The 41198-nt window shown below is 29.1% G+C and carries 39 protein-coding genes; 4 read left to right on the top strand and 35 right to left on the bottom strand.

Going from position 1 to position 41198, the window contains the following annotated elements; translation table 11 throughout:
* The 19 genes from Q0X02_RS04405 to lepB form a co-directional block, all read right to left on the bottom strand.
* The coding region (locus Q0X02_RS04405; RefSeq protein ID WP_297812139.1) for a translation initiation factor IF-2 N-terminal domain-containing protein at positions 1–492 on the bottom strand (492 nt) is incomplete at its 3' end.
* Between the two features lie 17 nt (positions 493–509).
* On the bottom strand, positions 510–773 hold the full coding sequence (locus Q0X02_RS04410; RefSeq protein ID WP_297812142.1) for an RNase P modulator RnpM: 264 nt from the start codon (positions 771–773) through the stop codon (positions 510–512).
* 20 nt (positions 774–793) lie between these two features.
* Positions 794–2098, bottom strand: a complete 1305-nt coding sequence (nusA, locus tag Q0X02_RS04415) for a transcription termination factor NusA (RefSeq protein ID WP_297812145.1) — start codon at positions 2096–2098, stop codon at positions 794–796.
* A 9-nt stretch (positions 2099–2107) separates the two neighbouring features.
* The gene (gene rimP, locus Q0X02_RS04420) at positions 2108–2572 is read right to left on the bottom strand and encodes a ribosome maturation factor RimP (RefSeq protein ID WP_297812148.1); all 465 of its coding nucleotides are present in this window, start codon (positions 2570–2572) and stop codon (positions 2108–2110) included.
* A gap of 105 nt (positions 2573–2677) precedes the next feature.
* A complete protein-coding gene (locus tag Q0X02_RS04425) occupies positions 2678–3025 on the bottom strand; it encodes a hypothetical protein (protein ID WP_297812151.1) in 348 nt (115 codons plus the stop codon).
* Positions 3025–4008 carry a flotillin-like protein FloA gene (gene floA / locus Q0X02_RS04430; protein WP_297812154.1) on the bottom strand — a complete coding sequence of 328 codons (984 nt, stop codon included), beginning with the start codon at positions 4006–4008 and terminating at the stop codon, positions 3025–3027. Before floA ends, Q0X02_RS04425 begins: the two co-directional genes overlap by 1 nt.
* A gap of 1 nt (position 4009) precedes the next feature.
* Positions 4010–4627 carry an NfeD family protein gene (locus Q0X02_RS04435; RefSeq protein ID WP_297812157.1) on the bottom strand — a complete coding sequence of 206 codons (618 nt, stop codon included), beginning with the start codon at positions 4625–4627 and terminating at the stop codon, positions 4010–4012.
* Positions 4628–4729: 102 nt separating this feature from the next.
* Positions 4730–4909, bottom strand: a complete 180-nt coding sequence (gene rpsU, locus Q0X02_RS04440; RefSeq protein ID WP_297812160.1) for a 30S ribosomal protein S21 — start codon at positions 4907–4909, stop codon at positions 4730–4732.
* 94 nt (positions 4910–5003) lie between these two features.
* Positions 5004–5339 (bottom strand): histidine triad nucleotide-binding protein, encoded by a 336-nt coding sequence (locus tag Q0X02_RS04445; RefSeq protein ID WP_297812164.1) that lies wholly within the window; start codon positions 5337–5339, stop codon positions 5004–5006.
* A 46-nt stretch (positions 5340–5385) separates the two neighbouring features.
* Positions 5386–6675: a tRNA (N(6)-L-threonylcarbamoyladenosine(37)-C(2))-methylthiotransferase MtaB gene (gene mtaB / locus Q0X02_RS04450; protein WP_297812167.1), complete on the bottom strand. Its 1290-nt coding sequence runs from the start codon at positions 6673–6675 to the stop codon at positions 5386–5388.
* Positions 6675–7400, bottom strand: coding sequence for a 16S rRNA (uracil(1498)-N(3))-methyltransferase (locus Q0X02_RS04455; protein WP_297812170.1), 726 nt, complete (start codon positions 7398–7400; stop codon positions 6675–6677). The genes mtaB and Q0X02_RS04455 overlap by 1 nt, the downstream gene beginning before the upstream one ends.
* Positions 7393–8316, bottom strand: a complete 924-nt coding sequence (gene prmA / locus Q0X02_RS04460; protein ID WP_297812173.1) for a 50S ribosomal protein L11 methyltransferase — start codon at positions 8314–8316, stop codon at positions 7393–7395. The genes Q0X02_RS04455 and prmA overlap by 8 nt, the downstream gene beginning before the upstream one ends.
* The gene (dnaJ, locus tag Q0X02_RS04465) at positions 8316–9434 is read right to left on the bottom strand and encodes a molecular chaperone DnaJ (protein WP_297812175.1); all 1119 of its coding nucleotides are present in this window, start codon (positions 9432–9434) and stop codon (positions 8316–8318) included. The genes prmA and dnaJ overlap by 1 nt, the downstream gene beginning before the upstream one ends.
* Before the next feature lie 96 nt (positions 9435–9530).
* Positions 9531–11357, bottom strand: coding sequence for a molecular chaperone DnaK (gene dnaK, locus Q0X02_RS04470; protein WP_297812177.1), 1827 nt, complete (start codon positions 11355–11357; stop codon positions 9531–9533).
* Positions 11358–11392: 35 nt separating this feature from the next.
* Positions 11393–11911, bottom strand: a complete 519-nt coding sequence (locus Q0X02_RS04475; protein ID WP_297812180.1) for a nucleotide exchange factor GrpE — start codon at positions 11909–11911, stop codon at positions 11393–11395.
* The gene (gene hrcA / locus Q0X02_RS04480) at positions 11904–12947 is read right to left on the bottom strand and encodes a heat-inducible transcriptional repressor HrcA (RefSeq protein WP_297812183.1); all 1044 of its coding nucleotides are present in this window, start codon (positions 12945–12947) and stop codon (positions 11904–11906) included. Before hrcA ends, Q0X02_RS04475 begins: the two co-directional genes overlap by 8 nt.
* Positions 12948–13026: 79 nt before the next feature.
* Positions 13027–14130, bottom strand: a complete 1104-nt coding sequence (gene hemW / locus Q0X02_RS04485; protein WP_297812186.1) for a radical SAM family heme chaperone HemW — start codon at positions 14128–14130, stop codon at positions 13027–13029.
* 48 nt (positions 14131–14178) lie between these two features.
* Positions 14179–15990, bottom strand: a complete 1812-nt coding sequence (gene lepA / locus Q0X02_RS04490) for a translation elongation factor 4 (RefSeq protein WP_297812189.1) — start codon at positions 15988–15990, stop codon at positions 14179–14181.
* A 9-nt stretch (positions 15991–15999) separates the two neighbouring features.
* Positions 16000–16524 (bottom strand): signal peptidase I, encoded by a 525-nt coding sequence (gene lepB / locus Q0X02_RS04495; protein ID WP_297812192.1) that lies wholly within the window; start codon positions 16522–16524, stop codon positions 16000–16002.
* Positions 16525–16646: 122 nt separating this feature from the next.
* Here lepB and rpsT point away from each other — a divergent pair, with 122 nt between their 5' ends.
* A complete protein-coding gene (gene rpsT / locus Q0X02_RS04500) occupies positions 16647–16910 on the top strand; it encodes a 30S ribosomal protein S20 (RefSeq protein WP_297812195.1) in 264 nt (87 codons plus the stop codon).
* 57 nt (positions 16911–16967) lie between these two features.
* Here the strand turns inward: rpsT and holA are convergent, their stop codons facing one another.
* From holA to Q0X02_RS04560, 12 genes are all read right to left on the bottom strand, one after another.
* Complete coding sequence (gene holA / locus Q0X02_RS04505) at positions 16968–17966, bottom strand: DNA polymerase III subunit delta (protein ID WP_297812197.1); 999 nt, start codon at positions 17964–17966, stop codon at positions 16968–16970.
* Positions 17947–20130 carry a DNA internalization-related competence protein ComEC/Rec2 gene (locus Q0X02_RS04510; protein WP_297812199.1) on the bottom strand — a complete coding sequence of 728 codons (2184 nt, stop codon included), beginning with the start codon at positions 20128–20130 and terminating at the stop codon, positions 17947–17949. Before Q0X02_RS04510 ends, holA begins: the two co-directional genes overlap by 20 nt.
* 169 nt (positions 20131–20299) lie before the next feature.
* Complete coding sequence (eno, locus tag Q0X02_RS04515; RefSeq protein WP_297812201.1) at positions 20300–21586, bottom strand: phosphopyruvate hydratase; 1287 nt, start codon at positions 21584–21586, stop codon at positions 20300–20302.
* A 1-nt stretch (position 21587) separates the two neighbouring features.
* A complete protein-coding gene (gpmI, locus tag Q0X02_RS04520) occupies positions 21588–23132 on the bottom strand; it encodes a 2,3-bisphosphoglycerate-independent phosphoglycerate mutase (RefSeq protein ID WP_297812204.1) in 1545 nt (514 codons plus the stop codon).
* Entirely contained in the window at positions 23122–23877 is a 756-nt protein-coding gene (gene tpiA / locus Q0X02_RS04525; protein WP_297812207.1) for a triose-phosphate isomerase, read from the bottom strand. Before tpiA ends, gpmI begins: the two co-directional genes overlap by 11 nt.
* A 4-nt stretch (positions 23878–23881) precedes the next feature.
* A complete protein-coding gene (locus tag Q0X02_RS04530; RefSeq protein ID WP_297812209.1) occupies positions 23882–25069 on the bottom strand; it encodes a phosphoglycerate kinase in 1188 nt (395 codons plus the stop codon).
* A gap of 62 nt (positions 25070–25131) precedes the next feature.
* A complete protein-coding gene (gene gap, locus Q0X02_RS04535) occupies positions 25132–26136 on the bottom strand; it encodes a type I glyceraldehyde-3-phosphate dehydrogenase (RefSeq protein WP_297812212.1) in 1005 nt (334 codons plus the stop codon).
* A gap of 71 nt (positions 26137–26207) precedes the next feature.
* On the bottom strand, positions 26208–27806 hold the full coding sequence (locus tag Q0X02_RS04540; protein ID WP_297812214.1) for a Na/Pi cotransporter family protein: 1599 nt from the start codon (positions 27804–27806) through the stop codon (positions 26208–26210).
* Between the two features lie 8 nt (positions 27807–27814).
* Positions 27815–28282, bottom strand: a complete 468-nt coding sequence (locus tag Q0X02_RS04545; protein WP_297812217.1) for a tRNA (cytidine(34)-2'-O)-methyltransferase — start codon at positions 28280–28282, stop codon at positions 27815–27817.
* Between the two features lie 130 nt (positions 28283–28412).
* Positions 28413–30380: a transketolase gene (gene tkt / locus Q0X02_RS04550; RefSeq protein WP_297812220.1), complete on the bottom strand. Its 1968-nt coding sequence runs from the start codon at positions 30378–30380 to the stop codon at positions 28413–28415.
* A gap of 49 nt (positions 30381–30429) precedes the next feature.
* Entirely contained in the window at positions 30430–31500 is a 1071-nt protein-coding gene (gene dprA / locus Q0X02_RS04555) for a DNA-processing protein DprA (RefSeq protein ID WP_297812223.1), read from the bottom strand.
* A 96-nt stretch (positions 31501–31596) separates the two neighbouring features.
* Positions 31597–32832, bottom strand: a complete 1236-nt coding sequence (locus Q0X02_RS04560) for a L,D-transpeptidase family protein (protein WP_297812226.1) — start codon at positions 32830–32832, stop codon at positions 31597–31599.
* Positions 32833–33207: 375 nt separating this feature from the next.
* Between Q0X02_RS04560 and Q0X02_RS04565 the strand changes: the two genes are divergently transcribed.
* The 3 genes from Q0X02_RS04565 to Q0X02_RS04575 all read left to right on the top strand — a co-directional run bounded on the left by Q0X02_RS04565 (position 33208) and on the right by Q0X02_RS04575 (position 38014).
* A complete protein-coding gene (locus Q0X02_RS04565; protein ID WP_297812229.1) occupies positions 33208–34026 on the top strand; it encodes a pyruvate, water dikinase regulatory protein in 819 nt (272 codons plus the stop codon).
* Positions 34027–34039: 13 nt separating this feature from the next.
* The gene (gene ppdK, locus Q0X02_RS04570; protein WP_297812231.1) at positions 34040–36670 is read left to right on the top strand and encodes a pyruvate, phosphate dikinase; all 2631 of its coding nucleotides are present in this window, start codon (positions 34040–34042) and stop codon (positions 36668–36670) included.
* A 114-nt stretch (positions 36671–36784) separates the two neighbouring features.
* Positions 36785–38014: a peptidoglycan bridge formation glycyltransferase FemA/FemB family protein gene (locus Q0X02_RS04575; protein WP_297812234.1), complete on the top strand. Its 1230-nt coding sequence runs from the start codon at positions 36785–36787 to the stop codon at positions 38012–38014.
* A gap of 46 nt (positions 38015–38060) precedes the next feature.
* On the opposite strand, the gene Q0X02_RS04580 is transcribed toward Q0X02_RS04575, so the two are convergent.
* The 4 genes from Q0X02_RS04580 to Q0X02_RS04595 form a co-directional block, all read right to left on the bottom strand.
* Positions 38061–39401, bottom strand: coding sequence for an MATE family efflux transporter (locus Q0X02_RS04580; RefSeq protein ID WP_297812237.1), 1341 nt, complete (start codon positions 39399–39401; stop codon positions 38061–38063).
* Between the two features lie 11 nt (positions 39402–39412).
* Entirely contained in the window at positions 39413–40291 is an 879-nt protein-coding gene (hslO, locus tag Q0X02_RS04585; RefSeq protein ID WP_297812240.1) for an Hsp33 family molecular chaperone HslO, read from the bottom strand.
* A 46-nt stretch (positions 40292–40337) separates the two neighbouring features.
* Complete coding sequence (locus tag Q0X02_RS04590; protein ID WP_297812243.1) at positions 40338–40544, bottom strand: cold-shock protein; 207 nt, start codon at positions 40542–40544, stop codon at positions 40338–40340.
* 87 nt (positions 40545–40631) lie between these two features.
* Positions 40632–41198 (bottom strand): class I SAM-dependent methyltransferase (locus Q0X02_RS04595; protein ID WP_297812246.1); only part of this gene is annotated, 567 nt, incomplete at its 5' end.

A 41198-nucleotide genomic window follows, 5' to 3' on the forward strand; every position in this document is an offset into this window, starting at 1 on the left:
GTTTTTACTCTTAGGATTTTTTTTGTTATTCTTAGATTCGAAATCAAAATTATCATCAAATTTCGTTTTCTTCTTATTGTGTGGATTGTTTTTTCTATTGGAATGATATTCGGAATTTATATTGTCGTTCTCATCAGAAACATTTTTATTTTTAAGATTTTTATTTTTAAAATTATTATTTGAATTATTGTCATTCTTATTAAAATGTTTCTTATTTTTATCATTAGAATTTATTTCGATAGTTTTAACCTTCTTATTAGTGTTTACTTTTTCTTTATTTTTATGTTCACTATTATTTTTATTTTTTACAGGATTGTGGTTTCCTTTTTTTCTTGTATTTTCGTAATAAGCTTTTATTTTTTCTACATGGTCTTTATCTAATGTTGACATATGACTTTTAACTTCTATGTTATTTTCATTTAACTTTTTTATTAAGTCTTTTGTTGAAACATTTAATTGCTTTGCTAGTTCGTATACTCTTATTTTATCCATCTAAAGACCTCCTTTTTTTAATCTTCTACATGGTTTAATAACTCCTCATATATTTGTGTGTCTACATTAGCTTTTAATACTTGGTTTAATCTCTTGCTTTTCTTTGCTTTATCAACGCAATCTTTATTCTTGCATACATAAGCACCTCTACCATTCTTTTTATTGGTTAAATCAACAGATATTCCATCTTCTTTATTAAAAACTACTCGCATCAAATTTTCTTTTGGTTTGTTTTCACCACAAACAACACATTTTCTTAAAGGAATCTTTTTAGTTTTCATTTATTTCTCCAAAATTTTCTTTAATCTTCTATTTCATTTATATCAGATTTTGTTTCTGGAACTTCTGTGGCGTCTGCATTTTCATTGTCAAATTCCGAGCTGTCTTCTGTTTCTGCAATATTATCGACACATTTACTGTCATCTTCATAATTTTTAGTTCTATAATTTTCAAAAACTTTTTCTTCATCTTCTTCTCTTACACAGATATCATTTTTTTCGAGAAATTCTTTTTCGTATTCAAACTCAACTCCAATGCTACCATCTATATATGAGTTCAAATATTGCTCTAAACCTTTGATATCAATTTTCCAATTTGTAAGTTTTGCTGCTAATCTAGCGTTTTGACCTTCTTTTCCTATGGCTAATGATAATTGGTCCTCAGCAACAATAACTCTACATAGTTTTTTTGATTCATCAATGAATGTTTCAATTACCTCAGAAGGGCTTAAACTATTTGATATAAAAGTTTTTATGTCTTTTGACCAAATGACTATATCGAGTTTTTCACCGTTTAGTTCATCAACTATTGACTTTACTCTTGTGCCACTAAATCCAACACAAGCACCAACTGGATCAACATTTTCGTCATTTGTAAATACAGCTATTTTTGTTCTCGAGCCAGGCTCTCTCGCGATACTAAAAATCTCGACAACACCTTCAGAAATTTCCGGAACCTCTAATTCAAACAATCTTTTAATTAAGGCATTATCAGTTCTAGAAAGAATAATTTGAGCACCTTTGCTAGTGTTCTTAACTTCTTTAATGTAGAGTTTTAATCTTTTATTAGGCGTATATTCCTCTGTTTTAATTTGCTCTGAAACAGGGATGATGCCTTCTACTCTACCTAAATCTATATATACTATGCCTCTTTCAACCCTTTGAACATTTCCAGTTATTATTTCTTTTTCTCTGTCAATAAATTCGTTATAAATATTATCTCTTTCAGCATCTTTTAGTTTTTGTATAACAATATTTCGAGCTGTTTGAGCTGCTATTCTACCAAAATTTTTCGGCGTAACTTCTAACTTAATTTTATCTCCGATTTTGTACTTTGATTTAATAGATTTAGCTTCTTCAATGCTAATTTCTAAATTGTTATCTTCAACTTCTTCTACAACTGTTTTTATTGCATAAATTTTAACTTTACCATTATCTCTGTTAATATTAACCTCTACAGAGCTTTCTTCATTTTCACGCTCTTGATAATTAAAATTTTTTTCATAGCTCTTAATTAGAGCCTTTTCAAGTGCATCGAATACGACATCTCTTGGTATTTTTTTTATTTTTTCCAATTCGTCAAGCGCTTTTATAAATTCATTATTCATATTTACCTATCAATCGAATAAAGACAATCTAATCGATGATATATTACTCCTTTCAATTTCAATTTCAGATTTTTCCAATTTCATAATTATTTTCTGTTCATTAAAGGATTTTAAAATTCCTTTATATTCTTTTTGTCCTCTTATTTTTTGATATAGATTTACAATAACTGTATTATCAATATTTTTTTTGTAATCTTTATCCCTAGTAAATGGCTTACTTATATCAACTGAAGCTATTTCTAAATAATAAGAGTCTGGTATAGGGTCAATTTCATCTAATTTTTCATTAATTCTGCTAGTTATTAATTCACAATCATTAATAGAAATTAAACCTTCGTTCTTCTCTATATAAAATGTCAATATGTTTTTGCCATTTATTTGAGAATATTCTACGTCATAAAATTCTATTCCGGTGTCATCTATCAAAGGTTTAAGCTCGTTGTTCATGATTTCTCTAAGATATTTTTTATTCATGTATCTCCTTTACTAAATTAGTTAAATAAATAAGAGTGGGATTTCCCACTCTTAGCCATAATTTATTCTAAATACATTATATCATAATTATATATTACAAGCAAACTAATATTTTTTTCTTAGGGATAATGGTTTATCCAGTATCTCTTTCATAATAATAGTTCTTCTTAAATCATCATTATTTTTTAATTCATCATATAACTCAAAATTTTTTTCGCCTTTTTCGTAATTGTCTTTTATTTCTTTTTTATTTATGATAGATTCATCTGAGTTATTGATTTTTTCGAATTTTTTATTTGGTAGCTCATAAGATTCTTTTAATTTATTATCATCATCTCTGAATTTTCTAAATTTATTTTCTTTTCCATGATATTTTGCATAATAATTAGAATAATATTCCGAAATTTTTTTTATTATTAAAAGAAGTATAAAAAAACTTAACAACGAATACATTATTTTGTATCCTCTTTAAGTTTCTCAGAATGTCCTGAAATTGATTGTCTCATTTCTGTGTCACTTATTATGTTTTTCATATTATAATAATCAAGAACTCCAAGATTTCCAGATTCAAGCGCATTTGCTATTGCTAACGGAACTTTTGATTCACTTTCTACAACCTTAGCTCTCATTGAACGAACTTCAGCAATCATTTCTTGCTCTTTTGCAACAGCCATAGCTCTTCTTTCTTCAGCTTTTGCCTGAGCTATTCTTTTGTCTGCTTCAGCTTGGTCGGTTTGTAGTTTTGCGCCGATATTTCTACCAACATCGACATCAGCTATGTCAATTGATAATATTTCAAAAGCTGTACCAGAATCCAATCCTTTATTTAAAACTGTCTTTGATATTGAATCAGGATTTTCCAAAACAGATGTATGTGATTCAGATGAACCTACTGTTGTAACTATTCCTTCACCAACTCTTGCTATTATAGTTTCTTCACCTGCACCACCGATTAATCTTTCGATATTTGCTCTTACAGTGACTTTCGCTTTAACGATAACTTCGATACCATTCATAGCAACAGCAGCAATATTAGGCGTTTCTATAACTTTTGGATTAACTGAAACTTGCACTGCTTCTAGCACATTCCTACCAGCTAAATCAATCGCTGCAGCTCTTTCAAATTCAAGTTCAATGTCTGCCCTTTGTGCGGCAATAAGTGCATTGACCAATGTATTTACGTTACCACCTGCTAGATAATGTGCTTCAAGTTGATTTGTTGTTAAATTCAATCCTGCTTTAGTAGCCTTTATAAGAGGATTTATAATGTATTTTGGAACAACTCTACGTAATCTCATACCAATTAATTGAGAAATTTTAACATGTACACCCGAAAACTGAGCTGTTACCCATAATCCAACAGGAACAAGCGAAAAAAATACTAATAAAAATATCAATACTAATATTGGAACTAAAAATGGAATCTTAAAAATCATACTACACTCTCCTTACTATAATATTAAAATCCTTAATTTCACTAACTATGACTTCACAACCTTTTGGAACAAAATCACCTCTTGTCATTGCGTCAATGTACTCGCCATCGATGTCTATTTTACCAGAAGGCCTTAATGGTGTTATTGTAATAGCTTTTTTGTTTAAATATTTTTTATATGATTGATTATACGGTTTTGAATTAGTTTCGTTTAAAACAAATTTATTTAATTTACTAGAATTAAATTCTTTGCTTAGGAATATCAAAACAAAGATGACATCAATACTAAAAGCGATTACTACTGTAAAAAAAGCAAGATAAATATTACTAATAATCATACTTATTCCAACAATCATAGACAATACACCTGCAAAACCAGCAATAAAAACTCCTGGTACAATAAGCTCCAATCCAACAAATAATAATCCTATTAAGAAAATTAAAACGCCAATTATATTTATATCTCCATTATTAAAATAAGAAAATATAAATGCTACTGAAAATAATGATGTAAATATCGTATATTTAATTTTTTTATTGGAAAGTAGCAACATTGTTATTGAGATAAAAGTTAATGTCAAAATTATCATACTTAAAATATTATTCGAAAATATTTGCATAGAAAACGATAACACCCCCTCTATTTATATGTAATATTATACATCAAAATATACAATAAAAAAAGATTCCATATATGGAATCTTTAATCCAACTGAATTTTGTTAGAAATTTCTTTTTTTTCTTTTAGCTGCTTCAGATTTTTTCTTTCTCTTTACGCTAGGTTTTTCGTAATGTTCTCTTTTTCTATATTCAGATAAAACTCCAGATCTAGCACATTGTCTTTTAAATCTTTTTATAGCATTATCTAATGATTCGTTTTCTCCAACTTTGATTTCTGACATGGTTTCCCTCCCCTCTTTATTGCAAGAATGCTCACAAAAGAGCAGAATTTATACCAAAATAGTATAACACAATTCTTTAAAAAAAACAATAAATTTATGGCCAATTTAGTTTTTTCTTGCCTAAAACATGAAAGTGCATATGATGGACAGTTTGACCTCCATCCTCTCCACAGTTATTAACTATTCTATAGCCAGTTTTATCGATGTCTAACTCTTTTGCTAGTTTTGCAATTACTTCAAATATATGAGCAACTATATTAGAATTATCTTCATTTATGTCATTTGCACCAGTAATGTGTTTTTTAGGGATAACTAAAAAATGTACAGGTGTCACAGGATTAATATCGTGAAACGCATAAACTAAATCATCCTCATATATTTTTTTAGAAGGTATTTCTCCATTAACTATTTTACAAAATACACAGTCCATGACTCGCCTCCGAAAGTATTATATCAAAAAATACTAAAATATTCAATTACTTACATACTAGTTCTTCGTTGTCTCTTTTATCACAAATCACATCTATTATTTTATTTGATAAGTTAGGGTTGTAATCTCTTTTGACTCTTATATAATTCGTTGTGTAACCTTTTGAAAAACCATCATCATTTTTGGATTCAAAAAGTACTTGAATTGGTTTATTTAACATTTTATTTAAAAATAGGTCTGTATAGTAGGTTGATTTTTCGATTAGTATTTGACTTCTTCTTCTCTTTACTTCACCTGAGATTTGATTTTTCATTTTACTAGCAACAGTTCCTTTACGATTTGAATACTTGAATACATGTATTTTAGAGAATTGTATCTTATCAACAAAGTCAATTGTTTTTTTAAAATCCTCATCGGTTTCTCCCGGAAATCCGACAATAATATCTGTGGTTATTGCAGCATCTGGATAATATTGCCTGATTAATTCAATTGTATCTCTATATAAATTAGTATCGTATTTTCTATTCATAGATTTTAGAATAGTGTCAGAACCACTTTGAAGCGATAAATGAAAATGGTCACAAAATTGCTTAACTTTTTTTACTCTGTCTAAGAAATTTTTAGTGACTATTCTTGGCTCTAAGGAACTAAGTCGTATTCTTTTTATATTTTCTATCAATCCAATTTCTTCTATAACATTAATTAATCCGGTATCTTCGTTTAAATCTTTACCATAAGATGCAACATGAATACCTGTTAAAACAATTTCTTTGAATCCGTTATCTGCCAGTCTTTTTGCTTCTAAAACTATGTCACGGATTTTTCTGGAGCGTATCGGTCCCCTTGCGTACGGAATTATACAGTATGAACAAAATTGACTACATCCTTCTTGAATTTTAATATATGCTCTAGTCATTGACTGTTCAGTATTAATTGAAAGTTCCTCAAATTCTCGGTTTTTTCCTATATTTTCGACTTTATTTATTGTTTTATTTGAAGATTTTGCTAATTCACACAGCTTTACAATGTCTTTTCTGTATTTTGTTCCAATAATAACATTAACACCTTCAATTTTTTCTATTTCTTCAGGACTAACTTGGGAATAGCACCCAACAACGGCTATTATAACATCTTTGTTTTCTGATTTAATTTTAGAAATTTGTTGTCTACTTTTTCTGTCAGATAAATTTGTTACAGTACACGTATTAAGAACAAATACATCACAATCAAAATCATTTGTAATTTCATATCCATTTTTAATAAAAAGCTCTGCCATAGCTTCTGTTTCGTATTGATTAACTTTGCATCCTAATGTTGAAAATTTTACTTTTTTCATTAGTTTATATCTCCAATCTCGTATTGCAGAATACTCAAAGCACATATTGGTGCTGTATCGGCTCTTAGGATTCTTTTTCCTAAAGATACCGAAATAAAACCCTTTTGCTTTAACATAGCGATATTATTGTCGGATAAACCGCCTTCAGGTCCGATGACAATATTTATATTTTCAAAATGACATTTCTGTAAAACAGATTTTAAATCTTCAGTTTCTTTTTCGTAGAACACTAAATTTAAGCTATTTTCAAAAACAGGAATATCACTAATACTAATAATATCTTTTATTTTAGGAATCTTTATCCTTTTGGATTGTTTCGAAGCTTCAAGAGCTATTTTTTCAAATCTATTTTTCTTTTTAGCCCATTTCGTATTTTCTATTTTTACAACTGTTCTTTCTGTTTGAACAAAAGTTATTTCATTTACGCCAAGTTCAGTACATTTTTGTATAATATAATCATTTTTATCTGATTTTAAAATACATTGAAACAAATTTATATTTATATTTGATTCATAGTGTGTTGTATCTTCTCCGATAATTTCGCTAATTATTTTATCCGATTCAATACTTTCTATTTTTGTGATATATATTTTATCATCAATAACTTGGTGAATTAAATCTCCTTTATTTAATCTTAAAGAGTTTTTAATGTGATTGTAGTCATCGCCATAGATATATATTTTATTATTAATTTTATCTTTAGCTTCCCTGAAAGTTCTATACATTTTTGAACCTACTTACTATGCTAATCCATTCGCCCTTCTCATCAAATTTTTCTACAGTAAAATTACAAGCAGACAAAACTTTTTCTATTTCATTTTGTTGTGATTTTAATAATCCAGAGCATATGAAAACTCCATTATTATTAAGCGCTTTTTTTAAATCGGGAATCAAATCGTGTAGAACATTTAATAAAATATTTGCAATAATTACGTCATATTTTTTGGTCACTTTATCCAATAATGAACCTTCAACAGCATCTATATTTTTAATGTTATTTAATTTTGAATTTTCAATGGTAGCTTCTATTGCTAACGGGTCAATATCAGTTGCAAAGACCTCTTCTGCATTAAGTTTTGCTGCAACCACTGATAAGATTCCAGAGCCGCATCCAATATCTAAGACTTTTTTATTTTTCAAATCAATTTCTTCTAATTGTTTTATACACAGGCTAGTAGTTTCATGAAGTCCAGTTCCGAAAGCCATTCCAGGGTTTATCTCTACTACAATATTTCCTGTATTTTCTACTTCTATCCAACTTGGTTTTATTAATATATTCCCAATATAAAATGGTTCATAATATTTTTTCCATTCATTCGCCCAATCAACATTGTCGATTTCATCGTTTTTGCTTATTTTTATTATTATATTATTATTTTTAGCAAAATCGGCTAAATTTTCAGATAATTTATTATAATTTAAAATATTTTCTTCATAAAAACCTTTAATTATTACATTATCATGAAATGTGAACTCATCTTCATCTAAAACTACCCAATAAGGTTGATTTTTTTTGAAGTCTAAAACATCTTGATAATCATCTATCTGAAGATTTTCTATTCCAAAATCATATAAAATTGAACAAATTAATTCATCATATCCTTTTGGACAAACAATATCAAAGCTAAACCATTTTTTCATTATTCAAACATATCCTTTATTTTATCAAAAATTGATTTTTTTTCGTTAACTTTTATTTCTTGATTCATACATTCTGAAAAACTTATCAATTTTTCTTTTTGTTCTTTGTTTAATTTTTTTGGAACTATGATTTTGACGGTAAATAATATATCACCTCTGGAACTTGAATTTAGATAAGGAACACCTTTTGACTTCAATCTAAATGTAGTATTAGGTTGTGTTCCTTCAGGTAATTGAAAATCTTCAATACCATCAAGCGTAGGAACCTCAATATTTGAACCTAATACAGCTTGTGCATAAGTTATGGGCATATCAAATACTATATCATTATTTACTCGTCTAAAAAATTCATGCTCTCTTATCTTAATAATAACATATAAATCACCTGGCGAACCATTATTTTCTCCGCAATTTCCTTCGCCTTTGACGCTCATCACGGCTCCGTTATTGATACCTTTTGGAATGGTTATGCTAATTGTTTTATTTTTTAATTCGTATCCCTTTCCGTGACAGTGCTCACATTTTTCATCAATTATAAATCCATCACCTTTACATTTATCGCATTCAGATTGTTGAGTGAATATTCCAAAAGGAGTTCTGCTAGTTTCGTTAATGACTCCTGTTCCATTACATTTATCACATTTCCTTTTTTTGCTACCAGCTTTAGCACCGCTTCCTTCGCACACGTGACATTTTACTTTTTTTCTGAAATTTACCTCTTTTTTAGTTCCGTTTATTGAATCCTCAAAATCAATCTCTAATTCAACTTGAATGCTTGAACCTTTTTTGGGGGAATTTGGATTTCTTGAGTATCTGTTCGAGCTAAATCCTCCAAATATATCTCCAAAGAAATCTCCGAATATATCACCCATATCCGAAAATCCTCCTCCGGAATTTTGCTCAAAAATCCTATCGCCATACATATCATATTTTTTTCTTTTATCTACATCGCCAAGAACTTCATAAGCTGCATTTATATCTTTGAATTTGTTCTCTGCTTCAGGGTCATCGCTATTAATATCTGGATGATATTTTTTAGCGAGTTTTCTGTAAGATTTTTTTATTTCGTCTTGAGTAGCATTCTCTGATATCTCAAGTATTTCATATAAATTTCTCATCATTCACCACCTAATTTACTGACTTATCTATTTTACTAAAAGATACAAAAAAATCAAGGGGCAATAAAAATTACCCCTTAATAAAAATGTTAATGATTATTTATTTTCATCGTCATCCACAACTTCGTAATCGGCATCAACTACATCGTCGTCTTTTTTGGATTCTTGTTGAGGACCTTGTTGACTAGACGCATTTTCATATAATTTAGAGCTTAATTTGTACATTTCTTGAGTCAATTCATCTGTTTTTGCTTTGATATCAGCGTTGTTTCCGGAGTCAATTATAGATTTTAATGATTCTATTTTACTGTTAATATCAGTTTTTTCGGATTCAGAAATTTTATCACCTAAGTCTTTAATAGTTTTTTCTACTTGATAAATTACAGATTCTGCGTTGTTTTTTGTTTCAATTGTTTCTTTTTTGTTTTTATCTTCTTCTGCGTATTTGCTAGCTTCATCTACTTTTCTTTTTATTTCGTCATCGCTCATCTTAGTTGATGAAGTAATTGTCATTGCTTGTTGTTTTCCAGAGCCTAAGTCTTTTGCGCTAACATTTACAATTCCGTTCGCATCTATGTCAAAAGTAACTTCAATTTGAGGAACTCCTCTTGGAGCTGCAGGAATTTCTGTTAGGTTAAATTGACCCAACAATGTGTTATCTTGTGCCATTTCTCTTTCACCTTGAAGAACTTTTATTTCTACAGATGTTTGACCGTCAGCAGCGGTTGTGAATACTTGAGATTTTTTAGTTGGAATAGTTGTATTTCTTTCTATCAATTTTGTGCAAACGCCACCTAAAGTTTCAATTCCCAATGACAATGGTGTTACATCAAGTAATAACAAATCTTTTACTTCTCCTGTTAATACACCGCCTTGTAATGCAGCTCCCAAAGCCACACATTCATCAGGGTTTATATCTTTTTGTGGGTTTTTACCAATTAGTTTTCTAACTGCTTCTTGAACAGCAGGGATTCTTGTTGAACCACCAACTAATAATACTTTTTCTATATCATTTTGACTTAAATCAGCGTCTTCTAATGCTTGTCTTACTGGTTTTAATGTTTCTTCTACCAAATCAGATGTCAACTCGTCAAATTTAGATCTTGTTATATCCATATTCAAGTGTACAGGAGTACCATTTACAGCTGAAATAAATGGTAAGTTAACATTAGTAGAAACTCTTGTTGATAATTCTTTTTTAGCGTTTTCAGCAGCATCTTTTAATCTTTGCTTTGATGTTGGATCTTTTCTTAAGTCTACACCATTTTGCTTCAAAAATTCTTCTGCCAAATAATTTAAGATTTTTTCATCAAAATCATCTCCGCCTAATCTGTTATTACCTCTTGTAGCAAGTACCTCAAATACTCCATCTCCAACTTCAAGAATTGAAACATCGAATGTTCCTCCACCTAAGTCATATACCATAACTTTGTGTTGGTCTGTTTCTTTGTCTACACCGTAAGCTAATGCAGCTGCTGTAGGTTCGTTTATTATTCTTTTTACATTTAAACCGGCAATTTTACCAGCATTTTTAGTAGCTTGTCTTTGTGAATCCGTGAAATATGCAGGAACTGTAATTACAGCTTCTGTTACTTCTTCTCCAAGATAACTTTCAGTATCTGTTTTTAATTTTTGCAAAATCATTGCGGATATTTCTTCTGGACTATAATCTTTTCCATCAATATTTACTTTGTATTCTGTTCCCATTTCTCTTTTGATAGAAGTAATTGTTCTATCTGGGTTTGTTATTGCTTGTCTTTTTGCAGTTTCGCCTACTAATCTTTCTCCATCTTTAGTAAATGCAACGATTGATGGTGTTGTTCTATTTCCTTCTGAGTTAGGAACTATTACTGCTTCTCCACCTTCCATTACTGCAACTGCTGAATTTGTTGTACCTAAATCAATACCTATTACTTTACTCATTATAAAATCCCCCTTTGATTTTTATATATAATTTCTTATTTACTAACTTTAACCATCGCTGGTCTAATACATTTATTATTTAAAATATAACCTTTTTGGAAAACTTCTAGTATTTTATTTGAATCCCCATCGCTATCTTCAGTAATTACCGCATGATGAAAATTAGGGTCAAATTTGTCTGAGCAATCAACTTCATCAAGGCCAAATTCCTTTAACGTCGACATTAAATTATCTCTTATTAAAATAATTCCGTTAGAAAACTCGTCTTTTTCGTTTTTGCTGTCAATAGCTCTATTTAAATCATCAATTACTGGCAGTATTTTAAGAATCAACGATTCGTTTGCTAATTCTATAGATTGTTGTCTTTCCCTATTGGTTCTATTTTTATAATTTATGAAGTCTGCTTGTAACCTCTTTAAAGAATCTTTTAAGTCCTCTATTTCAGAATTAACAGTTTCTTCATTTTCAATTTGCTGTTCATCTAAATTATCCTCGGTTTCTGTAGTGCCGTCAGAAATGTTATTTTTCTTAATATTTTCATCCTTATCATTCATAATAATCACCTCTAATAATTAAATTTTTAATTCTTCTAGATAATTTAAACATTGACTCTATTGATAGTTCGTAATTCATACGCATTGGTGCAACAATTGCTATAACTCCTATATTGTTTTTATTGAAAAAATAGGAACTTTTAATTACTGTATTTTCAATAAGAGACTCTTCTTGATTTTCATCACCAACTTTTATATCTAAGAAATTATTACTTGAATTTAAAATATTCAAAATTTTTTCTTTGTTTTCAAGATATTCAATAATTTCTTTTACCTTATTTAAATCGCTGTATTCACTATACTTAAAAATATTTGACAAACCATCAACAGAAACATACATAGAGGATAGTTTGTGTTTTTCATTTTGAATTATTTCTGTAATTGCACCTTTAAAAAGATTGTTGTATTCATATTTAGAAGAAAATTCATCTAAGTTTTCATAAACTTCAATTAAATTCTTATTTAAAAAAAGCTTTTTAAGAAGAAAATTAATTTTTATCAATTCATTAGCCTTAATCTCTCTATCCGAACGAATGACCGTATGATTTAAATCTCCTAAATCATATAATGTCAATAACACATAATTATACTTGCTTATTTGCAATAATTCTATATGAGATAATCTCATTTTGTTAGATTTTTTTAGCATCGATATTACAGGGTATTGAGTAACCTCGGATATAAATTGTGAAGATGATTTTATAATCTTTTCTGGTTCTACAATTGTCTCATAAGATTTTCGAGCTGAAATTATAGAAGAACTTGTTTTATCGACTTCATATAACTTATCCAAGATGTAATCAACATATAATCTAAAAGCTTTTTGTGATGGAATACGTCCGGATGATATATGCGATTGAATTAAATATCCAAGTTCGTCCAAATCACTCATTTCGTTTCGTATAGTAGCCGGACTAAAACCGATGTTATAATTTTTAGATAAGACCCTCGACCCTATTGGCTGGGCTGTTTTAATATAATTATCGATTGTTGCAAGCAAAATATTTAATTTTCTTTGCGTTAAATTCTCATTCAAGATATCACCTCTTTTGTTAGCAACACATCTCCTTGAGTGATAATAAAATTATACAATACGTTTGTTGCCTTGTCAAGTACTAATAGCAAATATCGACAAAAAATTTGTTTGAAATAAAAAAACCAGAATCCGTGAATGAAATAGAGTTATTTTTAAATATTATTTTATCGCCATTTACCCATTCTTCGATTAGTTTTTTATTTTTTTCCAGTAAATTAACACCGAATATTTCTTCGAATTTTGTAACATTCAATCCTTCTTTTAATCTAAGATTTGTAATTATATATTCAAATTTATTTTTAGATTCATCAATTTCTTCTATAAAATTAATTGGCTTTTCTTTTTTTAATATTTTGTTTTTGTATTTCGGATAAAAATATTCATTTGTATATCTTTCATTTCCTAGGTATCCTGATGAAGACATTCCAAATCCATAATAATGCTCATCTTTCCAGTAAATTTTGTTATGTAAAGATTCTTTACCATTTTTTGCAAAGTTCGATATCTCATAATGTTTATAATTATTGAGTCCTTCGCAAATTTTCATATACATTTCATATTCTTTTTCATCGTTTCTGTCCGTTTCACTGAACATTTTGTAAAATTTTGTCCCAGGCTCAAGTATCATATTATACCAAGACACATGTTGAGGCCTTAGTTTTGATATATAATTTAAATCATTTGATATTGACTGAATAGTTTGATTGGGTATACCAAAAATTAAATCAATAGATATGTTATCGATTTTATTTTCTAATAGATTAAACGCATTTAATGTATCAGATACTTTATGTCTTCTACCTAAAAATCTATTGATTGTATCGTCAAAAGTTTGTATACCCAATGATACTCTATTAATTCCTATACTTTTATACAAATCTACTTTGTTTTTTGTCAAAAATTCAGGATTACATTCTATTGTAAATTCTTTTAAATCTAAGTTAAAAGATTTATTTAGTTTTTGAAAGGTTTGTTCAATTTTAATTTCATCGACTAAATTTGGTGTTCCACCACCTATATACAAAGTATCAATTTTTTCAGATTTGGACTCATACATTTCTATTTCTCTGAATAACAAATTGAAGTAGTCATCTATTCTATTATTTTGACTAGTCATAGTTGAAAAATCACAATAGTTGCATTTATAATTGCAAAAAGGTATGTGTACATATATCCCTTTCATTTTCCCTCCTACAAAAATAAGCCAAACATTCTGCTTGGCTTATAGTTTTTATTTTCCCTCATCGTATTTTAGTACTGACAAGAATGCTTCTTGTGGAACATCAACGCTTCCAACAGATCTCATTCTCTTTTTACCTTCTTTTTGTTTTTCTAATAATTTACGTTTTCTAGTAATATCGCCACCATAGCATTTAGCTAATACATCTTTTCTGTATGCTTTAATAGTTTCTCTTGCAATAATTTTGCTACCAATAGAAGCTTGTATAGGGATTACGAATTGGTGTCTAGGAATTTCATCCTTTAATTTAGTGACTATTTTTCTTGCTCGCTCATAAGCTAAATCCTCGTGCACTATTATAGTTAGAGCATCGACTTTTTCGGAATTTATCAATATCTCCAATTTAGTCAATTTGGATTTTTCATATCCTATTAATTCATAATCTAAAGAAGCGTACCCTCTTGTTTTTGATTTTAAGGCATCGTAGAAATCGTAAATAACCTCATTCAAAGGAAGTTTGTATTTTATTGTAACTCTTTTTTCGTCGAGGTAAGTCATATCTATAAAAGTTCCTCTTTTACCTTGACAAAGCTCCATTATAACACCAACATAGTCAGTCGGAGTCATTATCTCAGCACGTACAACTGGTTCTTCGACGTAGTCAATTTCTGTTTCCTTTGGAAAATTTGTTGGGTTCTGAATGTCGATAATAGAGCCGTCTTTTTTATGAACTTTGTATATAACGCTCGGTGCGGTAGCTATAATGTCTAAGTCAAACTCTCTGTCCAAACGTTCTTGAATTATTTCCATATGAAGAAGGCCTAAAAATCCACATCTTAGTCCAAATCCCAACGCTATTGATGTTTCGTTCTCAAAAGTTAGCGCAGCATCATTTACTTGTAATTTTTCTAGTGCATCACGAACTGAATTGAAATCTTCTCCTTCAGCGGGATATATTCCACAATAAACCATTGGAGTAACTTGTTTATACCCTTCCAGTGGTTCTTCTACAGGGTTATTTTTGTCTGTTATCGTATCACCAACACGTGCATCTTTAACATTTTTAATGCTGCATACAACGTATCCTACATCACCAGCACTAATCTCATCAGTACTATTCATAATAGAAGATGTGTAACCACATTCTGTAACTTCGAATGATTTGTTTGTTGACATCATTAAAATTTCAGAACCTGGTTTAATACAACCATCGAAGACCCTCACATAAACCACGACTCCCTTATAAAAATCATAATAAGAATCGAATATTAAAGCTCTCAATGGCTTATTTTCATCACCTTCTGGTGCTGGTACGTTATGTACAATATCCTCAAGAACATCTACAATATTTATCCCTTCTTTTGCTGAAACTGCAGGAACATTTTCAGCATCTAGCCCAATAATATCTTCTATTTCTTTCTTGGCGAAATCAATATCAGCGCTCGGCAAATCTATTTTGTTAATTACGGGTAAAATTTCCAAATTTTGGTCTAAAGCTAGATAAACATTACCCAGAGTTTGGGCCTCAACCCCCTGAGTTGCATCTACAATAAGAACGGCTCCCTCACAAGCTTTTAAGGAACGACTAACCTCATAAGTAAAGTCAACGTGACCGGGAGTATCTATAAGGTTTAAATTGTAGATGTTACCATCTTTTGCTTTATAAAAAAGCTTGATTGCCTTTAATTTTATCGTAATTCCTCTTTCACGTTCTAAATCCATAGAATCTAAGACTTGCTCACTCATTTCTCTGTGTGTTAACATGCCTGTTTCTTCTATAAGCCTATCCGCTAAAGTGGATTTACCATGGTCTATATGTGCAATTATCGAAAAATTTCTTATGAATCTTTTATCTGTTTTCATGTATTTCTCCTATATCGAGCCTAACTTATCAATTGGAAATAATCTAAAAAAAACAACACCATTAATAGCATTCTTTTTTATTGGTCCAACATATCTGCTATCATTGTATTTTTCGAGCTCTCTGTCATCGTTTATTACAAAATATTCATCATCATTTAATATCCATTTATCATTATTGAGCGTTTTTGAACGTTGAGATAGTACATAAGGCTCATAAATTTTTTTACCATTAACAAAAATGTCATCATTAACAATTTCAACAGAATCTTTTGGCATAGCTATAACCCTTGAAATATACTTTCTAGTTTTATTTTTATTAGAATATTGAACAATATCGGTTTTTTTTATGTATCCTGTTAGTTTATTTAACTTATTTATCATTACAATGTCACCAGAATCTAATGTTGGATTCATATTGGTAACTCTTACTACATCAAACTCTAAAATAAAGAATTTAATTATTAAAATCAATAAAATAAAAATAAGTAAAGAAAAAAACCAATTTGACATTTTACTATTTAAAAATTTTTTCATAAAATCACCAGTCTTTACTTGCTTATTATAACATAAGTTTATTAAAAAGTACCACATTACTTGAAATATTTAATATTATAGTGTATAATAATAACACTGTTCAAAAATAAAGGAGGGATTTTATGGCAAATATTAAATCAGCTATCAAAAGAATTGAAGTTACAAAACTAGAAACAGCTAGAAACAAATCAAAAAAGTCAGCTATTAAAACTTTTATCAAGAAATTTGAAGATGCTATATCAAAAAATGATAAAGAAGATGCTAAAAAATTATTTAACATAGCAACTAAAAAGATTGATCAAGCAGCTAGTAAAAACACAATCTCTAAAAACAGTGCTGCAAAGAAAATAAGCAGAATGGCTAAATCATTAAACAAATTAGCATAGAAATAATGTAAAGGATCCATTACATTATTAAAAAAGGTTGAATATTAAATTCAACCTTTATTTTTTTGTCAAAATTTCACAAATACTGTTTTCTATGTAAAATTTTGAGTCCAAATTATTTGATTTTAATGAGGTTTCTACTTGATACATTTTATGAATTGCAAATCTTAGCTCATCATATCTCCACTTACTATAGAAACCTTTTAGCTTATTTAATTCATATTGAGAAATTTTTAATCTTTTGACAACGTCGTAATCTGAATATTTAAGCCTAGAAAGTTCTTTTAAATATAATAGATTTCGAAATAATCTGATAACCATATGCAGAGCTCTATAAATTTGTTGAGAATCGCTTAAAATCAAATCAAGATAATATACAGTATCTTTAAAAAATTTTTTTGCGATTGAATCTGTTAAATCAAAAATGTTTTTATCATATTGATTTATCAGTGAATTTAAATCATCCTCTGTAATCTCAATTTTTTTTAGGTTATTAAATTTATCCAATTCATTGTTTATGTCAATTAAAGTTTTACCCGAATTTTTTATTAGATACAAAGAGTACTCAATAAAAGTATTGATAAAATTGTTATTTATTTTTTTACCAGCAAGATAATTAATAATATAAGATTTTAGTTGGTTTCTATTTAATTTATTAAATTCTATAACATTACCATGCTGAACAATTTCATTGTATAGCTTTGATTTAAAAACTGTTGATTGACTAGTAATTATAATGAGACTGTATTCAGGAATATTCTTAATATATGGCAATAAAAGCTCAATATTTTGTTTATTCTTTGAAATACCATTTTTACTTAAATCAACATTATTTATTAAGATAAGCCTTTTTTTGCTAAACATAGGTATAGTCTCACATGAATTATAAATTTTTTCAAATTCCGATAAATCATATTCATCAAAACTATCGGAATTATAAAATTTCTTTAATGAATCTAAGTATTTTTCTATATAGAATAGTTCTTCTCCATAAATTAAAACAACTTTTGAGAGTAAATTTTTTTCTAGCTTATTTTTAGCCAATGAATAGTCCATTTTTCACTCCTCTATTTCTAAAGTATACTAATATTATTATAACTGATAGTAAAGAATTTTGTTCTCGAACGAAAAAATGATAAAACGAAAACTTCGACCTATTTGATTTAATAGAATTAAAATTTTCGCTAGAAATGACCTCTATATTTCCGTCCAAATCTATTCTTTTAATTGGGATTTTTAATGAACTTAATTTTCTTATAGTTGTTGCATGTGGATGGCCATATTCATTTCTCCATCCGCAAGAAATTACAGCTTGTTTTGGATGTACTTTTTTTAAGAAATTTATATCCGAACTGCTTTTACTTCCATGATGTGAAACCTTAAGAATTGTTGATTTTATATTTTCGTTCAGGATATTTCTCTCATATTCTCCAGATATATCACCAGTTACTAAAATTGAAATATTATTTACATAAAGATGATAAACCAAAGATTTGTCATTTTCTTCAGAACTAACCGGTTTATTGATGACAAAAATTTTCACATTTCCTATTTTGAAAGAATCGTGATTATCAATGCTTAAATATTTGTTTCCTTGATGGTATTTATTTATAAAAATCTCTTTACCACCTCTTCTAGACAATACAATTGGTTTATATGATTTATTGATTTCAATAATATTTTTGCTATGGTCTTCATCAAAATGTGTAAGAAATACATAATCCAAATTACATAATCCAATTTTTTTTAGATAATCCACTAAGTAAATTCCTGATTTATCATTTTCTTTATAAGAACCACCGGTATCAATCATAAAAGAGTTAAAATATTGCCTAACAAGGCAACAGTCTCCTTGACCTACATCTACAAAATTTATAATCGTTATAGGATTAATAATATTTAAGATGAAAGGAATTGTAAAACTCATTATTAACATTTTTGTCAATGTTTGTTTGTTATACAAACCTAATGTTTTGACATAATGCCAATTGTAAATCGTAAATAACAATAAATAGTAAACAATAATCATTAAAATAGAAAAACTCATAAAATTATATGTTTTAATGTTAAAAATGTTAATTGTCTTGAAAATATAATCTAATATACTCATTAAAATATCAATTAAAAAAACACAAGCATAACATATTTTATTTGGTATGATTAATACAAAAACCGCTAATTCTATTATTATTGTAAAAATTGGTAATATAAACATGTTTCCAATTATAAAGCCAAGCGTATATTCATTAAAAAATCTTAATTGTACTGGCAACAATACTATGTAAACTAACGAAGACAATAAAAAGTAGTTATATAAATTTTTGTTTTTCTTTTTCAATTTAGGATACAAATAAATAATTGTGAATGTAGCCAAGAAAGAGAATAAAAATCCTGCATCAAAAATATTATAAGGATTGATTAATAAAATAATAATTGCAGCTATGAATAAATTATTTAAATTATACCAATCTATTTGCATTTGATTTGAAAGTTCAACAATTAAGAGCATTATGAAAGCTCTTATTATTGAGGAAGGCAATCCTACAACATAGCCATAAATTCCAATAAAGATTATAGATATCCAAGAAATTATTTTTCGGTTAATGTGAAATAATCCAAAAATCTTATTGAATATGGTATAAATAATTATGATATGCAATCCACTAATAGCAAATATATGACTTATTCCTAAGCTTTTTATATTTTCATAATAATCATCATTTAGAAAATTGTATCCTGTGAAAATAGATTTTAGAATAGTTGAAGTATTTTGAGTAAAATTTGAATCAAATTTTTTCGTTATATAATTTAAAACTATTTTTCTAGTTTTCAGTAAAATTGAATTTGATTTTCCAATTATTACAGGATTTGTTCTGGTGTAAAAATCCCCATATATGTTGTTTTTTAGTAGGAAGAACTTGTAATTAAACATATAAGGATTACCATTTGTATATGCTTTATTTACTTTTGCTCTTATATTTATAATATCCCCAATACTATAATCTTCTTTTGTTTTTAAAAAAAATTTTACATTTTTTTTATACAACGATTTAACAATATATTTTTTTGCAGATCTATTTTTATTAACTACTACGCAATTAACATCCATAAATTCATTATCCTTTATTTGGTTATAAGTAGTGTTAATAATATTTAAATGGATTATTGTTAAAAAGATAATTATTAATGCTGCACAAAGTTTTAGTTTATGTTTATACAACAATATTCCCGTAAAAAAAATATTAATTGCAACGAAAAGAGGATCTAAATATATGTATATAATTGTTGTTATAATTAATTGTAATAAAATGATTAATGTGATTAGCATTTTGTACCTAATATAGAGAAATCACAGCAAAATAACTGTGATTTCTCATTTTTGAATTTCACTATTTTTTTAAATTATAAAAAGTTTTAATTCCATAATACTTAGCTGTAGATTCAAGCATATCTTCTATTCTAAGAAGTTGATTGTATTTACAAATTCTATCAGTTCTGGATGTCGAACCTGTTTTGATCTGTCCAGCATTAGTTGCGACGGCTATGTCTGCTATAGTGGTATCTTCAGTCTCTCCAGACCTATGAGAGATAACTGCAGTATATCCATTGCGTTTTGCTAATTCGATGGCATCCAATGTTTCTGTTAAAGTTCCGATTTGATTTAATTTTATTAATATTGAATTGCAAACTCCCAATTCGATGCCTTTTTGTAGTCTTTTAACATTAGTAACAAACAAATCATCTCCAACTAATTGAATTTTTTCGCCTAATTCTTCAGTCATTTTTTTCCATCCATCCCAATCATCTTCAGCTAATCCATCTTCGATTGATATTATTGGATATTTTTGTACTAAATTTTTATAGTATTCAATCATTTCATCACTAGTTCTTACTGCGTTGTCACCTTGCATATTGTATTTTCCATTTTCATAAAATTCACTTGCAGCAGCATCAATAGCTATCATTACATCTTTTCCTGGTTCATAACCAGCTTTATTAATGGCTTCAACAATTGTTTTTAGAGCTTCTTCATTTGAATTTAAGTTAGGGGCGAATCCACCTTCGTCACCTACAGCTGTATTTAATTTTTTATCTTTTAAAACTTTTTTTAAATTATGGAATACTTCTGCTCCCATTCTTAACGATTCTTTAAAACTATCTCCACCAACTGGCATTATCATAAATTCTTGAATATCAACGTTATTGTCAGCGTGCTGACCTCCGTTTAGAATATTCATCATTGGCACTGGTAAAGTTTTAGCATTAACTCCGCCAATATATTCAAATAGTTTTTGTCCATTTTCGTCTGCTGCAGCTTTTGCAACTGCTAGAGAAACTCCGAGGATGGCATTAGCACCAAGTCTAGATTTATTTTCTGTTCCATCCAATTCGATTAAATAATTATCAATTCCAACTTGGTCAAAAACATCCCATCCAACTAATTCATCTGCTATTTCTAAATTAACATTGTCCACAGCTTTTTGAACGCCTTTTCCCAAAAATCTACATTCATCATTATCTCTTAACTCTACTGCTTCATGCACACCTGTTGAAGCCCCAGATGGTACTATTGCTGAACCCATTGCCCCAGATTCTGTGTAAACTTCTACCTCAACTGTTGGATTCCCTCTAGAATCTAGTACTTCTCTTGCGTAAATATCGATTATTGAACTCATTTTATTTCTCCTTTTTAATTAAAGATTTACCTGTCATTTCAGAAGGTTGTTCTATTTTCATTAATTCTAATATTGTCGGTGCAATATCAGATAATAATCCATTATTTAATTTTATGCTTTTATCTGGATATTCAATAAGTGGAACAGGATTTGTTGTATGCGCAGTAAATGGCCCTCCTGTTTTTTCATCAATTAAATATTCACTATTACCGTGGTCTGCGGTAATAAGAGCATAATATTTTCCGTTACTATCAATTTCGTTTAAAATATCTCCTAGGCATCTATCGACAGTTTCTACCGCAATTTTATCAGCGGGTATAATACCAGTATGCCCTACCATATCAGAATTTGCAAAATTTAAAATAATTAAATCATAAATATCTTTTTTTATGACATCAACTACATGATTTTTTACCTCAATTGCACTCATTTCTGGTTTTAGGTCATAAGTAGAAACTTTTGGAGAAGGAACTAATATTCTATCTTCATTATCAAATTCTTTTTCAATGCCACCATTAAAGAAGAAAGTAACGTGAGCGTATTTTTCTGTTTCGGCAATTCGCAATTGTTTTAAGCCTTTTTTTGAAATAATTTGACCTAAAACATTATTGTATTCTTGTTTTGGATATGCTATATCAACATTTTGTATTGTCTTATCGTATTGAGTCATAGTTACAAAATCTATATCGTTAAATTTTTTTCTGTCAAATCCATCAAAATCGTCATCAACAAATGCTCGAGTTAATTGTCTTGCACGATCTGGTCTAAAATTGATGAATATGAAAGAATCTCCATCTGATACTTTTGTAATTTTTCCATTATTTATTACAGAACAAGGCTCTATAAATTCATCTGTAATGTTTTTATCATAACTATCCTTTAAATATTGTATAGGATTATCAGTTTTATGTCCGTCTCCTTTTGTAATAACATCATATGTTTGTTTAGTTCTGTCCCATCTTTTATCTCTATCCATTGCGTAGAATCTTCCACAAATCGATGCTATTTCACCAACTCCTATTTGAGATATGTCCTTTTCTAAATTTGCTATATCTTTTATGGCAGTTGTAGGTGATACATCACGTCCATCTGTAAAGCAGTGTATTGCAACATTTGAAAAATCAAGTTTTTTACATAATTTTAAAATGGCGACTAAATGATTATAATGCGAATGAACACCTCCGGATGACAATAATCCCATCAAGTGTAATTTTTTACTTTTTTCTTTTGTTTTTAAAATAATATTAGTTAATACTTTATTTTCATAAAATTTACCATTTTCGATTTCATTTGAAATTTTACTTAAATCTTGAAATATTATCCTTCCAGAGCCTATATTCATATGGCCTACTTCAGAATTTCCCATTTGTCCAGCTGGAAGACCAACTTCGTTTCCGGAAGCTATAAGTTGAGAATTAGGATACTCTCTCATTAACTTATCAAAATTAGGTGTGTTTGCAAGCCTAATGACATTACCAGGATAATCCTTTCCTAATCCCCATCCGTCAAGTATTATTAAAATCAATTTATTTAAATTATTCTCCATAATTTATTAGTTTAGAAAAACTTTCAACTTCTAAACTAGCACCTCCTACTAAAACTCCATCAATATCATTTTTAGACATAATTTCAGATATATTGCTCGGTTTAACACTTCCTCCATATTGAATCCTTATTTTATTGGCTAATTCATTGTTATATATTTCGGATAATAGATTTCTAATAAAGTGGCACATCTCTTGAGCATTATCGCTTGAAGCTGTTTTTCCTGTTCCGATTGCCCATAGAGGTTCATAAGCAATAACTAAATTATTATTTATCATATCAGATGAAATATTTTTTAAATCTGCTTTTAACTGATTTTCAACAACTTCGTTTTGTTTATTTGCTTGTCTTTGTTCTAAATTTTCCCCACAGCATAAAATTGGTTTCAATCTATTATTTAAAGCTGATATAATTTTTTTATTTAATAATTCATCATCTTCATTAAAAATAGTTCTTCTCTCAGAATGCCCTATTATTACATAATTCACACCTAAATCTTTAAGCATTTTGGGTGATATTTCACCTGTGAAGGCACCATACTCTTCAAAATACATATTCTGAGCACCTACTGATATATCCGAAAATTCAAATTCTTTTGACAAGGTTTTTAGTGAAGTGAATGGAGCAATGATACAAGTTTCTACTTTTTCAGATAGTTCAAGGTTTTTTAGCTTTTTTACAAAATCTAAAGTTTCACTATCTGTATTGTTCATTTTCCAGTTTCCTGCAATTAATGGTCTTCTCATAATCTTATCTCTCATCAATACAATCAATTCCTGGTAGGGTTTTACCTTCTAAAAATTCTAATGAAGCCCCTCCTCCGGTGGATACGTGCGTAATTTTATTTTTATTTCCAGATTTTGCAATAGCAGATGCACTATCACCACCGCCAACTATAGTTATAGCGTTTGATTTAGCTAGAGAGTTCGCAATTTCAAAAGTTCCTTTACTAAATTTTGCGATTTCAAATACTCCCATTGGACCATTCCAAACAATTGTTTTTGATTTTTGAATTTCTTCATCAAATATCCTTATTGTCTTATATCCAATGTCAAAACCAGCTAAATTGTCAGTAAATTCGTCAAGAGAAATTATTTTCGACTCACTTTCTTCATTCATTTCTTTAGCTACTACAAAATCAACTGGCAAGAATATCTTAACTCCTTTTTCTTGCGCTTTATTAAGTAAAGAACTAGCTAATTCTAGTTTATCATCTTCAACTAATGATTTTCCGACGTTTTTACCTTTTGACTTAATAAAAGTGAATGCCATTGCTCCACCAATAAGTATTGTATCCACTTTGTCTAATAAATTTTCAATAACTCCAATTTTATCAGACACCTTAGCGCCTCCCAATATAGCAGTGAAAGGTCTTTCAGGATTTTCTAAAGCTTTTCCCATTATTTCGAGTTCTTTTTGAATCAACAAACCTACTGCACTTGGTAAAAACTTCGAAACCCCAACATTAGAAGCATGAGCCCTATGACTAGTACCAAAGGCGTCATTTATATATATGTCAGCTAATTCAGATAATTGCTTAGAAAATGATTCGTCATTTTTTTCTTCTTCTTTTCTAAATCTAGTATTTTGAATTAACATTATTTCTTTTTTGTTTAACTTTTTACTTTCTTCTATTACTGAATCATCGACGACATTGTTATTATCAATAAATTTAACTTGTTGACCAATTATTTCAGAAAGCTTTTCAGCTACAGGCTTCAAAGAGTATTCTTCTTTAGCTTCGCCTTTTGGTCTGCCTAGATGACTCATTAATATTACTTTGGCATTGTTATCTAGTAAAAATTTTATTGTTGGAATAGAAGCATCGATTCGATTTGTATCTGTAATTACCCCGTTTTTTATTGGCACATTATAGTCAACTCTTACTAGTACTCTTTTATTGTTTACATCCAAATCTTTTAAAGTTTTTTTGTTCATTAATATCACTTCCTTTTAAAAGAGTCGATAGCAAATAAAACAGCATCGACTCTAATTAACATTTATTTTCTTGTAGCTATAATTTTAGCTAAATCAAATACTCTCATGCTATAACCCCATTCATTGTCATACCATGAAGCAATCTTAATCATATTTCCAAGAGCATAAGTCATATCAGCATCGAATATTGAACTTCTTTCATCACCAATTATATCTGATGATACTAGCTGGTCTTCAGAATAGCCTAATATACCCTTTAAATCACCTTCGCTAGCTTTTTTCATAGCTTGATTAACTTCATCTTTTGTAACTTCCTTTTCTAAAATAGCAGTTAAATCTGTTATAGAGCCAGTTGGTGTAGGAACGCGAACAGCAAATCCAGTCATTTTTCCTTCTAATTGAGGAAGAACTTTTCCAACAGCTTTTGCAGCACCAGTCGTAGTTGGTATCATACTCAAAGCTGCAGCTCTAGCACGTCTTAAATCCTTGTGGTGTGCATCTTGAATATTTTGGTCATGAGTATAGGCGTGAATTGTTGTCATTAATCCTTTTACTATTCCGAACTCGTCATCCAACACTTTAGCTATTGGAGCCAAGCAATTTGTTGTGCAAGAAGCGTTAGAAATAATATCATCATTTTCAGGGTCATATTCCTTGTCATTAACACCTACCACAATCATTTTAACATCAGATTTTCCTGGAGCGGTTAATAAAACTTTTTTTGCACCAGCCTTTAAGTGCTTTGACAATCCTTCTCTATCTTTGAAAGCACCTGTAGAATCAATAACTAAATCTACCCCTAATTCTTTCCAGGGTAATTCTTCTGGATTTCTATTGTTTACCACAGTTATTTCTTTCTCACCAATTTTTATTTTTGAATCTGATAATACCTTTATTTCTTTATCGAAAGTACGATAAATTGAATCATATTTTAACAAATGAGCGTTTGTTTTTAAATCACTTGTAATATTCAATGCTACTAGTTCGAGATTAGGATCATTTTTTTGAACTAAAATCCTAGTTACATCTCTACCAATCCTTCCAAAACCACTAATTGCTACTCTCATTTCTTCCTCCTTGAAATATTCATTTTAAATACTTTAATTATATACCCATAATTTGCAGAATAGAAACAATTTTAAACTTCTATGTGCAGTATATAGTTAGCTATATTTGTACAATGGTCAGAAATTCTTTCCAAATTAGATAAAATATCTAAGAAATTTACTCCTACAGTAGGGTCACATTCATTATTATTTATTCTATTAATATGATTGTGCCTGTATTTTTTTTCTAAAAAGTCTACGTTGTTTTCAATATCGGCTACTTTAGAAGCTAATGATTCATCATTCTTTTTAAATGACTTTGTCGCATCAATTATTGCATTTTCAACATTTGAATACAAATCTTTGTATTCTTCAATTGCAACTTTGCTAAAAGCTTTTTCATCATCATAAATCAATGTCACTATTCCACAAATATTTTCAACGTGGTCACCAATTCTTTCTAGGTCATTTAACATATCTTGCATAATAAATATTTGTGTATGCTCTTCGTCAGATATAGATTTATTTGATAATTTGACCAAGTATTCAACTATGTGTTTTTCTAAATTATTAATTCTTTTTTCTTCTTCTTCGATTTTATTTCTCAGTTTTTTATTGCCCGTTGTAAAATATTCGTCAACATTTTTAAAGTTTTGATATACAACATCGCTCATTCGAATAACTTCAAGTCTAGCTTGTTCTACGGCAATCGTCGGTGTTTCTAAGATTCTATCATCAAGATATTGCAAATCTTTTGCATGCTCTTCTCCTGGAACGATTTTCATTGCAATTTTAACTAATAGATTAGATACAGGAAGTTGCAACGCAACATTTATTAAATTAAATATAGTGTGATAATTTGCTATTTGCCTAGATGTGTTGAGCGGAGTAATCATATAAACGATATTTTGCATAATTTTATTCAAAAATAATAGAACTAATATTGTTCCAACTGCGTTGAATAGTAAATGTATTATTGCAGCTCTTTTGGCATTTTTACCGGCCCCAATTGAGGATAACAACGCTGTAGTAGTAGTACCAATATTACCACCTAATAGTAAAGGAGCAGCTTGATTAATAGTCAATAATCCTTGTTTTCCTAATGCTTGTATCAAACCTATAGAGGCTGAAGATGATTGCACAGCTGTTGTTAAGATAAATCCAACAAAAACACCTAGAACCGGAGAATTTAACTTTAATAATGCGTTTTCAAACCATGCTTGTTTTGATAGAGGATTTAGTCCTTCACCCATTGTATTCATCCCAATAAATATCAAACCTAATCCTACAAAAACTTCTCCTAAATTTTTAATTCTATCGTCTTTTGCACTCATGTATAATAAAACACCAAATGCCACGATTAAAGGAGCGTATTTCGACACATCGAAAGCTATTATTTGTGCTGTTATTGTAGTACCAACATTAGCACCAATAATTACTCCTACTGCTTGTGTTAGTGTCATTATTCCAGCATTTACAAAGCCGACAACCATTACTGTTGTTGCTGATGAAGATTGAATTACCATTGTAACTACAATACCTAATAAAACTCCGATATATTTGTTACGCGTTAATGAACCAACTATTTTTTTTAATTTGTTACCTGACGATTTTTGCAGACCCTCACCCATCATTGTCATACCAAACAAGAAAAGCGCTAACCCACCTAAAACCGGAGTTATAATTTCCATAAAACCTCCTATTTTAATCCTGGAAAATCTATTTGTCTAAGTGCTTCAAACAAAATAATATTGCACGAATTAGCTAAATTTAAAGACCTGTCAATATCCATATTCATTGGAATTTTAATAGAATGGTCTTGGTTTTGTTTAACCAATTCTTTATCTATTCCTGAAGATTCTTTTCCAAAAACAAAATAATCTCCATCTTTATATTCAAATTCATGATAATAATGAGTAGCGAAAGTTTCTACATAAAAAACACGCTTATTGCCTTTTATAGAATTTAAGAACTCATCCATATCGTCGTGAATAACTAAATCAACCTTTTCCCAATAGTCCATTCCAGACCTTTTTAAAAGTTTATCATCTAATCTGAAACTAAATGGCCTCACTAAATGTAATCTTGAGTTTGTTAAAACGCAACTTCTGCCTATATTTCCAGTATTAGAAGGTTTTTCTGGTTCTAAGAGCACGATATTAAACATATTCACCTCTTCAATTATTTAATATTCCCATAAAAATATACCATAAATAAAATAGTATTTCAATTTAATAAATCAATCTTTTATAAAAGAAAAAGCACCACCAAGAAATAAATTCTTGATGGTATTTTTCCTATAAATATTTTTTTATTTTAGTTACAATTTGGTCAGTTGTAAAGCCAAAATATTCCATTACTTCTTCACCCGGAGCACTCATTCCAAAATCATTAATACCAATATTTAATCCATTTATGCCAGTATATTTTTGCCAGCCAAATGTCGATAAGCATTCAATACTTACTCTTTTTTCGATATTTTTAGGTATTACTTGATTTTTATAATTATCATCTTGTTTATCAAAAATTTCCTGGCTCATCATAGATACTACTTGAGTTCTAATTCCTTCTTTTTCAAGTATTTCACTAGCGTCAATAGCTAATTTTAGTTCTGAACCAGTTGCTATAATTAACAAATCCGGAGATTCTTGTTTTTTAACAATATATCCTCCCTTTAATGCTTGTTCGTTGGTTTCTTTTAAATTAGGCAAAGTTTGTCTTGATAATACTAAAGCTGTTGGATTGCTTTTACTTTCCAATGCGATTTTATATGCCATTGCTGTCTCAAATCCATCTGCAGGTCTAATAGTGTTTAAATTAGGAATTGTTCTCAACATTGCTAATTGTTCTATAGGTTGATGAGTTGGTCCATCTTCACCTACTCCTACAGAATCATGTGTAAATATATATATTACCTGTCTATTCATCAAAGAAGATAGACGAATAGATGCTTTTAAATAATCACTAAACACTAAAAATGTTGCACAATATGGAATCAATCCGCCATATAAACTTATTCCATTCGATATAGCTGCCATTGCGTGTTCTCTAATTCCAAATTGGAAATTTCTTCCAGTTCTATTGGAACTAGTAAATACGTCTAAACCGTCCATAAATGTTTTATTTGAAGGAGCTAAATCAGCAGAACCACCTACAACGTTTAATTGCTTATTTTTTAATCTATTTAATAAAATATACGAATATGCTCTTGTAGCTGTGTCTTTTTCAAAACTAGTAAATTCTTCTGAATCAAGGTAATTTTCGTCAATTTCTCTCGACAAGAATTTCATTAACTTATCATACAAATCTTTATGTTTTGATTTGTAATCTTCAAACATTTTTTCCCATTTATTGTAGTAGGATTCTTTTTTTTCTATAGATTCTTTGAACAATTCTTTTACTTCTTCAGGTACGTAAAAATCTTCTTCGAAATCCAATCCTAATTTTTCTTTCAAACTTGGAATATTTTCTTGTCCAATTGGTGAACCATGAGCTTTAGCAGAATTTTCTACAACGCTGCCATACCCGATCTTTGTTTTTATCTCAATAAATGATGGCTTGTCTGTAGTTTTGGCCATTTCTATAGATTTTTTTATCGATTCAATATCATTACCATCTTCGACAAAATAAGTATCCCAACCCAAGGCTTCGTATCTAGCTCTAACATTTTCTGAGAAAATGTTTTTAGTGTCACCTTCAATGGTTATGTTATTAGAATCGTACAAACATATTAATTTTGATAATTTTAAAGCTCCAGCAATCGAACTAGCTTCGTTTGTTATTCCTTCTTGTAAGCAACCATCTCCTACTATAGTATACGTATAGTTGTCGAAAATTTTGTGATTTTCTGTGTTAAATTGGCTTGCCATATATTCTTCAGCAATTGCCATACCTACAGCCATACTCAACCCTTGACCTAAAGGGCCAGTACTCGCATCTATTCCTTTTGTGTGATTAAATTCAGGATGACCAGGTGTTAAACTGTTTAATTGTCTGAACTGTTTTAAATCATCCATAGTCAAACCAAATCCAAATAAATGCAATATGGAATATAACATCGCTGAACCATGTCCTGCAGATAAAATAAAACGGTCTCTGTTAATCCAATCGCTGTGTTTTGGAGAAAAATTCATTATGTCATTGTATAATGTAAATGCCATAGGACTTGCTCCTAAAGGTAATCCCGGATGTCCTGAATTTGCTTTTTGTATCATCTCTACAGATAATAATCTAATAGTATTAATTGCTAATTGTTTTTTGTCCATATCATTGCTCCTCTTTAAAATTCAAATTTATTATATCATATTATACGATTTAACTTAATGAGTATTTGCTACCAACATCAACAACTATACCTAAAAGTTCCATTTTCGTTAGACTCATAAGAACTTCCGAAATATCATAGTTTAACTTAAGTGATAATTCATCAGGTGAATTTGGAGATTGTTTTAATAAATTAACTATTTGCGACTCAATCTCGTTCAAATCATAATCAATTTTTGGCTTTGCAATAAATTTATCTTGAAATTCCGGAATTTGACTAATAATATCTGTTATATCATTCAATAGAAATGCACCATCTTTAATTAATTGGTTAGTTCCCGTAGAATAAACTGAAGTTATATTCCCTGGAACAGCAAAAATTTCTCTACCTTGTGACAAAGCATATGATGATGTAATTAAAGTTCCACTTTTTTCTTTTGCCTCTATAACAACTGTTGCAAGTGATAAACCGGATATAATTCTGTTTCTAAATGGAAAATTAAATGGAAGTGGCTGTATTCCGAAAGGATATTCACTAATAATAACACCATTATTAGAGTCAATCATATCTTGAAATAATCTAAAATTGCTTTTTGGATAAATTTGGTCGATTCCACATCCCAAAACCCCAATTGTTTTATTATTATTTTCAAGAGCTGTCTGATGTGATATTTTATCAATTCCTAATGCCAAACCACTTATTACAGGTATTTTGTATTGAGAGATTTCCGATACAAATTTTTTACAAGAATAAGAGCCATATTGTGAACATTTTCTAGCACCTACAAATGCAACTGAATTATCGTAATCTTCTGACAAATCACCTTTGTAATATAATGTAAAAGGTGGATCAGATATGTTTAACAATCTTTTAGGATATTTTTTATCGCCGTAAGTGGTGTATTTAATATTATTTTTCCATAACTTTTCTTTATATGTATTTAAGTCATATTTTGGCAAATATTTATTTAAAAAGTTATAAATCTTAGGTTCAATATCCATCATTTTTTTTACTTTATCGTATTTTAAATCATCAAATGTTTCGTATTTATCCAATATCAAATTAATCCAATTATAGTTAATATTAGTACTACTCAAAAATAGCAATAATTCAGAATCCATTTTATCCCTCTTTTCTATACTTATAGGATAACATTTAATAGAGTATTTTGAAATAAAAAAGTCGACTATTTTTTATTCAAAATAATCGACTAAAATTTAATATATAATTACTGGCATTCCATTTTGTGCTGTATTGTAAATTTCTTTTACTTTTCTTATAGGAGTGTTAATACATCCGTGACTTCCAGCACCTCTGTATATTTGTCCACCATACGCGACTCTAGCTTTTGTATCATGAATACCTACACCCGTATAATCTATTTGCATCCAATAGTCAACGTGAACTTTGTATTTGGTTCCGTCTGGATTATCACCTCTTAAAAATCTGTCTTTTTCTTTTGACCAAATTTCAAATAGCCCAGTTGGTGTGGCGTGATTTATTGATGGGTCTCCTGTAACAACAGGTGTATCAAGAACTAATTTTCCATTACGATAGTACCACATATGTTGAGCACTAAGACTTATCTCTATATAAGTGTTGCCTAAAATACCGTTATTACGACTTTTTCTGGTGTAAACAAGTTCGCTATCGATGGTTTTGCCATGCATTAAGGCATCTGTAATCAATGCCACAGTTTTTTTCTTGTTGATTTCATTTCCAAAAACTTTTGCGTCAACTTTGATGTTTTTGCCATTATGAGTAGTGAAATCAAACTTTTTACCAGTAACTTCATATTTAGACTTCAATTCATCAACAAAGATTCTCACTTTTTTATTTTCAAATTTGTAATTTTCATCAAGAAATATCGAGTTATCTTCAATTTTTTGTGATTGTCCATCTGGAAGTTTCAAAGTTATTGAAGCTTTTGCGATATTTTCGAGTTCTTGTTTGTTGGGCTCAAGAGCTTTAGCTGTTACATCGGGATTAAAATATTCTGATGACAATTTAATTTCATCTTTATTTTCATTAAATCCTTTTATAACGGAATTTAAAACTTTATCTATGTCAAGTTTATTCCCTAACTCTTCAGGTTTAATAACAGCTTTATTATTTTCAAATAAAAGCTGAGCGTTTTTTGGAGCTTTTACATTTTTAAATAATTCAGATTTTTTTAAAGTATTTTTTAACATTTCTGAATTTACTGATTTTTTCACTTTTACATCAGTTTCGCTTCCCTTTATGAGTTCAATTGGCCAGAGAAATCCGTTTTGAATATAAACTTGATTTTCAAGCGGAATTTGTTTTAATCCAGAATCATTATTATTGATTTTTATGGTTTTATTATCTCTACCAATAATCGTTGTTGTTTCTTCATCGAATATGTTAGCTACTTCAGAAATTTTTCTTAAACCAAGACTAGTTCCATTAATCTTTGCATTTGGATAAGTCATTATGCTAAAAAATATAGAAATTACAAAGTATATTCCAAGAACAAAAGATACTATCCAAATCCAAGTATGTGATTTTTTGGATGATTTAGGTTTGCAAATACTGTTACTCTTTGAAGAATTATAGCCTTTATTTTCTTTATGTTTGTTATTATCTTCATCAAACATATTTTTCAAGTTATCACCTACTAAAAATTATTTTGTAATAAAATGATATCACAAAAGCAACAAAATGATAAGCAAATTTTAATAATAAAAATTAAAATATAGTTAGCACTTATCAGTTAATGTGTTTTTAATTTAATTAACAATGTTTCTATTTAAAAATTTACAAAATGATGTATAATTAAATTAATAATACATTTAAAGGGGTGAATTATGGAAAAAATAAATCTGGTAGTTTTGTCGGATTCTACCGGGGACACAGGAGACCAAATTGCAAGAGCTGCATTGGCTCAGTTTGATATTACCTGTGATAATGCTGAATTTCACTTATTTGGACATATCCGATCTATTGAGCATCTTAATTCTACATTAAATAAATGTTTAGAACTGGACAATATTATCATATATTATAGTTTAGTTGAGGAAAGTTTGATCGATAGTTTGAAAAAATTCTGTGATATGCACAACATTTTATCTGTTGATGTTTTAACACCATCAATTGTTGCTATTCAAAGATTAACCAAACGCTCCCCAGCTACAAATCCAGGTGCATTGAGAAAATTAGATGAACACTATTTTAAAAGAATTGATGCCATAGAATTTGCTGTTAGATATGATGATGGAAAAGATCCAAGAGGTGTTAAGAGAGCCGATATTACAATTATTGGTGTATCAAGAACTTCTAAAACTCCACTATCAATGTATCTAGCAAATAAGCATTATAAAGTTTGCAATATTCCACTTGTTCCAGAGTCACCAGTTCCTAAAGAACTTTTTGAAATAGAACCAAAAAGAGTCATAGGTCTTACTAATTCTCCTGATAAATTAAATAAAATCAGGAAGGAAAGGCTTAAATCAATGGGATTACCAACTGAGAGTTCTTACTCTGATTTAGGTAGAATACTTGATGAACTTGACCACGCTGAAAAAATTATGAAAAAAATTGGATGTCCAATCATAAATGTTTCTGACCGTGCTATTGAAGAAACAGCTGAAATTATTATCAGACATCTGAAAAAAATGAATGATTAAAAGGAGTTTTTAAATGACAGAGAAATACGTTTACAGTTTTAGAGAAGGTAATAAAGATATGAGAAGTCTTCTCGGTGGAAAAGGTGCTAACTTAGCTGAAATGACTAATTTAGATATTCCTGTTCCAACTGGATTCACTATTACTACAGAAGCTTGTAACAAATTTTATCAAGAAAACGAAAAATTATGGGATGGTTTATTTGAAGAAATTAAATCTCATATAAGTGAAACTGAAAAAGAGCTCAATAAAAGATTTTCAGACGAAGAAAATCCACTACTTTTTTCAGTTCGTTCTGGCGCGGTATTTTCAATGCCAGGTATGATGGATACAATATTAAATTTAGGTTTGAATGATAAATCCGTTAAGGGACTTGCTAAATCAACAAACAATGAAAGATTTGCTTATGATTCATACAGAAGATTCATTCAAATGTTTTCAGATGTCGCTAGAGAAATTCCTAAAGTTTTATTTGAAAATGAACTAGATAAAATAAAAGAAGAAAAAAACGTTAAAGATGATACTGACCTTGATAGTGAAGATTTGAAAAAAATTGTAGAGAAATTTAAAGAAATTTATAAGAGCGAAATGAATGAAGAATTTCCACAAGACCCTATTGACCAATTGAAATACGCAATTGAAGCTGTTTTCAAATCATGGAATAATCCTAGAGCTAAAATTTACAGACAAATCAATGGAATAGATGATAATCTTGGAACAGCTGTAAATATTCAATCAATGGTATTCGGAAATATGGGTAATACTTCAGGTACTGGAGTTGCGTTCTCAAGAAATCCAGCAACTGGTGAAAACAAATTATTCGGTGAATTTTTGATGAATGCACAAGGTGAAGACGTTGTTGCAGGAATAAGAACACCTCAACCTATAAGTCATTTAAAAGATGTAATGCCAGATGTTTATGAACAGTTTTCTAAAATAGCAAAAAGGCTTGAAGAACATTATAAGGATATGCAAGATTTAGAGTTCACTATAGAAAATTCTAAGTTGTATTTGCTTCAAACAAGAAACGGAAAAAGAACCGCTATTAGTGCTTTAAACGTTGCCGTAGACCAAGTTAATGAAGGTTTAATTACAAAAGAAGAAGCAATTTTGAGAATCGAACCTAACAGTCTAAACCAATTGCTACACCCTACTTTTGACCAAAAAGAATTAGAAAACGCTGAAATAATTACTAAAGGTTTGGCAGCATCTCCTGGCGCTGCAAGTGGACACATTTATTTTAGTGCTGAAGACTGCAAAAAAGCAGCAGAAAAAGGAATCAAATCTATTTTAGTTCGTCAAGAAACTTCACCTGAAGATATTGAAGGTATGATAAAGGCAGAAGGTATTTTAACTGCAAGAGGAGGAATGACTTCTCATGCAGCGGTTGTTGCTCGTGGTATGGGAGCTTGTTGCGTAGCTGGTGCTAGTGAAATTAGAGTTGATGAAGAAAACAAAGTAATTAGAGGAAAAAATATTGAATTAAAAGAAGGAGATTTTATTTCATTAGATGGTAGTACTGGTTATGTTTATAAAGGTGAAATTTCAAAAGTAAATCCAAAATTAACTGGAAACTTTGCTCAATTTATGAAATGGGTCGATGAAATAAAAAGATTAGGTGTAAAAACAAATGCTGATACTCCAAAAGACGCTCATCAAGCAAAAGAGTTTGGTGCTGAAGGAATAGGATTGACTAGAACTGAGCATATGTTCTTCAACGAAGAAAGAATCCCTATCGTAAGACAAATGATACTTTCAACTACAACTGAAAGAAGAAAGAAGGCCCTAGATAAATTAAGACCATTCCAAGAAGATGATTTCTACAATATATACAAAGAAATGGGAGAATTATCAGTTACGATTAGATTATTAGATCCACCTTTGCATGAATTTTTGCCAAAAGAAAAATCAGATATTGAAGAATTAGCAAAGGAAATGGATTTAACATATGATGAAGTTAATGATATTATTCTTGAGCTTCACGAAGTAAATCCAATGCTTGGTCACAGAGGATGTAGACTTGCTGTGACATATCCAGAAATTTATAGAATGCAAGCGCGTGCAATAATGAGTGCTGCGATAAGAGTTAAAGAAGAAACATCAAATAATATTGTTCCACATATTATGATTCCTCTAGTTGGAGAAAAGAGAGAGTTAAAATACGTAAAAGACCAAATTATACAAGAAATTAATATGGTTTTTGAAGAAACTAATCAAAAATTAGATTATGAAATTGGAACAATGATAGAAATACCTAGAGCTTGCTTGATGGCTGACGAAATTGCACAAGAAGCAGATTTCTTTAGCTTTGGAACAAATGATTTGACACAAATGACATTCGGATTTTCTAGAGATGATGCTGGCAAATTCTTATCAGAATATAAAGAAAATAAAATTTATGAAAGAAGCCCATTTGAAAGATTGGACCAAGAAGGTGTTGGACAATTAATTAAGATGGCTATTGAAAAAGGCAAATCTTCAAACTCAAAATTACATGTAGGAATTTGTGGTGAGCACGGGGGTGACCCAGAAAGCGTTGAATTCTGTCACAGAATTGGTTTGGACTATGTATCTTGTTCCCCATATAGAGTTCCAATTGCAAGATTAGCAGCAGCACAAGCAGCAGCAAAAGAAAATTTAAAATAATTTAACTTCTTACTTTTTAGATAGAGCATTCAATGAATGCTCTATTTTTAATACAATGGAAAAATATAATAAAATTTTTTGTGGTATAATAATGTAAGTTAAGGATGTGAAAAAATGAGCTATGAAATAGTTACTTTGACTAAAGAACAACAAGATAATTTTGTAAAAAATCATAAATATGGTGAATTAAATCAATTGTACAATTGGCAATTTGTGAAAAAAGGATGGATTGGAAAAAGTGTAGGTATTGAAAAAAATGGTAAATTAATATCTACTTGTTTGATTTTGTTTAAAAAATTTCCAGCACTTCCCTATTATTTTGCATATGCACCAAAAGGACCTGTAGTTGATTATGATAACAAAGACGACGTAACAGCAACATTAAATTTACTTAAACAATATTGTAAAAGAAATAAGGCTTTTGTATTAAAATTTGACCCTCAGGTTTCCTGTTTAAACCAAAATTTAATACCTTTTTTAAAAAAATTAGGATGCTACCATCATGGGCTAAAAAAAGGATTGGCTTATACACAACCAAGATTCTATATGATTACGGATATATCCCGCTCAGAAAAAGACGTTATGAAGTCTTTTCAACCAAGAACTAGAAGTGTTATAAAAAAATCATTAAAAAACGGACTAATATGCAAAAAATGTGATAAGTCTGAATTAATTAAATTCTCTAAATTAATGGAGATTACGGCAACAAGAGATGGATTTAACCACAGAAGTCATCAATATTTTGAAAATTTATTTGATGCACTTGAGCCTGAAAATGATTGTGAATTATATTTAACAAAATTAATACCTACTGAAGTAAAGAAATCAAATGAAGAAGAAATAATACAAATACAAAAAGATAAGAAAAAAACAGAATCAAAAATAGAAAAAGACATTGATGATGAAAAAAAAGAAAATTTATTAAAAGAATTAGATGTTCTTGATAATAGAGAAAAAAGATGTCAAGATTTAATTAATCAAATGCTCGAATACTCAAAAGATGGCGTTGAAGAAATTGTATTATCAGGTGCTATTCTAACTTTTTGTGGAAAAAAATCATATTATTTGTATGGTGCTTCTTCAAATGAATTTAGAGATTTGAGTCCTAATTATCTAATGCAATGGACTATGATTAAAAGAGCGATAGAAAAAGGATGTACTTCTTATGATTTTGGAGGGGTTTCTGGATATACTCCAGAAGATAATATGGTTGACCACGAGGCCGGATTATATGAGTTCAAAAAAAGATTTGGAACTGAAATGTTGGAAACTATTGGTGAGTTTGATATAGTAATCAATAAATTCATTAACAAATTTTTTGAGATAGCTCTAAAACTTAGATAAAACAAAAATACCAAAAAGATTCTTAAAAAGAATCTTTTTGGTATTTTTAATCCAATAAATATCTCAACCTGTTTTTATAAATTTTAAGATAGAAAATAATAAATAAGTTAATTCCTTTACATATTACTAAAGATGAAATTATAATCCATATCCACTCTATTCTTAAATTTGAATACATAACAAAAAGTGACAAAGGAATCCTTATGAAATTAAATATAATTCCATTTATAGAGGGATATTTTGTCAACGACAATCCATTCATAAAACCAGTTGTAGCTATTTCAATAGTCATAAAAACTTCTGAGAAAGATAAAATTCTAAGGTAAATAACCCCTATTCCCAATGTGATTGGTTCATTAGGAATAAATAATTTATATAACTGTAGAGCAAAACAAAATAGTAATATTGTAGTTAGAATTCCGATACTAATGCAAATTTTCAGTCCTTTAATAAATCCTTCCATTACTCTTTTATAATTTTGAGCTCCATTATTTTGTGCAATAAAAGTCGATAAAGCGACACTAAATCCACCTACAGTTAGCCAAGTTATAGACTCTATTTGATTTCCTATTTTTTGTGCAGCAATGGCCTCTTTTCCCCAATGCGCAATAATTGCTGCCATAATTATTGAAAATATTGCAAATAAACATTCTTGTAGAGCAATCGGAAAACCCAAAACAAATAATTTTTTGAGATAAATTAAGTGCATTCTTTTCTTTAGATATTTAAAATATTCAATTCTGACAATCATAAACATAATACAAGCAGACAATTGTGCAATAAAAGTTGCTAGAGCTGCACCTCTAATACCCATAGGCTTTATAAAACCAAATCCAAAAATAAAAATAGGATCAAGTAATATATTGATTGCTAAAGAAATTGTATTGATTATGAATGGTATTTTGCTTTGACCCTGACCATTTAATATTCCAGTTAAAACAGGGTTAACGAAATTGAAAAATATGGAGGCAACAAAAAATCCATAATATTCAAATGCTAATTTATTTACTGAAGAATCTAAATTAAAAAAATGAATAATTTGAATTTTGAAAATAATCATTAACGTGATAAAAGCAAATCCTATTAGTAAAGCAAATTTTATTGCATTTGATATAAATTTTTCTACTGAATCCAAATCATCCCTTCCAATTGAATCTGCAACAGTTATTTGAACTCCTACACTTAGCATCATACAAATAGCATAGCTCAACCATCCAAAAAAGCCGACAGTTCCAGCTGCGGCTACAGATTCAATTGATAATCTACCTAGCCAAAATAAGTCCATCAAATTATAACTCATCTGAATAAAAGATGTTGCCATAATTGGTACTGACAATGAAATTAGAGCTTTGTATATATTTCCTTCAGTAAGTTTTATTATTTTCAATTAACACCTTCCTAAATATTATCCCGTAAATTAATTAATTCTTCTTTTGTAAAATTATATTTTTTATTACAAAAATCACATACTAATTCAGCATGTCCGTCATTTTCTATCAATTCATTCAACGTATCTTTTCCTAATGAAATCAGGGATTTTTCAACTCTTTTTCTATTACAATCGCACAAGTATTTAATATCTTTTTCACCCAATAGTTTTAAATCAAAATCTTGAAAATATTTGTTTAAAACTTCGAATGGGTTGCAATGAGATGTAAACAATGATGAAATTGGCGGTAAATTATTAATATCTTTTTCTAATTTATCTATCAAAGATTCATCAAATCCAGGTAGCGCTTGAATAAACAGTCCAGCAGCACTCTTTATTGACAAATCAGTATCTACTAAAACTCCCAATGATACGACAGTTGGTCTTTGATCAGATTGATAGAAATAATGACTGAAATCTTCTGCAATTTCACCAGAAACAAGTTTTGTCTGTCCTATATATGGTTCTTTTAATTTATAATCTTTTATGACAGTAAGTAACCCATCATTCCCTACAAACCCTCCAACATTTAATTTCCGATTTTGTTTTGGAGCTAAATCACATTGTGGATTCGTGACATAACTTTTGACTTCACCTTTACCATTTACAGTTGAAATTAACATTCCGCCCTTTCCATTACCTTGTAAATTTAAAGTTATATTGTGAGCTTCGTTTTTTAATTCATGACTCATTATTGAAGCCATGGTTGCTAATCTTCCCAAGGCAGCTGATGCTGTAGCAGAAGTTTTGTGTATATTTCTAATTGATTGAACCAACTCTGTCGAGTCTACTATTATAAATCTAAATGATTCACTACAATCTGTTGCTATGTATAATTTATTTATCATATTACCTCCAAATAAAAAACCCCTAATCAGGGGTAATTTTAAAATTCTATTTTATTTTTTTGACATTTGAAGCGTGTAATCCTTTAGGTCCTTCAACAATATCAAATTCAACTTTTTCCGATTCTTCAAGTTTCCTATACTCCCCATTATCTTCCAAAGCTGTATAATGAACGAAAATATCCCCATCATTTTCAGTAGAAATAAATCCGAATCCTTTTGTGGCATTAAACCATTTTACAATACCTTTTGTCATGATTTCCTCCAGTTAAAATAATTAAAATAATTTACTATTCTAATATAACATAGAAATCTATTTTACTCAATGAGTATTTGCATTAATTTAATAGCAAATAAATAGAGCTCTATTTGTATTATCTTTTAAAGATTTTCCATCGTCAAAATCAATTATATTGACATCGTTAAAACCGCTGTTGTATAGCATAAATTTTAAAGAATCTAAATTATATACCTTTTCTGTTTGATTTTCTTTGAGTCTTTTGTACAGATTGTTATCTTGTCGTAAGAAAAAATCAATGTAAAAGTCTACAATATTTTCATCTTCATAATATTGATTAACCCATGTGTATAAAATATCATCATATTCGTAAACAAAATGATTATTACCCATAACTTCTATTAGTTTATACGGAGTATTTACATCAAATATAAATACTCCGTTACAAATATTCTTAATTTTAACAAATAACTCTTGTAAGCTTGATTCATCCAAAATATAGTTTATGGTATCTAATGTTGAGAATACAAAATCAAAATCCTCTTTTAAATCTAAATTTATCAGATTTTGATTAATCAATCTTATATTTCTAAATTTGTTTGAACAAATACTTAACATTTCATTACTTAAATCAATTCCTGTGTAATTTATTGATTCATCATAGAAATATTT

Origin of the sequence: uncultured Finegoldia sp., assembly GCF_947252345.1 — a bacterium.
In the GTDB taxonomy this organism is placed as follows: Bacteria; Bacillota; Clostridia; order Tissierellales; family Peptoniphilaceae; genus Finegoldia.

What these genes read in the sequence shown, in the direction of transcription:
- ppdK (WP_297812231.1), top strand. Translation starts at nt 34,040, where the DNA reads ATGACAGAGAAATACGTTTACAGTTTTAGAGAAGGTAATAAAGATATG.
- Q0X02_RS04590 (WP_297812243.1), bottom strand. Translation starts at nt 40,544, where the DNA reads ATGACAAAAGGTATTGTAAAATGGTTTAATGCCACAAAAGGATTCGGA.
- rimP (WP_297812148.1), bottom strand. Translation starts at nt 2,572, where the DNA reads ATGAATAAAAAATATCTTAGAGAAATCATGAACAACGAGCTTAAACCT.
- lepB (WP_297812192.1), bottom strand. Translation starts at nt 16,524, where the DNA reads ATGAAAAAATTTTTAAATAGTAAAATGTCAAATTGGTTTTTTTCTTTA.
- dprA (WP_297812223.1), bottom strand. Translation starts at nt 31,500, where the DNA reads ATGGATTCTGAATTATTGCTATTTTTGAGTAGTACTAATATTAACTAT.
- Q0X02_RS04435 (WP_297812157.1), bottom strand. Translation starts at nt 4,627, where the DNA reads ATGCAAATATTTTCGAATAATATTTTAAGTATGATAATTTTGACATTA.
- lepA (WP_297812189.1), bottom strand. Translation starts at nt 15,990, where the DNA reads ATGAAAACAGATAAAAGATTCATAAGAAATTTTTCGATAATTGCACAT.
- gap (WP_297812212.1), bottom strand. Translation starts at nt 26,136, where the DNA reads ATGAGAGTAGCAATTAGTGGTTTTGGAAGGATTGGTAGAGATGTAACT.
- Q0X02_RS04445 (WP_297812164.1), bottom strand. Translation starts at nt 5,339, where the DNA reads ATGGACTGTGTATTTTGTAAAATAGTTAATGGAGAAATACCTTCTAAA.
- holA (WP_297812197.1), bottom strand. Translation starts at nt 17,966, where the DNA reads ATGGACTATTCATTGGCTAAAAATAAGCTAGAAAAAAATTTACTCTCA.
- rpsU (WP_297812160.1), bottom strand. Translation starts at nt 4,909, where the DNA reads ATGTCAGAAATCAAAGTTGGAGAAAACGAATCATTAGATAATGCTATA.
- Q0X02_RS04540 (WP_297812214.1), bottom strand. Translation starts at nt 27,806, where the DNA reads ATGGAAATTATAACTCCGGTTTTAGGTGGGTTAGCGCTTTTCTTGTTT.
- hslO (WP_297812240.1), bottom strand. Translation starts at nt 40,291, where the DNA reads ATGATAAATAAATTATACATAGCAACAGATTGTAGTGAATCATTTAGA.
- eno (WP_297812201.1), bottom strand. Translation starts at nt 21,586, where the DNA reads ATGAGTTCAATAATCGATATTTACGCAAGAGAAGTACTAGATTCTAGA.
- tkt (WP_297812220.1), bottom strand. Translation starts at nt 30,380, where the DNA reads ATGGACAAAAAACAATTAGCAATTAATACTATTAGATTATTATCTGTA.
- tpiA (WP_297812207.1), bottom strand. Translation starts at nt 23,877, where the DNA reads ATGAGAAGACCATTAATTGCAGGAAACTGGAAAATGAACAATACAGAT.
- nusA (WP_297812145.1), bottom strand. Translation starts at nt 2,098, where the DNA reads ATGAATAATGAATTTATAAAAGCGCTTGACGAATTGGAAAAAATAAAA.
- Q0X02_RS04575 (WP_297812234.1), top strand. Translation starts at nt 36,785, where the DNA reads ATGAGCTATGAAATAGTTACTTTGACTAAAGAACAACAAGATAATTTT.
- dnaJ (WP_297812175.1), bottom strand. Translation starts at nt 9,434, where the DNA reads ATGAGAAATTTATATGAAATACTTGAGATATCAGAGAATGCTACTCAA.
- Q0X02_RS04425 (WP_297812151.1), bottom strand. Translation starts at nt 3,025, where the DNA reads ATGTATTCGTTGTTAAGTTTTTTTATACTTCTTTTAATAATAAAAAAA.
- dnaK (WP_297812177.1), bottom strand. Translation starts at nt 11,357, where the DNA reads ATGAGTAAAGTAATAGGTATTGATTTAGGTACAACAAATTCAGCAGTT.
- rpsT (WP_297812195.1), top strand. Translation starts at nt 16,647, where the DNA reads ATGGCAAATATTAAATCAGCTATCAAAAGAATTGAAGTTACAAAACTA.
- mtaB (WP_297812167.1), bottom strand. Translation starts at nt 6,675, where the DNA reads ATGAAAAAAGTAAAATTTTCAACATTAGGATGCAAAGTTAATCAATAC.
- gpmI (WP_297812204.1), bottom strand. Translation starts at nt 23,132, where the DNA reads ATGGAGAATAATTTAAATAAATTGATTTTAATAATACTTGACGGATGG.
- Q0X02_RS04545 (WP_297812217.1), bottom strand. Translation starts at nt 28,282, where the DNA reads ATGTTTAATATCGTGCTCTTAGAACCAGAAAAACCTTCTAATACTGGA.
- Q0X02_RS04410 (WP_297812142.1), bottom strand. Translation starts at nt 773, where the DNA reads ATGAAAACTAAAAAGATTCCTTTAAGAAAATGTGTTGTTTGTGGTGAA.
- Q0X02_RS04565 (WP_297812229.1), top strand. Translation starts at nt 33,208, where the DNA reads ATGGAAAAAATAAATCTGGTAGTTTTGTCGGATTCTACCGGGGACACA.
- prmA (WP_297812173.1), bottom strand. Translation starts at nt 8,316, where the DNA reads ATGAAAAAATGGTTTAGCTTTGATATTGTTTGTCCAAAAGGATATGAT.
- Q0X02_RS04475 (WP_297812180.1), bottom strand. Translation starts at nt 11,911, where the DNA reads ATGAATGATAAGGATGAAAATATTAAGAAAAATAACATTTCTGACGGC.
- hemW (WP_297812186.1), bottom strand. Translation starts at nt 14,130, where the DNA reads ATGAAAGGGATATATGTACACATACCTTTTTGCAATTATAAATGCAAC.
- Q0X02_RS04455 (WP_297812170.1), bottom strand. Translation starts at nt 7,400, where the DNA reads ATGTATAGAACTTTCAGGGAAGCTAAAGATAAAATTAATAATAAAATA.
- Q0X02_RS04530 (WP_297812209.1), bottom strand. Translation starts at nt 25,069, where the DNA reads ATGAACAAAAAAACTTTAAAAGATTTGGATGTAAACAATAAAAGAGTA.
- Q0X02_RS04560 (WP_297812226.1), bottom strand. Translation starts at nt 32,832, where the DNA reads ATGACTTATCCAAATGCAAAGATTAATGGAACTAGTCTTGGTTTAAGA.
- floA (WP_297812154.1), bottom strand. Translation starts at nt 4,008, where the DNA reads ATGATTTTTAAGATTCCATTTTTAGTTCCAATATTAGTATTGATATTT.